59 protein-coding genes (1 of these 59 only partly in view) are annotated in these 55830 nt (G+C 64.5%); 36 read left to right on the top strand and 23 right to left on the bottom strand.

The features are described 5' to 3' along the window. The 7 genes from FJ414_RS12030 to FJ414_RS12000 all read left to right on the top strand — a co-directional run. Positions 1–80, top strand: partial view of a sugar ABC transporter permease gene (locus FJ414_RS12030; protein ID WP_140644603.1) — the end only. The gene continues 814 nt to the left of window position 1, outside the view; only the last 80 of its 894 coding nucleotides appear in the window; its start codon lies off the left edge, out of view; its stop codon occupies positions 78–80. Next, on the top strand, positions 73–1005 hold the full coding sequence (locus FJ414_RS12025) for a carbohydrate ABC transporter permease (RefSeq protein ID WP_140644602.1): 933 nt from the start codon (positions 73–75) through the stop codon (positions 1003–1005). Before FJ414_RS12030 ends, FJ414_RS12025 begins: the two co-directional genes overlap by 8 nt. Positions 1006–1007: 2 nt before the next feature. Then, positions 1008–2108: a sn-glycerol-3-phosphate ABC transporter ATP-binding protein UgpC gene (gene ugpC, locus FJ414_RS12020; protein WP_140644695.1), complete on the top strand. Its 1101-nt coding sequence runs from the start codon at positions 1008–1010 to the stop codon at positions 2106–2108. 31 nt (positions 2109–2139) lie between these two features. Next, positions 2140–2892 carry a sugar phosphate isomerase/epimerase gene (locus FJ414_RS12015; RefSeq protein ID WP_140644601.1) on the top strand — a complete coding sequence of 251 codons (753 nt, stop codon included), beginning with the start codon at positions 2140–2142 and terminating at the stop codon, positions 2890–2892. 5 nt (positions 2893–2897) lie between these two features. Further along, on the top strand, positions 2898–4040 hold the full coding sequence (locus FJ414_RS12010; RefSeq protein WP_140644600.1) for a Gfo/Idh/MocA family oxidoreductase: 1143 nt from the start codon (positions 2898–2900) through the stop codon (positions 4038–4040). A 111-nt stretch (positions 4041–4151) separates the two neighbouring features. Next, positions 4152–5198: an L-glyceraldehyde 3-phosphate reductase gene (gene mgrA / locus FJ414_RS12005; RefSeq protein WP_140644599.1), complete on the top strand. Its 1047-nt coding sequence runs from the start codon at positions 4152–4154 to the stop codon at positions 5196–5198. A gap of 149 nt (positions 5199–5347) precedes the next feature. Further along, positions 5348–5752 carry a Fur family transcriptional regulator gene (locus FJ414_RS12000; protein WP_041003614.1) on the top strand — a complete coding sequence of 135 codons (405 nt, stop codon included), beginning with the start codon at positions 5348–5350 and terminating at the stop codon, positions 5750–5752. 157 nt (positions 5753–5909) lie between these two features. Here FJ414_RS12000 and polA read toward each other — a convergent pair whose 3' ends face one another. Continuing rightward, on the bottom strand, positions 5910–8864 hold the full coding sequence (gene polA / locus FJ414_RS11995) for a DNA polymerase I (protein ID WP_181181597.1): 2955 nt from the start codon (positions 8862–8864) through the stop codon (positions 5910–5912). A gap of 426 nt (positions 8865–9290) precedes the next feature. On the opposite strand from polA, the gene FJ414_RS11990 reads away from it, so the two are divergent. The 7 genes from FJ414_RS11990 (at position 9291) to FJ414_RS11960 (ending at position 17184) form a co-directional block, all read left to right on the top strand. Then, the gene (locus FJ414_RS11990) at positions 9291–10676 is read left to right on the top strand and encodes a M20/M25/M40 family metallo-hydrolase (protein WP_140644597.1); all 1386 of its coding nucleotides are present in this window, start codon (positions 9291–9293) and stop codon (positions 10674–10676) included. A 121-nt stretch (positions 10677–10797) separates the two neighbouring features. Then, positions 10798–11418, top strand: coding sequence for a ribonuclease D (locus tag FJ414_RS11985; RefSeq protein WP_140644596.1), 621 nt, complete (start codon positions 10798–10800; stop codon positions 11416–11418). An 82-nt stretch (positions 11419–11500) separates the two neighbouring features. Beyond that, entirely contained in the window at positions 11501–11701 is a 201-nt protein-coding gene (locus FJ414_RS11980; protein ID WP_140644595.1) for a hypothetical protein, read from the top strand. A gap of 54 nt (positions 11702–11755) precedes the next feature. Continuing rightward, complete coding sequence (locus FJ414_RS11975; RefSeq protein WP_140644594.1) at positions 11756–11902, top strand: hypothetical protein; 147 nt, start codon at positions 11756–11758, stop codon at positions 11900–11902. 50 nt (positions 11903–11952) lie between these two features. Further along, positions 11953–13920 carry an acyltransferase family protein gene (locus FJ414_RS11970; RefSeq protein WP_181181596.1) on the top strand — a complete coding sequence of 656 codons (1968 nt, stop codon included), beginning with the start codon at positions 11953–11955 and terminating at the stop codon, positions 13918–13920. 193 nt (positions 13921–14113) lie between these two features. After that, positions 14114–16369: a transglycosylase domain-containing protein gene (locus FJ414_RS11965; RefSeq protein WP_140644592.1), complete on the top strand. Its 2256-nt coding sequence runs from the start codon at positions 14114–14116 to the stop codon at positions 16367–16369. 65 nt (positions 16370–16434) lie between these two features. Then, entirely contained in the window at positions 16435–17184 is a 750-nt protein-coding gene (locus FJ414_RS11960) for an SDR family oxidoreductase (RefSeq protein ID WP_140644591.1), read from the top strand. Between the two features lie 10 nt (positions 17185–17194). Here FJ414_RS11960 and FJ414_RS11955 read toward each other — a convergent pair whose 3' ends face one another. Further along, positions 17195–18112, bottom strand: coding sequence for a zinc-binding dehydrogenase (locus tag FJ414_RS11955; protein ID WP_140644590.1), 918 nt, complete (start codon positions 18110–18112; stop codon positions 17195–17197). A 125-nt stretch (positions 18113–18237) separates the two neighbouring features. On the opposite strand from FJ414_RS11955, the gene FJ414_RS11950 reads away from it, so the two are divergent. Beyond that, positions 18238–19044, top strand: coding sequence for a helix-turn-helix transcriptional regulator (locus FJ414_RS11950; protein WP_140644589.1), 807 nt, complete (start codon positions 18238–18240; stop codon positions 19042–19044). A 6-nt stretch (positions 19045–19050) separates the two neighbouring features. Here FJ414_RS11950 and ybaL read toward each other — a convergent pair whose 3' ends face one another. Further along, positions 19051–20850 (bottom strand): YbaL family putative K(+) efflux transporter, encoded by a 1800-nt coding sequence (gene ybaL, locus FJ414_RS11945; protein WP_181181595.1) that lies wholly within the window; start codon positions 20848–20850, stop codon positions 19051–19053. A gap of 37 nt (positions 20851–20887) precedes the next feature. Between ybaL and FJ414_RS11940 the strand changes: the two genes are divergently transcribed. Continuing rightward, on the top strand, positions 20888–21073 hold the full coding sequence (locus FJ414_RS11940; protein WP_140644588.1) for a hypothetical protein: 186 nt from the start codon (positions 20888–20890) through the stop codon (positions 21071–21073). On the opposite strand, the gene FJ414_RS11935 is transcribed toward FJ414_RS11940, so the two are convergent. Further along, complete coding sequence (locus FJ414_RS11935) at positions 21061–21501, bottom strand: host attachment family protein (RefSeq protein WP_140644587.1); 441 nt, start codon at positions 21499–21501, stop codon at positions 21061–21063. The two genes, FJ414_RS11940 and FJ414_RS11935, sit on opposite strands and share 13 nt — an antisense overlap. Before the next feature lie 418 nt (positions 21502–21919). On the opposite strand from FJ414_RS11935, the gene cysG reads away from it, so the two are divergent. From cysG to FJ414_RS11905, 6 genes are all read left to right on the top strand, one after another. Next, complete coding sequence (gene cysG, locus FJ414_RS11930; protein ID WP_140644586.1) at positions 21920–23368, top strand: siroheme synthase CysG; 1449 nt, start codon at positions 21920–21922, stop codon at positions 23366–23368. After that, entirely contained in the window at positions 23365–23658 is a 294-nt protein-coding gene (locus FJ414_RS11925) for a DUF2849 domain-containing protein (protein ID WP_140644585.1), read from the top strand. The genes cysG and FJ414_RS11925 overlap by 4 nt, the downstream gene beginning before the upstream one ends. A gap of 43 nt (positions 23659–23701) precedes the next feature. After that, a complete protein-coding gene (locus FJ414_RS11920; RefSeq protein ID WP_140644584.1) occupies positions 23702–25372 on the top strand; it encodes a nitrite/sulfite reductase in 1671 nt (556 codons plus the stop codon). Then, the gene (locus FJ414_RS11915; protein WP_140644583.1) at positions 25347–26111 is read left to right on the top strand and encodes a phosphoadenylyl-sulfate reductase; all 765 of its coding nucleotides are present in this window, start codon (positions 25347–25349) and stop codon (positions 26109–26111) included. The genes FJ414_RS11920 and FJ414_RS11915 overlap by 26 nt, the downstream gene beginning before the upstream one ends. Before the next feature lie 166 nt (positions 26112–26277). Further along, the gene (locus tag FJ414_RS11910) at positions 26278–26811 is read left to right on the top strand and encodes a DUF934 domain-containing protein (protein ID WP_140644582.1); all 534 of its coding nucleotides are present in this window, start codon (positions 26278–26280) and stop codon (positions 26809–26811) included. Between the two features lie 214 nt (positions 26812–27025). Continuing rightward, positions 27026–27646 (top strand): DJ-1/PfpI family protein, encoded by a 621-nt coding sequence (locus tag FJ414_RS11905; protein WP_140644581.1) that lies wholly within the window; start codon positions 27026–27028, stop codon positions 27644–27646. A 21-nt stretch (positions 27647–27667) separates the two neighbouring features. Here the strand turns inward: FJ414_RS11905 and FJ414_RS11900 are convergent, their stop codons facing one another. Beyond that, positions 27668–27835 carry a hypothetical protein gene (locus FJ414_RS11900; protein WP_319023000.1) on the bottom strand — a complete coding sequence of 56 codons (168 nt, stop codon included), beginning with the start codon at positions 27833–27835 and terminating at the stop codon, positions 27668–27670. A 249-nt stretch (positions 27836–28084) separates the two neighbouring features. Here FJ414_RS11900 and grpE point away from each other — a divergent pair, with 249 nt between their 5' ends. Together grpE and FJ414_RS11890 are read left to right on the top strand one after the other, a co-directional pair. Continuing rightward, on the top strand, positions 28085–28717 hold the full coding sequence (gene grpE, locus FJ414_RS11895; protein ID WP_140644579.1) for a nucleotide exchange factor GrpE: 633 nt from the start codon (positions 28085–28087) through the stop codon (positions 28715–28717). Between the two features lie 101 nt (positions 28718–28818). Continuing rightward, positions 28819–29451 (top strand): trimeric intracellular cation channel family protein, encoded by a 633-nt coding sequence (locus FJ414_RS11890; RefSeq protein ID WP_140644578.1) that lies wholly within the window; start codon positions 28819–28821, stop codon positions 29449–29451. Positions 29452–29592: 141 nt separating this feature from the next. Here FJ414_RS11890 and FJ414_RS11885 read toward each other — a convergent pair whose 3' ends face one another. The 7 genes from FJ414_RS11885 to FJ414_RS11855 all read right to left on the bottom strand — a co-directional run bounded on the left by FJ414_RS11885 (position 29593) and on the right by FJ414_RS11855 (position 37114). Next, positions 29593–30480 (bottom strand): GNAT family N-acetyltransferase, encoded by an 888-nt coding sequence (locus FJ414_RS11885; RefSeq protein ID WP_140644577.1) that lies wholly within the window; start codon positions 30478–30480, stop codon positions 29593–29595. Between the two features lie 183 nt (positions 30481–30663). Further along, on the bottom strand, positions 30664–32943 hold the full coding sequence (locus FJ414_RS11880; protein WP_140644576.1) for a PAS domain-containing hybrid sensor histidine kinase/response regulator: 2280 nt from the start codon (positions 32941–32943) through the stop codon (positions 30664–30666). 110 nt (positions 32944–33053) lie between these two features. Next, on the bottom strand, positions 33054–34043 hold the full coding sequence (locus FJ414_RS11875; protein WP_140644575.1) for an MDR family oxidoreductase: 990 nt from the start codon (positions 34041–34043) through the stop codon (positions 33054–33056). Positions 34044–34097: 54 nt separating this feature from the next. Then, positions 34098–34586, bottom strand: coding sequence for a signal peptidase II (gene lspA / locus FJ414_RS11870; protein WP_140644574.1), 489 nt, complete (start codon positions 34584–34586; stop codon positions 34098–34100). A gap of 10 nt (positions 34587–34596) precedes the next feature. After that, a complete protein-coding gene (locus tag FJ414_RS11865) occupies positions 34597–35457 on the bottom strand; it encodes an RNA methyltransferase (protein WP_140644573.1) in 861 nt (286 codons plus the stop codon). Beyond that, positions 35458–36540, bottom strand: coding sequence for a class I SAM-dependent rRNA methyltransferase (locus tag FJ414_RS11860; RefSeq protein ID WP_140644572.1), 1083 nt, complete (start codon positions 36538–36540; stop codon positions 35458–35460). 88 nt (positions 36541–36628) lie between these two features. Continuing rightward, a complete protein-coding gene (locus tag FJ414_RS11855) occupies positions 36629–37114 on the bottom strand; it encodes a DUF1772 domain-containing protein (protein ID WP_140644571.1) in 486 nt (161 codons plus the stop codon). Between the two features lie 101 nt (positions 37115–37215). Between FJ414_RS11855 and FJ414_RS11850 the strand changes: the two genes are divergently transcribed. The 3 genes from FJ414_RS11850 (at position 37216) to FJ414_RS11840 (ending at position 38799) form a co-directional block, all read left to right on the top strand. Then, positions 37216–37926 (top strand): YafY family protein, encoded by a 711-nt coding sequence (locus FJ414_RS11850; protein WP_140644570.1) that lies wholly within the window; start codon positions 37216–37218, stop codon positions 37924–37926. 70 nt (positions 37927–37996) lie between these two features. Beyond that, complete coding sequence (locus FJ414_RS11845) at positions 37997–38377, top strand: VOC family protein (protein ID WP_140644569.1); 381 nt, start codon at positions 37997–37999, stop codon at positions 38375–38377. After that, positions 38374–38799 (top strand): EVE domain-containing protein, encoded by a 426-nt coding sequence (locus FJ414_RS11840; protein WP_140644568.1) that lies wholly within the window; start codon positions 38374–38376, stop codon positions 38797–38799. Before FJ414_RS11845 ends, FJ414_RS11840 begins: the two co-directional genes overlap by 4 nt. A 105-nt stretch (positions 38800–38904) precedes the next feature. Here FJ414_RS11840 and FJ414_RS11835 read toward each other — a convergent pair whose 3' ends face one another. The 4 genes from FJ414_RS11835 to sppA form a co-directional block, all read right to left on the bottom strand. Beyond that, positions 38905–39867 (bottom strand): ornithine cyclodeaminase family protein, encoded by a 963-nt coding sequence (locus tag FJ414_RS11835; protein ID WP_140644567.1) that lies wholly within the window; start codon positions 39865–39867, stop codon positions 38905–38907. A gap of 22 nt (positions 39868–39889) precedes the next feature. Next, positions 39890–40219, bottom strand: a complete 330-nt coding sequence (locus tag FJ414_RS11830; RefSeq protein ID WP_140644566.1) for a lipopolysaccharide assembly protein LapA domain-containing protein — start codon at positions 40217–40219, stop codon at positions 39890–39892. Between the two features lie 61 nt (positions 40220–40280). After that, a complete protein-coding gene (locus tag FJ414_RS11825; protein ID WP_027165368.1) occupies positions 40281–40565 on the bottom strand; it encodes an integration host factor subunit beta in 285 nt (94 codons plus the stop codon). 76 nt (positions 40566–40641) lie between these two features. Beyond that, on the bottom strand, positions 40642–41598 hold the full coding sequence (sppA, locus tag FJ414_RS11820) for a signal peptide peptidase SppA (RefSeq protein WP_140644565.1): 957 nt from the start codon (positions 41596–41598) through the stop codon (positions 40642–40644). A 390-nt stretch (positions 41599–41988) separates the two neighbouring features. Here sppA and lptC point away from each other — a divergent pair, with 390 nt between their 5' ends. The 6 genes from lptC to ptsN all read left to right on the top strand — a co-directional run bounded on the left by lptC (position 41989) and on the right by ptsN (position 47214). Continuing rightward, on the top strand, positions 41989–42702 hold the full coding sequence (lptC, locus tag FJ414_RS11815; protein WP_140644564.1) for an LPS export ABC transporter periplasmic protein LptC: 714 nt from the start codon (positions 41989–41991) through the stop codon (positions 42700–42702). Next, positions 42689–43282 carry an LptA/OstA family protein gene (locus FJ414_RS11810; RefSeq protein ID WP_140644563.1) on the top strand — a complete coding sequence of 198 codons (594 nt, stop codon included), beginning with the start codon at positions 42689–42691 and terminating at the stop codon, positions 43280–43282. The genes lptC and FJ414_RS11810 overlap by 14 nt, the downstream gene beginning before the upstream one ends. Beyond that, positions 43282–44100, top strand: coding sequence for an LPS export ABC transporter ATP-binding protein (gene lptB / locus FJ414_RS11805; RefSeq protein ID WP_140644562.1), 819 nt, complete (start codon positions 43282–43284; stop codon positions 44098–44100). Before FJ414_RS11810 ends, lptB begins: the two co-directional genes overlap by 1 nt. 191 nt (positions 44101–44291) lie before the next feature. Beyond that, a complete protein-coding gene (rpoN, locus tag FJ414_RS11800) occupies positions 44292–45821 on the top strand; it encodes an RNA polymerase factor sigma-54 (protein ID WP_140644561.1) in 1530 nt (509 codons plus the stop codon). 279 nt (positions 45822–46100) lie between these two features. Continuing rightward, positions 46101–46688 carry a ribosome-associated translation inhibitor RaiA gene (raiA, locus tag FJ414_RS11795; protein ID WP_140644560.1) on the top strand — a complete coding sequence of 196 codons (588 nt, stop codon included), beginning with the start codon at positions 46101–46103 and terminating at the stop codon, positions 46686–46688. A 61-nt stretch (positions 46689–46749) separates the two neighbouring features. After that, positions 46750–47214 (top strand): PTS IIA-like nitrogen regulatory protein PtsN, encoded by a 465-nt coding sequence (gene ptsN, locus FJ414_RS11790; RefSeq protein WP_140644559.1) that lies wholly within the window; start codon positions 46750–46752, stop codon positions 47212–47214. Between the two features lie 86 nt (positions 47215–47300). Here ptsN and FJ414_RS11785 read toward each other — a convergent pair whose 3' ends face one another. Both FJ414_RS11785 and FJ414_RS11780 read right to left on the bottom strand, forming a co-directional pair. Further along, the gene (locus tag FJ414_RS11785) at positions 47301–47558 is read right to left on the bottom strand and encodes a DUF1150 family protein (RefSeq protein WP_140644558.1); all 258 of its coding nucleotides are present in this window, start codon (positions 47556–47558) and stop codon (positions 47301–47303) included. A gap of 63 nt (positions 47559–47621) precedes the next feature. Beyond that, a complete protein-coding gene (locus FJ414_RS11780) occupies positions 47622–48047 on the bottom strand; it encodes an Hsp20 family protein (RefSeq protein ID WP_140644557.1) in 426 nt (141 codons plus the stop codon). Between the two features lie 241 nt (positions 48048–48288). On the opposite strand from FJ414_RS11780, the gene FJ414_RS11775 reads away from it, so the two are divergent. Then, positions 48289–49230 carry a nucleoside hydrolase gene (locus FJ414_RS11775; RefSeq protein ID WP_140644556.1) on the top strand — a complete coding sequence of 314 codons (942 nt, stop codon included), beginning with the start codon at positions 48289–48291 and terminating at the stop codon, positions 49228–49230. 73 nt (positions 49231–49303) lie between these two features. On the opposite strand, the gene FJ414_RS11770 is transcribed toward FJ414_RS11775, so the two are convergent. The 4 genes from FJ414_RS11770 to FJ414_RS11755 form a co-directional block, all read right to left on the bottom strand. Next, positions 49304–49918, bottom strand: coding sequence for a LysE family translocator (locus FJ414_RS11770; RefSeq protein WP_140644555.1), 615 nt, complete (start codon positions 49916–49918; stop codon positions 49304–49306). A gap of 105 nt (positions 49919–50023) precedes the next feature. Further along, positions 50024–51481 (bottom strand): amidase, encoded by a 1458-nt coding sequence (locus FJ414_RS11765; RefSeq protein WP_210239665.1) that lies wholly within the window; start codon positions 51479–51481, stop codon positions 50024–50026. Then, positions 51481–52386: a ribokinase gene (locus FJ414_RS11760; RefSeq protein ID WP_140644554.1), complete on the bottom strand. Its 906-nt coding sequence runs from the start codon at positions 52384–52386 to the stop codon at positions 51481–51483. Before FJ414_RS11760 ends, FJ414_RS11765 begins: the two co-directional genes overlap by 1 nt. A 127-nt stretch (positions 52387–52513) precedes the next feature. Further along, complete coding sequence (locus FJ414_RS11755) at positions 52514–53419, bottom strand: methylated-DNA--[protein]-cysteine S-methyltransferase (protein WP_181181594.1); 906 nt, start codon at positions 53417–53419, stop codon at positions 52514–52516. Between the two features lie 135 nt (positions 53420–53554). Between FJ414_RS11755 and FJ414_RS11750 the strand changes: the two genes are divergently transcribed. After that, the gene (locus FJ414_RS11750; protein WP_246672373.1) at positions 53555–54349 is read left to right on the top strand and encodes a class I SAM-dependent methyltransferase; all 795 of its coding nucleotides are present in this window, start codon (positions 53555–53557) and stop codon (positions 54347–54349) included. Between the two features lie 84 nt (positions 54350–54433). Here FJ414_RS11750 and FJ414_RS11745 read toward each other — a convergent pair whose 3' ends face one another. Further along, positions 54434–54928, bottom strand: coding sequence for a DUF2244 domain-containing protein (locus FJ414_RS11745; RefSeq protein WP_140644552.1), 495 nt, complete (start codon positions 54926–54928; stop codon positions 54434–54436). 22 nt (positions 54929–54950) lie between these two features. Here FJ414_RS11745 and nth point away from each other — a divergent pair, with 22 nt between their 5' ends. Further along, positions 54951–55757: an endonuclease III gene (gene nth / locus FJ414_RS11740; RefSeq protein ID WP_140644551.1), complete on the top strand. Its 807-nt coding sequence runs from the start codon at positions 54951–54953 to the stop codon at positions 55755–55757. Positions 55758–55830: the final 73 nt, after the last annotated feature.

Here is a 55830-nt window from a genome sequence, read left to right as displayed (position 1 = left end):
CGACCATGATGCTGTTGTCGGTGGTGATCGTCATCGTGCCATGGGCCTATCTCGAATTCGGAGGCAAGAAGCGTGGCTGACGTCGCCTCCCTGTCCACCGGTGCCGAAGCGCTCAGGCGCGATGCCACCGGCCCGAGCGGGCCCAAGCCGCGGCACGTGCTGTCGCGCCGCAATATCTTCCTCTACGGCACGCTGATCGTCGTGGCGCTCTATTACCTTTTGCCGCTCTACGTGATGATCGTCACGTCACTGAAGGGCATGCCGGAAATCCGCCTCGGCAACATCTTCTCGCCGCCGGTGGAGATCACCTTCGAACCCTGGGTGAAAGCCTGGGCGACAGCGTGCACCGGGCTCAACTGCGACGGGCTTTCGCGCGGTTTCTGGAATTCGGTGCGCATCACCGTGCCGTCGGTGATCCTGTCGATCGCGATTGCCTCGGTGAACGGCTATGCCTTGGCCAACTGGCGCTTCAAGGGCGCCGACACCTTCTTCATCATCCTGATCGTCGGCGCCTTCATCCCCTACCAGGTGATGATCTATCCGATCGTCATCATCCTGCGCGAGATCGGCATCTACGGCACGCTGACCGGCCTGGTGATCGTGCATTCGATCTTCGGCATGCCGATCCTGACGCTGCTTTTCCGCAACTATTTCACTTCGATGCCGGAGGAGCTGTTCCGCGCCGCGCGCGTCGACGGCGCCGGTTTCTGGGGTATCTATCTGCGCATCATGCTGCCGATGTCGCTGCCGATCTTCGTGGTCGCCATCATCCTGCAGGTGACCGGCATCTGGAACGACTTCCTGTTCGGCGTCGTCTACACGCGCCCCGACACCTATCCGATGACGGTGCAGCTCAACAACATCGTCAACTCGGTGCAGGGCGTGAAAGAATACAACGTCAACATGGCCGCGACCATCCTGACCGGCCTCGTTCCGCTCGTCGTCTACTTCATTTCCGGCAAGCTCTTCGTGCGCGGCATCGCCGCCGGCGCGGTGAAAGGATGATGATGGCCGCTGAAATCGCCAATCCCAGCGTTTCGATCCAGGACCTTTCGCTCAATTTCGGTGCCGTCTCGGTGCTGCAGACGCTCAACCTGGATGTCGCCGACGGCGAATTCATCGTGCTGCTCGGGCCGTCCGGCTGCGGCAAGTCGACCTTGCTCAACTGCATCGCCGGGCTGCTCGACATTTCCGACGGGCGCATCTTCATCAAGGGCAAGAACGTCACCTGGGAGGAGCCGAAGGACCGCGGCATCGGCATGGTGTTCCAGTCCTATGCGCTCTACCCGCAGATGACGGTGGAGAGGAACCTTTCCTTCGGCCTGCGCGTCGCCGGCGTGGCGAAGGACGAGATCGCCAAGCGCATCGCGCGCGCCGCCGAGATCCTGCAGATCGAGCCGCTGCTGCAGCGCAAGCCTTCGGCACTGTCCGGCGGCCAGCGCCAGCGCGTGGCGATAGGGCGCGCGCTGGTGCGCGACGTCGACGTCTTTCTGTTCGACGAGCCGCTCTCCAATCTCGATGCCAAGCTGCGTTCGGAGTTGCGCGTCGAGATCAAGCTTTTGCACCGCCGCTTGCAGAACACGATGATCTACGTCACCCACGACCAGATCGAGGCGATGACGCTGGCCGACCGGATCGCGGTGATGAAGGGCGGCGTGATCCAGCAGCTCGACGCGCCGCAGACGATCTACAACCGCCCCGTCAACCGCTTCGTTGCCGGCTTCCTCGGCTCGCCGGCGATGAATTTCATCGACGGCCGGCTGGAGAAGGACGGCGGCGACTGGCACTTTGCCGTCGAGGATGTTCGCATCCCGCTTGCGACCTATTCCTTCGAAAAGGAGCCGGCGCCCGGCCCTGCTGTGTTCGGCATCCGGCCAGAGCATGTCGCCTTCAACAGCGGCACGGGGTGGCCCTTCACCGCGACAGCCAATGTCGAAGTCGTCGAGCCGATGGGCTCCGACACACTGGTGTGGCTGAAGCTCGGCCGGCAGAACTTCACCGTGCGCGTCACCTCCGAACGCACGCCGAAGAACGGGGATGCGGTCGGCATCGGCTTCGATCCGCTGCGCGCCTCGCTCTTCGACGCTCAAACCGGCAACCGAATTTAACTCCCCAGGACCAACAGAACGGACAGGACAGATGAACTGGTCATTCCAACTCTACAGCGCCCGTAATTTCCAGCCATGGAACGGCGTGGTGAAAATGCTCGGCGAGCTCGGCTACAGCCAAGTCGAGGGCTTCGGCGGCGTCTATGACGACCCGAAAGCGTTCCGCGCCGAGCTCGACAGGAACGGGCTTGCGATGCCGACCGGGCATTTCTCGATCGACGCGCTGGAGAATGATTTCGACGGCGTGCGCAAAACCGCCGACGCGCTCGGCATCACGCTCCTGATCTGCCCCTATCTGATGCCCGATCAGCGCCCGTCCGATGCCGCCGGCTGGCGCGGCTTCGGCGAGCGTCTCGCCAAGGTCGGCGAGGTGGCAAAGAAGGCCGGCTACGGCTTTGCCTGGCACAACCATGATTTCGAGTTCAAGCCGCTTGCCGACGGCTCGCTGCCGCAGGACCATATCCTGTCCGCCGCGCCCGACATCGGCTGGGAGATGGACGTCGCCTGGGTGATCCGCGGCGGCGCCGATCCGCTGCCCTGGATCGAAAAGCACGGCAAGCGCATTGTCGCCGTCCACGTCAAGGACATGGCGAAGCCGGGCGAGGGGCTGGACGAGGACGGCTGGTCCGACGTCGGCCACGGCACAATCGACTGGGCGGGCCTGTTCAAGACATTGCGCGCCAAGAGCGCGGCGCAGTATTTCATCATGGAGCAGGACAACCCCAACGACATCGAGCGCTATGCCCGCCGCTCCATCGCGGCAGCCAAGAGCTGGCAGGAGTGATCGAAATGGCAGAGAAACTTGGCGTCGGCGTCATCGGCTGCGGCAACATCTCGAAGGCGTATTTCTCGCTGTCGCCGCTGTTTCGCGGCATCAAGATGCGCGCCTGCGCGGATATCAACATGGATGCGGCGAAAGCGCGGGCAAAGGAGTTCAAGCTGCGTGCCGAGACGGTCAACGACCTGCTCAAGGACGACGAGATCGACATCATCGTCAACCTCACGGTTCCGGCGGTACACTACGAAGTCTCCAAAGCGGTGCTCGACGCCGGCAAGCATGTCTATTCGGAAAAGCCGTTCGTGCTGTCGATCGGGGAAGGGCTCGATCTCAAGAAACGGGCCGAGAAGAGGGGCCTGCGCATCGGTTCGGCGCCAGACACGTTCCTCGGCGGCGCGCACCAACTGGTCCGCGATCTGATCGACAGCGGCAAGCTCGGCGCAATCACCAGCGGCACCTGCCATGTGATGGGCCACGGCATGGAGCACTGGCACCCCAACCCGGATTTCTTCTTCCAGCCGGGCGCCGGTCCGGTGCTGGATATCGGGCCGTATTATGTCACCAACCTGGTCCAGCTGATCGGGCCGGTGAAACAGGTGGCGGCCTTCGCGACGACGCCGGCCAAGGAGCGTACGATTTCGTCGAAGCCGCGTGCGGGCGAAAAGATCCCGGTGAACACGCCGACCACCATCCATGCGCTGCTTGAATTCGCCAATGGCGCGGTGATCACGCTCAACACCAGCTGGGACGTCTGGAGCCATGGCCACGCGCCGATGGAGCTCTACGGTGAATTGGGCACCGTTTTCGTGCCGGACCCGAATTTCTTCGGCGGCGAGGTGCGCTTCACCGACTCGGCCAAGCCGGTGAAGAAACTGCCGAAATGGAACCATCCGTTCGGCGTGCCGAACGAGATGCATGGCCATGGCATGATGGCGAACTACCGCACCGCCGGCCTGGCCGACATGGCGGTCGCGATTGCCGAGGGACGGCCGCATCGCTGCTCGATGGAGCTGGCGCTGCACGCGGTCGATGTCATGACCGGCATCCTGCGTTCCGGCGAAAGCGGCAAGTACGTCGCCATGCAGACGACCTGCGAGCGGCCCGCCGCGCTCGGCGTCAAGAACGCCAAGGCGCTGCTGGCGAAGAAAAAGTAGGTGGCGACCCTCTCCCCGTCCCGGCGGGGAGAGGGTAATGGTGGGGGACAAGCATCGATTCAATCCGCCATGACGGCGCCCGCGGCGCCGCTTCGACCCCGAGGATTTCCCATGCCCTATGTCGCCGCCGAGAACCGCTACGAGAAGATGATCTATAACCGCTGCGGGCGGTCCGGCCTGAAGCTGCCGGCGATCTCGCTCGGGCTGTGGCACAATTTCGGCAACGACACGCCGCACAAGACCAAGCAGGCGCTCGTGCGCAAGGCCTTCGACCTCGGTATCACGCATTTCGACCTCGCGAACAATTACGGTCCGCCTCCCGGCTCGGCGGAAACCGCGTTCGGCGAGATCCTGCGCACCGATTTCGCCGCCTATCGCGACGAGATCATCATCTCGACCAAAGCCGGCTACGAGATGTGGGCCGGTCCCTACGGCGAATGGGGCAGCCGCAAATATGTACTGGCCAGCCTCGACCAGAGCCTCAAGCGCATGGGGCTCGACTATGTCGACATCTTCTATTCGCACCGTTTCGATCCCGAGACGCCGCTCGAGGAAACGATGGGCGCGCTCGACCACGCGGTGCGCTCGGGCAAGGCGCTCTATGCCGGCATCTCTTCCTACAATTCGCAGCGCACGCGCGAGGCGGCCGACATATTGCGGCGGCTCGGCACGCCGTGCCTGATCCACCAGCCGAGCTATTCGATGCTCAACCGCTGGGTCGAGGAGGACGGGCTGCTCGACACGCTGGAGGGGCTCGGCATCGGCTCGATCGTCTTCTCGCCGCTGGCGCAGGGCATGCTGACCGACAAATATCTCGGCGGCATTCCCGACGGCAGCCGCGCATCCCAAGGCAAATCGCTCAAGCCCGCCTTCATCAACGACCAGTCGATCGCCAACATCCAGGCGCTCAACGCCATTGCCGGCCGCCGCGGCCAGACGCTGGCGCAGATGGCGCTGGCCTGGGTGCTGCGCAAAGGCCGCGTGACCACGGCGCTGATCGGCGCCAGCCGGCCGGAACAGGTCGAGGATTGCGTCGGCGCGCTCAAGGCGCTCGAGTTCTCCGATGCCGAGTTGGCCGAGATCGACACTTACGCGCGCGAGTCCGACATCAACCTTTGGGCGGCTTCCGCCGAACGCAAGGGACCGCCGCGCAAGTAGCGGTTAGCCGGCGAACCATCGCCATCGCGTCGTGTCGGAGGGGGCGCGCTTCGGAAACAGTGGCAAAATCACTCGTTCGTCGCTATCTCAGAGGAAATTGAAGTCGTTCGCATGCGAGATCTGCTGCGAGCGTCGATTGGGCGAACAAGATGACGGCAAGAGATGCGCTAACCAAGAACCAGCTCTGCGTGCTCGAGAAGCTCGAGGCGTCCAGCGGGCCGCTCAGCGCCTATACGCTGCTCGACCAGCTGCGCGAGCGCGGTTTCCGGGCGCCGCTGCAGGTCTATCGGGCGCTCGACACGCTGGTGAAGTCCGGCTTCGTGCATCGGCTCGAAAGCCTCAACTCCTTCGTCGCCTGCGCCGAGCCGCACGACCACAGCCATTCGATGACGGCCTTCGCCATTTGCGACAATTGCGGCCAGGTGACCGAAATGTCCGACCACGATGTCGATCACCGGCTTGACGAATGGGTGCGCTCGACCGGATTTGCGGCGAAAAAAGCAGTGATCGAGTTTCGCGGGGTGTGTGCCAAATGCAGGGCTGAAGCGGCGTAAGAACGCCGATATTCAGGTGAGGTCGGCCTGCAAATGGCGGCTCCCTGCGCTTCCGGTGCTCACGTACTTTAAGTACGCTCCGTTCCGGTTCTCGGGACCCACCATTTTCGACTCGACCTGACCTGAATCTCGACGCTCTTACAGCGTGGGGTAGCGCCTAATGCGCCTCGTCCCAGTTGTTCGCCGCTCGTGCGTCGACGTGCAGCGGCACCGACATCGAGACCGCCGGCATCGGCGCGTTCTCCATCACGCGGCGCACCACGGGGATGGTCGCCTCGACCTCCGAGTCCACCGTTTCGAAGATCAGTTCGTCATGCACCTGCAACAGCATGCGGGCGGAGAGTTTCGCCTTGTCCAGCGCCTCTTCCATATGCACCATGGCACGGCGGATGATGTCGGCGGCGGTGCCCTGGAGCCTGGCGTTGATCGAGGCGCGCTCGTTGAAGGCGCGCACCGACGGGTTGGACGACCTTATCTCCGGATAGTGGATGCGGCGGCCGAAGATGGTCTCGACGAAACCGTTCTCCCGCGCATAGGCCTTGGTTTCCTCGATATAGTCGCGGATGCCTGGGAAACGCTCGAAATAGCGCTTGATATAGGCGCTCGCCTCGTCGCGCGGGATCGAGAGCTGGTTGGCGAGGCCGAAGGCCGAGATGCCGTAGATGATGCCGAAATTGATCGCCTTGGCGCGCCGACGTACCTCCGAAGGCATGCCTTCGACCGGCACGTTGAACATTTCCGATGCGGTGATGGCATGGATGTCGGCGCCGTCGGCAAAGGCCTGCTTGAGCTGCGGGATCTCCGCGACATGGGCAAGCACGCGCAGCTCGATCTGGCTGTAGTCGGCCGAGACCAGCTTGTGGCCTTTCTCCGCAATGAAGGCGGTCCTGATCTTGCGGCCCTCGGCGGTGCGCACCGGGATGTTCTGCAGATTGGGATCGGAGGACGACAGACGCCCCGTCGTCGTCGCGGCGAGCGCATAGGAGGTATGGACGCGGTTGGTGCCGGGGTTGATGAAGCCCGGCAGCGCGTCGGTATAGGTCGATTTCAGCTTCGTGAGCTGGCGCCAGTCGACGATCTTGCGCGGCAGCTCGTGGCCTTCGGTGGCAAGATCTTCCAGAAGCTGCGCCGAGGTCGACCATTGGCCGGTCTTGGTCTTGGAACCGCCCGGCAGGCCCATCTTGCCGAACAGGATATCGCCGAGCTGCTTGGGCGAGCCGATGTTGATGCGTTCGCCGACGATTCCGTAGATTTCCTCCTCGACGCGGGCGGCGCCCTGCGCCAATTCGCCCGACAGTCGCGACAGGATTTGGCGGTCGACCGAGATGCCGCGCTGTTCCATCCGGGCAAGCACCGGCACCAGCGGCCGCTCCAGTCGCTCGTAGACGGAAACGAGGCCCTTGGCGGCCAACCTTGGCTTCAGCACCAGCCAGAGCTGCAACGCAATGTCGGCCTGCTCGGCGGCGTATCTCGTCGCGCGCTCGATATCGACCTGGTCGAAGCCGATGGCGCTCTTGCCCGAGCCGGCGAGTTCCTTCTTCGAGGCCGGCGCGTGACCGAGCCACTTCTCCGACAGCGAGACGAGGTCGTGGCCGCCGGAGGTGCCTGCGTCAAGCACGTAGGAGATCAACATCGTGTCGTCGAACGGCCCGACCTCGATGCCGTGCCGGCCCATCACGACGATGTCGTATTTCGTGTCCTGGACGATCTTGAGAACCGACCGGTCCTCGAGCAACGGCTTGAGCAGCGCCAGCGCCTCGCGGACCGGAATCTGGTTCTCCAGCATGCCGCCGCCGAGCAGGTCGCCATTGCCGCTCTTGTGGGCGAGCGGCACATAGACAGCCCGGCCCGGCGCGATCGCCATGGAAATGCCGATAAGGTCGGCCTGCATCGGATCGGACGAGTTGGTCTCGGCGTCGAGCGCAAGGACGCCGGCGTCGCGGGCTTCGGCTATCCAGGCCTTGAGCGCCGCCGCATCGCGGATGGCGGTATAGGCCGAGGGGTCGATCTTGCGGGCCGCCGCCTGTTCGAGCCGCAGCGCCGAGAGCAGCGAAGGGGTGTCGCCCTGCGGCGGCGCGTCCTCGCCCCTTGTGGCAGGTTTCGCGGTACCCTTCGATTCAGGTGCCGGCTGTCTCGATGGCGCGCCGGCGCCGACATCGGGGCCATGCGCGGTATCGGCGCGCTCGACGGTGACGGCGGAAGCCTGGACATCGCCGATCTCGGTGGCGGTCGCCTCGGCGACGCGCCGCGTCAGCGTGGTGAATTCCATCGTCTTCAGGAAGCCGATCAGCTTCGGCCCGTCCGGCTCATGCAGGACCAAATCGTCCAGTCCCTCCTTCAGGGGCACGTCGTTCCTCAGTGTCACCAGCTCGCGCGAGATGCGCGCCTTGTCGGTATTGGCGATGATGGTTTCGCGGCGCTTGTCCTGCTTGATCTCGGAAGCGCGCGCCAGCAGCCCGTCGAGGTCGCCGAACTGTTCCAGCAGCTGCGCCGCGGTCTTCGGGCCGATGCCGGGCACGCCCGGCACGTTGTCGACCGAATCGCCGGTCAGCGCCTGCAGGTCGATCATCTTCTCCGGCGGCACGCCCCATTTCTCGATCACCTCGGGAATGCCGATCTGGCGGTCTTTCATCGGGTCGTACATGCCGACCGTCGGACCGACCAGTTGCATCAGGTCCTTGTCGGAGGAGATGATGGTGGTGTCGGCGCCGACCTCGCAGGCCAACCGGCAATAGGTCGCGATGATGTCGTCGGCCTCGAACCCCTCCATCTCGATGCAGGGCAGGTTGAAGGCCACGGTCGCCTGGCGGATCAGCCCGAATTGTGGGATCAGGTCCTCCGGCGGCGCCGAGCGGTTCGCCTTGTATTCGGGATAGAGATCGCTGCGGAAGGTTTTCGAGGAATAGTCGAAGATGACGGCGAAATGCGTCGGCACGATGCCTACACTGGTATTGCGGGCGTCCTGCATCAGCTTCCACACCATGTTGCAGAAGCCGAGCACGGCGCTGGTCGGCAGGCCGTCGGATTTGCGGTTCAGCGGCGGCAGCGCGTGATAGGCGCGGAAAATGTAGCCGGAGCCGTCGACGAGGAAGAGGTGATCGCCTTTTTTCATGCCGGCAGGGATAGCGCGGCCAGCCTTCGCGGTCCATGCCAAAGGCTGTGCAACCTGCCAGTTCGGGCAACACCCCTGACAGATACTGTCCTGGCGGGAATCCACTGCTCACGGGCATGTTACAAAAGTGTAATTTTCGTGCCCTTGAATCGCCACGTTCACAGACCCAAATACATCTCATCGGCAGTTTTCGCCGAAGTCCGGAGTAAGGCCCGTCCCCCGCCTATCCCGGGCAACTTGCGGCAGCCTATCCCCCCTCTCCGGGCTGCCGCATCGTTTCGAGTAAAGACCGCCGTGGTTCCCCCTCCACCACGGCGGTTCTTTTTTGCCTCCAGGCAAGCCTTTCCCGCTTGGTCCAACGATCGCGGCTTTTCGTTTTCCGCATCGCCCTTTAGGGTCTGCCGCAAAAATCGAAAGGCCCCCAAAATGTCCAAACTCTCCCCCGTCCTCGACCGTCTCGACCAGAACCTCGACCAGAGCCTGGAGCGGCTGTTCGGCCTGCTCGGCATCAAGTCGATCTCCACCGATCCCGCCTTTGCCGCCGACTGCCGCAAGGGGGCCGAATGGCTGGTGGCCGAACTCAAGCTGATCGGCTTCGACGCAAGCGTGCGCGACACGCCCGGACATCCGATGGTGGTGGCGCATCACGAGGGGCCGGCAGGCGCGCCGCATGTGCTGTTCTACGGCCACTACGACGTCCAGCCGGTCGATCCGATCGAATTGTGGGAAACCGATCCGTTCGCGCCGTCGATCAAGGAGATCGAGCCTGGACGCAAAGTTATCACCGGACGCGGCTCGGCCGACGACAAGGGGCAACTGATGACCTTCGTCGAGGCCTGCCGCGCCTGGAAGCAGGTGCACGGCAATCTGCCTTGCCGCGTTACCATCCTGTTCGAGGGCGAGGAAGAATCCGGCTCGCCGTCGCTGAAGCCGTTCCTGGAAGCCAACGCCGCCGAGCTGAAGGCGGATTTCGCGCTGGTCTGCGACACCAGCATGTGGAATCGCGAGACGCCGTCGATCTGCGTGTCACTGCGCGGCATGGTCGGCGAGGAGATCACCGTCAAGGCGGCCAACCGCGACCTGCATTCAGGCCTCTATGGCGGGCCGGCCGCCAATCCGATCCGCATCCTGGCCAAGGTGCTGGCCGACGTCCACGACAAGGACGGCCATGTCACCATTCCGGGCTTCTATGACGGCGTCGAGGAGACGCCCTCGCAGGTGCTGAAATCCTGGGAAGGGCTCGGCGAAACGGCCGAGACCTTCCTTGGACCGGTCGGACTTTCCATTCCGGCCGGCGAAAAAGGGCGCTCGGTGCTCGAGCTCACCTGGGCGCGGCCGACCGCGGAATTCAACGGCATCATCGGCGGCTATACCGGCAGGGGCTTCAAGACGGTGATCGCGGCGGAAGCGTCGGCGAAAGTGTCGTTCCGGCTCGTTCACAGGCAGGATCCGAAGAAGATCCGCGCCGCCTTCCAGGCCTTTGTGCGCGAGCGCATCCCCGGCGACTGCTCGGTAGAATTCCACCCGCATGGCGGCTCGCCGGCGATCCAGCTTTCCTATGACTCGCCGTTCCTGACCAAAGCCAAGGACGCGCTGTCGGACGAGTGGGAGAGGCAGGCCGTGACCACCGGCGGCGGCGGCTCGATCCCGGTGGTGGGCGATTTCCAGACCTATCTCGGCATGGAATCGCTGCTGGTCGGCTTCGGCCTCGACGACGACCGCATCCACTCGCCGAACGAGAAATACGAGCTGACCTCCTTCCACAAGGGGCAGCGGTCCTGGGCGCGAATCCTTGATGCGCTGACGCGTTGAAATTCAACTTTCTGTTGATTTTTCTCCGGATCGCGGCGAGGACGAATGACCAGCGCAACGCGCCGCCTGCTGGCGCATCCCAGGCGATGCGCGGTATTGCGGCCGCGATCCGGAGAAGAGAATGACTGATATCCGTTTCCACAAAAACGATCTGCCTGACCTGTCGCGCTACAATGTCGGGGCGGTGGCCATCGACACGGAAACGCTGGGGCTCAACCCGCATCGCGACCGGCTCTGCGTGGTGCAGATTTCGCCCGGCGACGGCAGCGCTGACGTCATCCAGATCGCTCCGGGCCAGAAAGAGGCGCCAAACCTCGCCAGCCTGTTGAGAAACAACACAATCACCAAGCTGTTTCACTACGGCCGGTTCGACATCGCCGTGCTCTACCACACCTTCGGTGTGATGGCCGAGCCGGTGTTCTGCACCAAGATCGCCTCGCGGCTCACCCGCACCTATACCGATCGTCACGGGCTGAAGGATCTCTGCAACGAACTGCTCGGCATCGGCCTTTCCAAGGCGCAGCAATCCTCCGACTGGGCGGCCGAAACGCTCTCGCCCGAACAGCTCGAGTATGCCGCCTCGGACGTGCTCTACCTGCACAGGCTGCATGAGGTGCTGGGCGCGCGCCTGGCACGCGAAAACCGCACCAAGGAGGCGGACGCCTGCTTCCGTTTCCTGCCGACCCGCGCCAAGCTCGACCTTATGGGCTGGGCCGAGGAAGACATCTTCGCGCACAGCTGACGGAACCCGGCGCGTCCAGGGACGTTCATGCCGGTCTATGCAGGGCCGGTTCGCGGCGGGGCCGGTTCATGGAGGGAGTGACATGGCAGAGCGCAAATCGATAGAAAGCGCGCCGAAGGACGGGTCGAAAGTCACCATCCTGTGGAAGGACGGCGACGGCGTCGTCAATGAATCCATCGGCCAGTATCGCGACGGCGGCTGGTGGGTCTACACCGACAGCGACACGCAAAAGAAGGTCGATCCGACGAGCTGGCGTCCGGCATCCGAGGACGACGACCAGTAGGCGACCGCCGCCTGCGAGCTTCAAGGCGGGTCTCGACCGAAACAAGGGGGCGCAATGAGGCAGAACACGCTCTATCTCATCATCGGGGCGCTGGTCGCGGTGGTCATCGCGCTCGGCATCTATGTCTATCGCGAGCAGACCAGGCCGAAAGGCGTCGAGCTCAAGATCGACGACAAGGGCATTTCGATCCAGCAGAATTGACCACGGTGGCCAGCCGGAAATGGCTGGCGCCGTGAGGGGCTAGACTGGCTTTGCGAGACGACATTGCGCCGGGGGGATTTCGGCCGGAGATACAGGGGCTGCGCGGGCTTGCCGTAGCCTTTGTGGTGATTTTCCACATCTGGCCGGCAGCGCTTCCCGGCGGCTATGTCGGGGTCGACATCTTCTTCGTCATCTCCGGCTTCCTGATCACCGGCCTGCTTACGCGCATGGCTCTGAGCGATAGCGGCATCTCGCTTGTCGGCTTCTACACGCGCCGGGTCAGGCGATTGCTGCCGGCGGCGATCGTCGCGCTCTTCGTCACGCTCGCGGGAACGCTGCTGTTCGTGTCGGACGCCTGGTGGGAAGAAACCGCCAGGCAGGTTATTGCAAGCGCGCTCTACGTGCAGAACTGGCGGCTTGCCGAGCAGGCCGTGGACTATCTCGGCGCCGAGGACGCCCCGAGCCCGGTGCAGCATTTCTGGTCGCTGTCGATCGAGGAGCAGTTCTACATCGTCTGGCCTGTGCTGATGATCGCTGCGCTGTGGTGGGCCAGGCGTCGCGGGCACTCGCCCGTGCAAACACTTACGTTCGTGCTCGGCGTGGTCCTGGCGGGGTCGCTCGCGGCTTCCGTCGCTCTCACCCGATCCGATCCGGCATGGGCCTATTTCGTTACCCATACCCGGGTCTGGGAACTGGCGCTTGGCGGGCTGCTGGCGCTGACCCTGGACCGGTTCCAGCCGAAAGCGCGTGCCCGGGCGGGGATGGCTGTCGCCGGCATGCTGGCGATGCTTGCGTCGGCGATGCTGTTTACAAGGGCGACCGATTTTCCGGGCTTCAAGGCGCTGCTGCCGACGCTCGGCGCGGCTCTGATCGTCGCGGCCGGCAGCGTACGCATGGGCCGCTTCCGCGGCCTGGACATCGCGGCGCTGCGCTATATCGGCGATCGCTCCTATTCGATCTATCTGTGGCATTGGCCGCTGATCATTTTCTATACGGAGCAGTGCGGCGCGATCGACCTTCTCGATGGCGTTGGGCTGATCATCGCCACCTTGGTCGTTTCCGGTCTCTCCTACCGCTTCATCGAACAGCCCTATCGCCATTCGCGCTCGTCCCTGGCATGGCGGCCGCTGATCGACGGCACGGTGGCGGTGGGGTTGTGCGTGGCGGTGGCCGGCGGACTCGTCCATGCGATCGACCGGCAGCCCATCGATACCAGCCTGATCGGAACGCCGAATTATCCGGGACCTGCGGCCTTGCTGGCGAACGCTGTCGTTCCCGAGGGCATCAAGCCGCTGCCACCCTTGAGCAAGATCGGCAGCGATGTGCCCGTCATCTACGGGATGAAATGTCATCAGGAGCAGAAGGGGACCGATGCGACCGGTTGCCCGCTCGGCGACCCGGCTGGGACGAGGAACATTGTCGTGATGGGCGATTCCCACGCGGCGCAATGGGTGCCGGCAATCGACAAAATCGCCAAAGACAGAAAATGGAAGCTCGTCAGCTTCACCAAGGCGGCCTGCCCGGTAACCCGGGTCACCATCCTTGACGACGGCAAGCCGTATGAGCAATGCGCGCTGTGGCGGGAGAAAGTTCTCGCCGAAATCGCGAAGCTGAAGCCCGATCTCGTGATCACCAGCCAGAGCAACTACACCGGCGTCGCGCGGGACGCGATGATCGAGGGATTGCGCAGCGTCTGGAGCGAGCTCAAAAGTGAGGGCGTGCGCGTCGTCGCGATCCGCAACACACCTTTCAGCCTGTTCGATCCGCGCAATTGCCTGGGGACCGATCCCGGCAAATGCGTCAATCCGCGCAGCGAGGTCGAACGGGAAGACATCTACGCGCTCGCCGCCCGGTCCGTGGCGGGGGTGAGCGTGGTCGACATGAACGATGCACTATGCGGCAAGGAGAGCTGCCCGGCGGTGGTCGGCAACATTGTCGTGCTGCGCGACAACCATCATCTGACGGCAACCTACGCGTTGGCGCTGGCGCCCTATCTGGCCAAGGCAGCGGGACTTTGAGCAACCATCCACTCGTAATCATGCGGCGCCCCGCAATGGACCCGACTGCAAAAGATAGCGCGAGACAGCCGGATTCAGAAAATCGCAAGGGTTTTCAAAAGGCTGCATAAACCCTGCTTTAACCCGCCTTTAAACCGCCGCATCTAGTCTTCAACCCGAACGCCATCGGCACCGGGGCAGCAAGCAAGAGCGCATGGCGAACCGCAGAGACAGTCGCATCGAACCGAGCTTCGAGGGATCGCCGCGCGCGAAATCCTCCGAGGGCTTTTCGGTCAGCGAGGAGGATCGTGTCGTGCCGGGCAGTCGTAAATCCGCTTCGAAGGGCAGGTCCGCCAAGGCGAAATCGCGCGGCCGTGGCCGCGACCGCAATCGGCGCGGGCTGCTCGGCATCGCCACGCGGCTTGTCTACTGGTGCTTCGTGCTCTGCATATGGGGCGGTATCGCGACGGCCGGCATCGTCGTCTATTACGGCGCCAAGATGCCGGCGGCGACGACGTGGTCGGTCCCGGACCGTGCGCCGAACATCAAGATCGTCTCGGTCGATGGCGCGCTGATTGCCAATCGCGGTGCGTCGGGCGGCGAGGCCGTCGGCCTGCACGAAATGTCGCCCTATATCCCAGAGGCCGTGGTCGCCATCGAGGACCGGCGCTTCTATTCGCATTTCGGCATCGACCCGATCGGCCTGTCGCGCGCCATGGTCGCCAATCTCATCGGCGGCCATTTCTCGCAGGGCGGCTCGACGCTGACGCAGCAGCTGGCCAAGAACCTGTTCCTGACACCCGACCGCACGCTGGAGCGCAAGGTCCAGGAAGTGCTGCTCGCGCTGTGGCTCGAGCACAAGCACAGCAAGGATCAGATCCTCGAAATGTACCTCAACCGGGTCTATTTCGGCTCGGGCGCCTATGGCGTCGAGGCGGCCTCGCGGCGCTATTTCGGCAAGAGCGCGCGCGACGTGACGCTTTCGGAAGCCGCGCTGCTGGCGGGCCTGCTGAAGGCGCCGTCCAAGCTGTCGCCGGCGCGCGATCCGAAGGCGGCCGAGGAGCGGGCGCAGCTCGTGCTCGCGGCCATGCGCGAGACCGGCAAGATCAGCGACAAGGAATACAAGACGGCGCTGAGCGCGCCGGCGACGCGTGCGCCGTCCTACTGGACCGGCTCGGAAAACTATGTCGCCGATACGGTGATGGACGAACTCCCGGACCTCATCGGCGACGTGCGCGGCGACATCGTCATCAACACCACGGTCGACCTCAACCTGCAGAAGCTTGCCGAACAGTCGATCCGCCGGCTGATCGATGAGAGCGGCAAGAAGCTCAACGTCACGCAAGGCGCGCTGGTGTCGATCGACGATTCCGGCGCGGTGCGCGCGATGGTCGGCGGCTATGATTATTCGACCAGCCAGTTCGACCGCGCCTCGGAAGCGCGCCGGCAGCCGGGCTCGGCCTTCAAGCCCTTCGTCTATATGGCGGCGCTGGAAGCCGGCCGCACGCCTGACAGCATCCGCAACGACGCGCCGATCAAGATCGGCAAATGGACGCCGGACAATTACGGCGGCAAATATTACGGCAAGGTGACGCTGGCGACAGCTTTGGCCAAGTCGCTCAACTCGGTGGCGGCCCAGCTCACCATGGAAGTCGGCCCCGACGCCGTGGTGGAAGCCGCGCATCGCATGGGCATCCAATCGGACCTGCAGGCCAACACCTCGATCGCGCTCGGTACCTCGGAGGTGACGCCGCTGGAACTGACCTCGGCCTATGTGCCTTTCGCCAACGGCGGCTACAAGCCGGACATCCACTTCATCCAACGCATCACCACCGCCAACGGCAAGGTGCTCTACGAGAACAGCGGCGGCAGCGCGCCGCGCGTCATCAAGGCCGATATCGTCGGCATGATGAACTCGATGATGACGGGCACCGTCGAGGTCGGCACCGCCAAGAAGGCGGCGTTCAACTGGCCTTCGGCCGGCAAAACCGGCACCAGCCAGAATTCGCGCGATGCCTGGTTCGTCGGCTACACCGCCAATCTCACCACGGGCGTGTGGTTCGGCAATGACGACGGCAGCCCGATGAAGAAGGTCACCGGCGGCGCCCTGCCGGCGCAGGCCTGGCACGAATTCATGGTGGCCGCGCATGAAGGCGTGCCGGTCAGGCCGCTGCCCGGCACCTGGAAGTCAACGCCGTCCGATACGATCGTGCCGGACGAGATCCCGTCGGCTGACGCCTCGCAGCCGCGAGCGCCGCCCGCGGCCGTCGGCCAGTCACAGCCGGTCGCTCCGGCGCCAACGCCGGTGCGTCAGGCGCGCCCGGCCCAGACCGTCGATGCGGACGGCTTCGACATGCCAAGCGACAGCGGATCGACCGCCTCGATCAAGCATCCGGTGCCGCCCGGCAATGTCGGCGGACCGACCAAGAAGCGGCAGACTTCGATCCTCGATATCCTGGGCGGCGGCTGAAGCGGCAACTCGCCCTCTCGTAATGGCAAGCGCCTTCGGCTACATGTCCGGCCGGAGATCAAGCCATGGCCGAGACCGACAGCAGAAAAACCATCGTGCTCACCGGCGCCAGCCGGGGCATCGGCCATGCGACCGTGAAGCGCTTTTCGCGCGAGGGCTGGCGCGTCATCACCTGTTCGCGCCAGGCTTTCGCCGAGGATTGCCCGTGGCCGGCCGGCCCCGAGGACCACATCAAGGTCGACCTCGCCGACCAGGAGGATGTCGGCATCGCCGTCTCGGAAATCCGCCACCGGCTGGAGGCGCATGGCGGACAGTTGCACGCGCTGGTCAACAATGCCGGCATCTCGCCGAAGCTGAAAGACGGCAGGCGCATGGATTCGATCGAGACGCCGATGCATGTCTGGCGCGACGTGTTCCAGGTCAATTTCTTTGCGCCGATCATGCTGGCCAGAGGCCTGTTCAAGGAGCTCGCCGCCGCCAAGGGCTCGATCGTCAACGTCACCTCGATCGCAGGCACCCGCGTGCATCCTTTCGCCGGCACGGCCTATGCCACATCGAAAGCGGCGCTCGGCTCGCTGACGCGCGAGATGGCGCATGATTTCGGTCCGCACGGCATCCGCGTCAACGCGATCGCGCCGGGCGAGATCGACACCGCGATCCTTTCGCCCGGCACCGACAAGATCGTCGAAACGATCCCGCTGAGACGGCTTGGCGCCACCTCGGAAGTCGCCGACATCATCTTCTTCCTGTGCTCCGGCCAGGCGTCCTACGTCACCGGCTCGGAAATCCACATCAATGGCGGCCAGCACGTGTGATTGGCTGACTTCAGGCCATGGTGAGGACAGCCTTGCCGCTGATGCCGCGCTGCCGCAGCGCGTCCAGGGCCTGGCCGATGTCCGTCCATGGCACGGTCATCGCCACGCGGGTCTCCAGCCGACCGGTCGCGACCAGATCGAGCAGCGTGGCGATGTCGGCGCCGATGGCCGAGCCGGACGTATAGTAGGCGAAAGTCTGGAGCCTTGCGCCCTCGTGGCCCGGAACGAACTGCCGGAATCCGATCGGCGTGAGCTCGCCACTGCTCGAGCCGAACATGACGACAGTCCCGCCGGGCGCGACACGTTCGATCGCGTCGGCGAGGCTTTTGCCGCCGACCGACTCGGTGATCAATGAAAATAGTCCCCCGGCCAGTTCGATCGACTCGACGACCTGCCCGGCGCCCAGATCGCGAAGATCATCGTGGTGCCGGGCCGAAGCGACCGCCGTCACCGAAGCGCCTTGCTCGCGGGCGATCTGGATCTGGAAGCGGCCGACCGCGCCGCTCGCGCCGGTGATCAGGACCCCCTGGCCGGCGAGGTCGCCGCCATGGCGCAAGGTCCGCAGCGCCGTCGTGCCCGCCACCGGGAGCGTGGCCGCGGACGCGAAGCTGACCGCGTCCGGCAGGACGGCAAGGCGGTCGGTCGGGACGGCGACGCGCTCAGCCCAGCCGGCCTGGTCGACCAAGGCGGCAACGCGCGTGCCTGCGGCCAAGCCTGAACCATCGGCCGCCGCGCGCTCAACGATGCCGACGATGTCCTGGCCAGGTATCCAGCCGTCGGGACGTATGCCGAGCAGGCGCAGCTCACCACGATTCAATGATGTTGCATGAACAGCCACCAATGCTTCATTCGTATTGCAGCTTGGCTCATCAACTTCGACGAGCTTCAGCCTGTTCGGACTGTCTGAAGAGATAGCGAGAGCAAGCATGGGGCCACCTTCAATGACGCTCGAACGCCGCGATCGATTGCGACGGAAACGGCTCGAAAACCTATCGACTTTCGCAGCTGTTGAATTTAGAGATAAAGCCAAATAATCGCTAAAAGACGTCAGATATGAGACAGATCCTCCGCTGGCCCTGGCTGGATTTCGACGTCGACGACGTGGCCGCGCCGGCGATCGCCATTGGCGTCGATGTCACCGGGACCAAGGCCGAGGTGCCGGCGCATTGGCATCGCAAAGGGCAGCTCGTCTTCGCGCTCGGCGGCGGCGTCACCTGCCGCGTTCCGAGCGGGCTTTGGATGGTGCCGCCGCATTGCGGGGTGTGGGTGCCGAGCCGCATGGAACACAGCAACATCGCGACGGCGAATGCGCGGATTTTCTTCGTCTATATTGAGCCGGGCGCCGCCGAGTTGCCGGACCGGTGCTGCACGCTATCGATCTCGCCGCTGCTGCGCGAATTGATCATCGAGCTATCGGAGTGCGCGCCGGACGAGCCGAGATGTGATTTCCTGGGAAAGGTCTTGCTTGCCGAGCTGCCGCTTATGCCGGTTCAGCAGTTGCACCTGCCGATCTCGGCCGAGCCCCGGTTGCGACGGATCGCCGAAGCGTTGGCCGACGACCCCGCCGATCGCAGCACCTTGGCCGATTGGGCAGACCGCGTTGCGGTCAGCGAAAGCAGCCTGGCGCGTCTCGTGGTGAAGGAGACCGGCTTAAGTTTCGGACGCTGGCGCCAGCAGCTGCACCTGATCGTGGCGCTCAGGGAACTGTCCGCCGGCGCCAGCGTGCAGCAGGTGTCGGGCGATCTCGGCTACGAATCCGTCACCGCCTTCATCACCATGTTCAAGAAGGCGCTGGGCAAGCCGCCGGCCAAATATCTCAGCGATATCGCGCAAAACGGCGGCTCCGCGTTCGTGGCGTGATGCCAATCAAGCGGGCTGCGGGTTGATCTCCATGGCAGGCCCGGCCCGATCGACGGTCTTGCCGGTCACCACCTCGACGATGCCGCGGGCGATCTCGCGTTCGCCCATGATGACGGTGTCGGCGCCGAGGCCTTTCAGATGCTCGACCTCGGCGTCGGAATGCGCGCGGGCAATGACGTTGATCGCCGGATTGGCCGCGCGGGCCCTGAGCACAACCTGCCCCGCCTCGAAGGCGTTGGGGATGGCGAGGATAAGCCGCCTGGCGCCTTCCGGGTTGGCGGCCGAGAAGACGTCCGCATTGGCGGCGTTGCCGGCAACGGTTTCGACGCCATCGTCCCGCAGCTTCGCCAGCGTCTTGTCGGCATCCTCGATGACCAGGAAGGGCAGGGCGGCTTCCTTCAGAGCCGCGCCCACCAGGCTGCCGACGCGGCCATAGCCAATCAGGATGGAATGGCCGGCAAGCGCCGTTTTCGGTGGCGGGCCGTCTTCCTTACCCGGGGCCGACACCGAAGCGACCTGGCCGGGCTCGGTCGCCGGGCCGATTGGTCGCTGCTCCACTGTCGGCACAGCATCCTTGCCGGCACGCTTTTCCAGCCAGGGTTTCATCCAGTCCACGATCAGGAACATCAGCGGATTGAGCAGGATCGACAAGATGGCGCCGGCCAGGATCAGGTCGCGGCCCTGCTCTGGCAACAGTTTCAGGCCGACGCCAAGCTCGGCCAGGATGAAGGAAAATTCGCCGATCTGGGCAAGGCTCGCCGAAATCATCAGCGCGGTGGCGATCGGGTAGCGGAAGACAATGACGATGACGAAAGCAGCGATCGACTTGCCGATGACGATGATGGCCAAAGTGGCGAGGATGGGCAGGCCGTTGCTGATCAGGCTGAACGGGTCGAACAGCATGCCGACCGAGACGAAGAACAGCACCGAGAAGGCATCGCGCAGCGGCAGCGATTCTTCCGCCGCGCGGTGGCTGAGCTCGGATTCGCTCATGATCATGCCGGCGAAGAAGGCGCCGAGCGCCAGCGAGACGCCGAACAGCTTCGCCGCGCCGAAGGCGACGCCGAGCGCGATGGCCAGCACCGCGAGCCGGAACAATTCCCGGGAGCCGGTATGGGCGACGTAATGCAGGATCCATGGAATGACCCTGCGGCCGACCACCAGCATGACGACGACGAAGGCGGCGACCTTGGCGAGCGTGATGCCGACCACGCCCCATATGCCGTAGCTGGCGGGCAGCGAGAGCAGGCTCGCATGGTCATCGACCTGGGGCTGGCCGCCAAGCACGCCGGCGAGCGCCGGCAAAAGCACCAGCGCCAGCACCATGGCGAGATCCTCGACGATCAGCCAGCCGACGGCGATGCGGCCGCGCTCGGTCTCGATCAGCCGCCGCTCCTGAAGTGCGCGCAAAAGCACCACGGTCGAGGCGACCGAAAGCGCGAGGCCGAAGACCAGGCCGGCCCCCAGCGACCAGCCGAGCAGCCAGGCAAGCCCAACGCCAAGCAGCGTCGCAAAGCCGATCTGCACGATGGCGCCCGGCACGGCGATGGCGCGGACGGACAGAAGGTCCTTCAGCGAAAAATGCAGGCCGACGCCGAACATCAAAAGAATGACGCCGATTTCCGCGAGCTCATTTGCAAGGCTGGCGTCGGCGACGAAGCCGGGCGTGTTCGGGCCGACAAGGACGCCGGCGACAAGATAGCCGACAAGCGGCGGGATGCGGAACCGGTTGGCTAAAGCCCCGAAGACAAAAGCAAGCCCCAGACCGGCGACGATGGTGGCGATAAGGGGTGTGTCATGCGGCATTGTCTATGGAGCGCCTTTCAAAAACTGACGATGTCGGATGAGCGCCGTCCAAAGGGTCGACGCCTCCTGGCAATATGGTGGGGAGAGCGGCGATGATGCAACCATCGCCGCGCAGAATTGCAACGGCGCGCGCCGGAAAATCGGCGCCGCGCCGCCAAAGAGACGGCTCTTAGATCAATCAGGCTTCGAAGCTGCGTTCGTTCCGCTGCATCATGCCGCCTGAAGCAGGTTCTCGATGTCGGAAATGGTGTGGTTGGTGAGCGTCTTCGGGATTTCCGCCTGTACCTTCTCACCGACCTCCTTGTGCAGTTTCTGGCGCATCTCGCCAAGCACCTGCGGCGGTGCGATCAGCACGACCGCGTCGAACTCGCCACGATGCGCGAGCTTGTAGAGCCGGTCGGCAATCTCGACGGCGAAGCGCTCCTTGCCGAGACGGTGCCAGTCGGTTTCCTCGACGGCGCTGCGGGGACCCTCGTTGCTCTGGCGGCCTGGCTTGTCGCTGCCTTGCTCGCGCGTGGCGGGGTTCTCCTGCTCCATCTCCTGCACCACTTCCAAATTCGGGAACTTGCTGTCGCCCTGGTTGCGCAGGAAGAGCGCCTTCTCGCCATCGGCCACGACGACCCATAATCCGTGCTTCAGCTTGATGCTCATCGCGTTCCTCCTTGCTTGCATGATTGCCGATCGATGGAGCTTCGGATCGACAAATGGATTGCTAAGCAAACGAGCCGCGAAGCATGATTGTTCCGATCTGGCGGCGGCGCTTCGATCACTCTCAGCCGACGAGGCTGGCGCCGAAACAGCTAAAGGCAGGCTTTAATCTACTAACTTAGTAGAATTTAGAAAAAACTGTTTTGCAGCTTTCCCCGTCCGGCGCTAAAAATTACGACGGATCAAGGTAGTTTTTTATGCCGCTCGGGCGGCTTCACTCTCAAAGTAGAATTTTTTTCTCTTGCCTTTCGCGGTTGCGAAAAAGCGATTGCCTGCCGTTCGGCGGCGCGCGAGTGCTTGCCTTCTGATTTTTGGCGTGGCCGCGTAAAACTGCCAAACTGTTCCACTATTGCTCATCGCCATGTCGCCAGCCAACGCCAAGCTCAATGCCTTTCCCGTCTTCATGCGGGTCGACGGCGAAGCCGTAGCCATTGTCGGCAATGGCGAGGAGGCGCTTGCCAAGGCGCGGCTACTTTCGCAATCGAGCGCGGTGCTGCGCGTCGTTGCCGACAATGCCAGCGACGGCCTGCTGGATTTCATCGCGTCGGCCGGCGCCGTCCACATCAACGCTGCCTATGAGTCCGTGCATCTCCAAGGTGCCGTCCTGGTGTTCGCGGCCAGCGGCGATGAAGCGGTCGACCGCCGCATAGCCGAGGACGCACGCCGGCTGGGCATCCCGGTCAACGCCGTGGACCGTCCCGATCTCTGCGATTTCTTCACCCCGGCCTTAGTCAACCGGGCGCCGGTGGCGATTGCCATCGGCACCGAAGGCGCCGGACCGGTCCTGGCGCAGATGCTGCGCGGGCGCATCGACCGCATGCTGTCGCCGTCGCTCGGCCGGCTGGCGGCGCTTGCCGCTTCTTTCCGCACTGCCGCTGAGACGCTGCCGAAGGGCCATCGCCGCCGCCGCTTCTGGAGCGATTTCTTCGCCGGCGCGCCGGCCAAGGCCATCGAAGCCGGCGAATTCGCTCAGGCGCATGGCGCGGCGCTCGAGCTTTTGGCCCAGGATGCTCCGGTTGAAGGACATATCGCGCTGGTCGGCGCCGGTCCGGGCGCGGAGGACCTTTTGACTTTGCGCGCGCATCGCCTGCTGATGGAAGCCGATGCCATCGTCTACGATGCGCTGGTGCCGGAGGCGATCGTGGCCATGGGCCGCCGCGACGCCGAGCGCCTGCCGGTCGGCAAGCGCAAGGGCTGCCATTCCAAGAGCCAGGCTGAAATCAATGCGCTGCTCATCGAACTCGGCCGTGCCGGCAAGCGCGTGGTGCGGCTGAAGTCCGGCGATCCGCTGGTGTTCGGACGCGCCGGCGAGGAAATGGCAGCACTTCGCGATGCCGGGATCGCCTATGAGGTGGTTCCGGGCGTCACCGCCGCTTTTGCCGCCGCCGCCGATTTCGAGCTGCCGCTGACGCTGCGCGGTGTTTCGTCGTCGATGGTCTTCACCACCGGGCACGATCTCAAGGGCAACTCGCTGCCCGACTGGGCCAAGCTCGCCATCTCGGGTGCGACCGTCGCCGTCTATATGGGCCGTTCGGTCGCGGCCGAGGTCGCCGGCCGGCTGATCGAAGCGGGGCTGTCGCCGGACACGGCGGTTGCTGTCGTCGAAAACGCCAGCCTCGGCGAGCGCCGCCGTTTCCACGGCACCCTTGCCGACCTGCCGTCGCTGGAGGAGCGCGCCGATCTCACCGGACCGGTGATGACGATCATCGGCGATGCGGTTGCCGGGGCCAATTTTGAACAATCCGAGCCGCTCGCGGCACACAAGCATGAGGGCGCGGCTTCAGCCGTCGCCCAAGGAGTTGAGCAATGAAGGTACTGACCGCGAACAGGCTCTCCGACGGCATCGCCGTCTGGTACGCCGATGGCGGCTGGGCGGAGACCGTCGGTCACGCCGATATCGCGCATGACAAGACGGCGGAGGATCGGCTCGAAGCGATCGGCGCCGCTGCCGCCGCCAACAACGAAGTCCTGGACGTCAACGTGATCGACGTCACGGTTGTCGATGGCTTGGTGGAGCCGGTGCGGTTGCGCGAGAAGATCCGCGCCGCCGGCCCGACCATCCATCCCGATCTCGGCAAGCAAGCGGCGCGGGCGGCTTAAATCCAAGGTAGGCAGCGGGCGGACGCGCCCTGAAAGACGAAGCATGTACCGTTACGACGAGTTCGACCACGATTTCGTTCAGGCCCGTGTCGCCGAGTTCAGCGACCAGGTGAAGCGCCGGCTTGCCGGCGAAATCAGCGAGGACCAGTTCCGGCCGCTCCGGCTGATGAACGGCGTCTATTTGCAGTTGCATGCCTATATGCTGCGCATTGCGGTGCCCTACGGCACGCTCAACAGCCGGCAATTGCGCATGCTCGGCCATATCGCGCGCAAGTACGACAAGGGCTACGGCCATTTCACCACGCGCCAGAACCTGCAGTTCCACTGGCCGGCGCTCGCCGACGTTCCGGCGATCCTGGCCGATCTCGCCAGCGTCGAGATGCATTGCATCCAGACCAGCGGCAATTGCATCCGCAACGTCACCGCCGACCATTTCGCGGGGGCGGCCGCGGACGAGGTCGCCGATCCGCGTCCCTACGCGGAAATCCTGCGGCAATGGTCCTCGGTCCATCCGGAATTTTCGTACCTGCCGCGCAAGTTCAAGATCGCGGTGACGGGCGCCGAGCGCGACCGGGCTGCCATCCAGGCGCATGACATCGGCCTGCACCTGAAGAAGAACGCGGCCGGCGAACTGGGTTTTGCCGTTTATGTCGGCGGCGGCCTGGGCCGCACGCCGATGGTCGCCAAGAAGATCCGAGACTTCCTGCCGGAGGCCGAGTTGCTGTCCTACTGCACGGCGATCCTGCGCGTGTACAACCTCTACGGCCGCCGCGACAACAAGTACAAGGCGCGCATCAAGATCCTGGTGCACGAGACCGGCGTCGAGGAGATCATGCGGCAGATCGAGGCCGAATGGCAGGAGCTCAAGGACACCGATTTGAAGTTGCCGGAGGCCGACATCCAGGCGATCAACGCCTATTTCGCGCCGCCGGCGCTGTTGGCCCGGCCGGAAGGCGATGCCCTCGTCAAGCAAGCGCGGCTCGATTCCAAGAGCTTTTCGGAATGGCTCGACCAGAATGTCGTGACGCATCGCCATCCCGACTACGCGGCGGTGACGATTTCGCTCAAGGGCATCGGCGAGGTGCCCGGCGATGTCACCGACAGTCAGATGGAGGCAGTCGCCGACATCGCAGAGAAGCATGCGTTCGACGAATTGCGCGTCAGCCACGAGCAGAACCTGATCCTGCCGCATGTGGCGCGCGCCGATCTGAAGGCGGTCTATGACGCGCTGGTCGCGATCGGCCTGGCGACCGCCAATTCGAACCTGATCAGCGACATCATCTCCTGCCCGGGCCTCGACTATTGCGCGCTGGCCACGGCGCGTTCCATTCCCGTGGCGCAGGAAATCTCGCGCCGCTTCGCCTCGCTCGAGCGGCAGCGCGAGATCGGCGAATTGAAGCTGAAGATCTCCGGTTGCATCAACGCCTGCGGTCACCACCATGTCGGCCATATCGGTATCCTCGGCGTCGAGAAGAAAGGCTCCGAGCTCTACCAGGTGACGCTCGGCGGCTCGGCCGACGAGAACACCTCGGTCGGCGAGATCATCGGCCGCGGCTTCTCCTCGGAAGAGATCACCGATGCCATCGAGCAGATCGTCGATACCTATCTTGGCCTTCGGCTCAATCCCGAAGAACGTTTTATCGACGCCTACCGCCGTGTCGGTCCCGCGCCGTTCAAGGAGGCGCTCTATGCTGGCGAAACCAAGGCCGCTTGACAGGGTAGTCGGCGTCGAGGCCGGCGTTGCCGCGGAAGCGGCGGGGCTGGACGCGCTGCTCGGCCATCTGAAGCCGATCGAGATCATTGAGCGCTCGGCGCGCGAAGCCTTCCGCGGCGAGGTCGCCGCGGTGTCGTCCTTCGGCGCGGACTCCGCCGTGCTTCTGCACATGATCTCGGAGATCGACCGAACCTTGCCGGTGATCTTTCTCGATACCGGCAAGCATTTCGAGGAGACGCTCGGCTATCGCGACGCGCTGGTCGCCGATTTCGGCCTGACCGATATCAGGGTGATCAAGCCGGAGCAGGCCGCGCTCGAACAGGTCGATCCGACCGGCAGGCTGCATGAGACCAACACCGACGCCTGCTGCAATGTGCGCAAGGTCGAGCCGCTGGCGCGCGGCGTCGAGCCGTTCCGCGCCTGGTTCACCGGGCGCAAGCGCTTCCAGGCTTCGACGCGCGCGGCACTGCCCGTCTTCGAGGCGGTCGGCTCGCGCATCCGCATCAACCCGCTGGCGCATTGGACGACGTCGGACCAGGCCGACTACATGCGCGCGCATGCGCTGCGCGAAAATCCGCTGGTCGCCTATGGCTATCTTTCGATCGGCTGCTTTCCCTGCACGCAGCCGGTGCAGCCGGGCGAGGATGCGCGCAGCGGCCGCTGGGCTGGTCACGCCAAGACCGAGTGCGGCATTCACCTCTCTGGTTTGGAGAAGTCGCTGACCGACGCCTCACTTTAGGCTATGCCGATAGTCAGGTGAGGCCGGCCTGCGAACGGCGGCTTCCTGCGCTTCCGGTGCTCACGTACTTGAAGTACGCTCCGCTCCGGGTCTCGGAAGCCACCATTCTCGGCTCGGCCTGACCTGACTCTCGACATACCTTGGATTTCTGAACTTAGGAATTTTGATGACTGGATCGACGACAGGGGGGACCCGCCTCTGGACCCCGGAAGGCTTTCGCGAGGATGAGTGGACGCATGCCGAAAGCGCCGAGGCGCTGGCCGGCAATGGCCGCTTCATCCTGCCGCTGCAGGTCTTCCTGGGGCTGGACGAAGAGATCCGCAAGTCGGCGCGCGAACGCCTTGGCGTGCTGCTGCAGCCTGGCGACGAGCTCGACAAGATAACCGGCCTGCTGGACCAGCTGTCGCTGGTGGCGCTCGCCTTCCCCGCCTTCAATGACGGCCGCTCCTTTTCCAAGGGCGAATTGCTGCGCGCCCGGCATGACTTCAAGGGCGCGGTGCGCGCTACTGGGCAAGTTCTGGTCGACCAGTTGCCGCATATGCTGCGGCTCGGCTTCGACGAGTTCGAGGTCTCCAATCCGGTGCTCTTGAAGCGCCTGGAGGAAGGCCGCACCGGCGGCTTGCCGGTCTATTACCAGCCGGCCGTGGAAGTGGAGCCCAGGGGTCCGAAATATTCGTGGCGGCGCAAGCGTCCCAGCTGACGCGGCATTTCACGCAGCAAGCGGTATCGCCCTGGTCCGACCAGCGTTGCGCATTTTTGGCCAAATCGACTCAAAATGGGCCTGGAACGTCCGCCGCACTGTTCTGGTCAGACCACATTGGCGATTCAGGCTTCCCCTTCTGCTGACCTGCCCCTAGGATAGGGCTATTATTTCGTGCTACGAAATAAATAACCAGCTAAAGGGAGGAAACGGCATGGCAGGCAAGAAGATATTGATGCTCGTTGGCGAGTTCAGCGAGGAATACGAGATTTTCGTCTTCGAACAGGCCATGCACGCGGTCGGCCACACCGTCCATGTCGTGTGCCCGGACAAGAAGGCCGGCGACGTGCTCAAGACCTCATTGCACGACTTCGAGGGCCACCAGACCTATACCGAAAAACTCGGCCACGACTACATCCTCAACAAGACCTTCGCCGAGGTGAACCCGGCCGACTACGACGCGGTCTACGCGGCGGGCGGGCGCGGGCCGGAATATATCCGCATCGACAAGCGCGTGCAGGCGCTGGTCAGGCATTTCCATGAGACCGGCAAGCCGATCTTCACCATCTGCCATGGCGCGCAGATCCTGATCGCGGTCGACGGCGTGGTGCGCGGCAAGGAAGTGGCGGCGCTGCATTATTGCGAGCCGGAAGTGACGCTTGCCGGCGGCATCTATATCGATGTCGCGCCGACCGGCGCGCATGTCGACGGCAATCTGGTCTCAGCCAAGGGCTGGCCGGGCCTTGCCGCCTTCATGCGGGAATGCCTGAAAGTGCTCGGCACCGAGATCCGCCATGGCGAAGCGCTGATGCGTGACGACCGGAAGGCGGCCTGAATCGTCAGTCGCGGCGCGCGGCTACCGCCGCCGCCCGCCGCCTGCATTCTCAGCCTCTGCGCCGCTGAGGCGGTCAAGCAGGTCGCTCAGTTGCCGGGGCACTTCCTTTTCCAGGCGAAATGCGGGCAAGGTGCGCAGAAAGCGCTTGGTCGCTTCGCTGCCCGCCTGCCGCCTGATATCGTTGGCCAATTCGGCGCGCCTGTTGCCTTTGTTGCCGTTCATAGCCCCAAAATCCTGTGTTGGCTTCGAAACTCCTCCAGCCCGCTTATGGTTCCCGCAACGGCATTTGAGGGCAAGCAAAGCCGCGTGGTACGGTAAAATTTGAATTAATTTGGAATGACACCCGACATCGGATGCCAGCGCTTACCCCTTGATTTTTCGCTTCCAAACCTCGATATCGGGCGCAAATCCAGACCAATCCGAATGACGGGAAACGCGATGAGCGACCAGGCAAAAGACGAACGCACGCCCGAAGATATGGAAGCCACCCAGGCTTCCGGCGAGCGTGCGGAAGGTGGCGTCGACGGCGACTACGAAGCGCTGGTGCGGCTGCTGAAGGAAAACGAGGAACTGAAGGACCGCGCGCTGCGCACGGCGGCCGAAATGGAGAATTTGCGGCGGCGCACCGCGCGCGACGTGCAGGACGCGCGCGCCTACGCCGTCGCCAATTTCGCGCGCGACATGCTGTCGGTGTCCGACAATCTGCGCCGCGCGCTGGATGCGATCCCCGCCGAGGCGAAAGCTGGCGGCGACGCCGGTTTCAAGGCGCTGATCGAGGGCGTCGACCTCACCGAGCGCGCCATGCTTTCGGCGCTGGAACGCCATGGCGTGAAGAAACTCGCGCCCGAAGGCGAGAAGTTCGATCCGAACTTCCACCAGGCGATATTCGAGGTGCCCAATCCGGAGGTTCCGGCCGGCACCGTCGTCCAGGTGGTGCAGCCGGGCTATTCGATCGGCGAGCGCGTGCTGCGGCCGGCGATGGTCGGTGTCGCGAAGGGCGGCCCGAAGACGGCCGCCGAGGCCAAGGTCGAGCCGGGCCCGGTGAACGAGCAGGCCGAGAAGGATGCTTGATAGTGAGTAGCGAATAGGGAGTAGTGAGCAGGGGCTGATATTTATTCGCGGCTTCGTGCTATTTCGCTACTCACTATTCGCTACTCACTACTCGCTCAGCCATGAACCCCATCGCGTTGCTCGACTATGCCGGCGTCGCCGTCTTCGCGGCGACGGGCGCGCTTGCCGCATCGCGCAAAGAGCTCGACATCATCGGCTTCCTGTTCCTGGCCAGCGTCACCGGCATCGGCGGCGGGACGCTGCGCGACGTCATCCTCAACCTGCCGGTGTTCTGGGTCGCCAACAGCGGCTATGTGCTGATCTGCGCCGTGGTCGCGGTGCTGGTCTTCTTCAGCGCCCACCGGTTCGAATCCCGCTACAAATTGCTGCTGTGGCTCGATGCCATCGGACTTGCCGCTTTTTCGGTGATGGGCGCGGCCAAGGGGCTGGCGATTACCGGCTCGCCCGTCGTGTCGGTCATCACGGGCGTGCTGACGGCGACCTTCGGCGGCATTTTGCGCGACCTGCTAGCCGGCGAGCCCTCGGTTCTGCTCAGGCCCGAGATCTATGTCACAGCCGCCCTTGCCGGCGCCACCATCTTCACCCTTGGCGATCTTGCCGGCCTGCCTGCGCTGGTGTCCAGCGTGCTCGGCTTCGCAGGCGCATTCATGGTGCGCGGCGGCGCGCTTAAATTCGGCTGGTCGTTTCCGGCCTATAAGAGCCGGCCGGGGCGAAGGCCGGAGGATATTCCCTGAGGGAGCAGGGGTTAGTGAGTAGGGGTTAGTGAGTAGTCAGTAGTCAGTAGTCAGTAGTCAGTAGTGACAAAGCTCGAGTGATGGTGTCCACCACTACTCACTACTCACTACTCACTACTCCCTACTCACTACTCACTAGAATCACGCCGCGAAGCGCTGGCCTTCGCCGCCATAGTAGTTGACGTAGCGGGCGCCGATCTCCTTGACCGGCATGACGACGAAGACGTCGACAGTCGAGAATTCGTGATCGATGACGCAGCCGTCGCCGATGCGGGCGCCGACGCGCAGATAGCCCTTGACCAGCGGCGGCATGGCGGCGATCGCCGCCTTGGTGTTCACCGCCTCGATCGGCATCAGATCCATGGAGCAGTAGCGTCCCGGAACCGCGCGGACATCCCAGGCGGAATCGGTGCGGCAATGATGGGCGAGATAGGTCAGCGCCTCGGCATGCGCCGCCGGCACGATGCCATGGAAGGAGGCGCAGCCGGTCATCACGCCGATGCCGTAATGGTTGATATAGGCCCAGATGCCTTGCCAGAGCGCCTCGATGGTGCGCTTTGAGCGGTATTCCGGCAGAACGCAGGAACGGCCGAGCTCGAGGAAGCGCTGGCCGGGATGCCGCGCGATCAGCTTGGTGAGCTCAAACTCGCCCTCGGAATAGAAGCCGCCGGCGGCCGTGGCGATCTCCTGCCGCAGCAAGCGGTAGGTGCCGACGATGCGGCGATGCTCAGGACCGGGAAGGGAGGTATCGGACACAAGAAGGTGATCGCAGAGCGGGTCGAAACGGTCGGCGTCGCGCCGGTCCTGCGCCTGGAACAGGTCTTTCCTGGCGCCAAGCTCGTCGTAGAATACCCGATAGCGCACTTCCTGGGCGGCGGCGATTTCGGCCTCGTTGCGGGCGAGCCGCACTTCGAGATTGCCAATGCGGCCCAGCGGAGCACCGCTTGCGACGGCGTCGGCGGTACGGGCGGCGAGCAGGGCGCCGCCGGCATTCGGCCGAGTGTCACATTCAGGCACGACTGTATGCACGAGTGATTCTCCTTCGAGCCATCCCTCTTGGCACGGGGATACGGTGTAGGTGCAACAGGATTGTGACAGTACCGTGATACGACGTGGCGGGCAATACTTTGTCGGCTGGGCAATACCCTCACCCGGCTATCTTGTGATCGCGAAAGCCAGGCAAGCCAAGGCGTTCAAGGGTTAAAAATTTCCTCAGGCTGCAACCTGGCCCTCGACTGCCTGGACAAGCGCGTCCGGGTCGAGCGGCTTGGTCACGAAACCGCTGGCGCCATGGGCGAGCACGGCATGCCGGGTCTTTTCCTGGCTGTCGGCCGAAAGCACCATGATCGGGATCGGCGGCATTGCCAGCGACTCTTCATGACGGCGGATGGCGGCGATCGCGTCCAGCCCGTCCATGACAGGCATATGCAGGTCCATCAGCACCACATCGAAGCGGAACTTGAGGCCGGCATCGGTAATGGCATCGACCGCGGCCTTGCCGTTGCCGACGATCTTGACGCGATGCCCGGCCTTCAACAGCGTGGCACGCGCGAGCATGGCGTTGATGTCATTGTCTTCCGCGATCAGCACCGACAGGCCCTGGTCGCGCTTGCGCACCGAGGGCGCCCCGCGCGGCTCCGGCCGCGGCTGGGCGAGCGTGGAGCCATGGCTGGTCAACAGCACCCGCAGCAGGGTCTCGCCGCGCACCGGCCTGGCGAGGAAGGTGGCGTAGCCGCTGGCGCGGAATTCGCCGAGCATGCCGCGATCCGTCGGCGCGATCAGGGTGACGGCCTCGCAGTCGGCGAAGCCCGAGTCGCGCAACCGCTTGAGCAGCTTGCCGTCGCTGTTTTCGAGCGCGGCGTCGATCAGGAGCACGTTGCAGCCGGCGGCGAAGGGGGCGGCCTGGCTTGGTGTCGCCGCGATCTCGACGATGCCGCCATGGGCCCTGATCGTGCGGGCGATGGCATCGGCCTCGATGGCGTTTTTCGACACGATCACCGCCCGCCGGTCGGCAAGGATGTTGTGGCGATGCGGCGGCGGCTCGGTCGCGGCGACTGCCGGAAGCTCGAGGACGAATTCGGACCCTTCGCCGAGCCGGCTCGAAACCGAGATCGCGCCGCCCATCGCCGTCGCCAGCCGCTTCGAGATGGCAAGACCGAGACCCGCGCCGCCATGCACCCTGGTCGAGGTGCCGTCGGACTGCTCGAATTCCTCGAAGATGCGCTCCATGTCCTCTTCGCGCAGGCCCGGGCCGCTGTCGGCGACGGTGAAGCAGATGCGGTCCGTGGTTTCGGTGCGAGCGCGCGCCACGGTGAGCAGCACGCCGCCCGCGTCGGTGAACTTCACCGCATTGCCGATGAGGTTGAGCAGCACCTGGCGCACGCGGCCGGGATCGGCGGTGATCATCTGCGGCACGTCGGGCTCGACGTGGCAGCCGAGGCCGATGTTCTTGGCGAAGGCCTTCGCGGCCAGAAGCTCGATGATGTTGTCGGCGATCTCGCGCAGGGAGGTCGGCTGCGGCTCGGGCTCGAAGCGGCCCGCCTCGATCTTGGAATAGTCGAGCAGGTCCTCGATGAGCGCGAGCAGCGCGCTGGCCGAAGTGGAAACGGCGCCGACATAGGTGCGCTGCTCGGGCGAGAGGTCGGTGTCGGCAAGCAGCTTCGCCATGCCCATGATGCCGTTCATCGGTGTGCGAATCTCATGGCTAACGGTGGCCAGGAAGCGCGATTTGGCCAGGCTGGCATATTCGGCCCGTTCGCGCGCGGTGATCAGTGAGGATTCGGCGCGCTTGCGGGCTGTGATGTCGCGGGCGATCGCGCGGTGCGAGACCGCGCCCGTGTCCTTGTCGCGCACCGACAATTCGATCCAGGAGAACCAGCGCGGCCCGTTCGGGGTGCGGATCGCGACATCGGTGGAACTCAGGCATTCATGATCGGAGAAGGCGGCGTCGGGAACGATGCCGACATCGATGCCAAGCTCGGACAAGGTCTTGCCCGCAAGATCGCGCGCGTCGACCTCGACAAGCGAGGCGAAGACGCTGTTGGCGTAAACGATATGGCCGTCGCGATCACGGTGGACGACGAGGTCGCCAAGCGCGTCGATCAGGCCGCGGAAGCGTTCCTCGCTCTCCTGCATCTCCCACATGCGATCGGCGAGAGTCTCGATCTCGGCGCGGCTACGGGCGGCGGTCTCGTCGAGAAGCGCTGCGGTGCGCCGCTCGTCGCGACGGCTGCGGAGATGCATGGCAAGGCTGGCAAGCGCGGCGGCGGCAAGGCCGATTGTGATGATGAGCGGCGCGCCGGTAAGATGCGCCAGCCCCGCCATGACGGCGATGGCGACGATCGTCAGGAACGGCAAGCCTTCGTGGCTCGCCGCAGGCAATTCAGGAGCCAGCGGCGGCGCGACGAGCACCCGCCGCTTCGGCGCATTGGGTATGAGCCTGTCAGCGCCCGCGGCTTTGCTGTCCTGTCTGATGTCGGAGTCCGCGACCATGCGCAGACCATGCCAGACAGAAATTATGGAAGACTGGGACGGATCGTTCGAATTTTAGCGATTGCGCGGATTCTAACCACCGCATGCGCGGGCGAAACCGCCATTTCCAGCTACATATCGACGACGACGCGGCCCCTGATCTTGCCTTCGACGATGTCGCGCGCGGCGGCGACAATGCCGTCGAAACCGATCGTGCGCGACAATGTCGACAGCTTCTTCAAGTCGAGATCGGTGCCGATGCGGCGCCATGCCTCCAGGCGGACCGCTTTCGGCGCCATCACCGAATCGATGCCCAGCAGCGAGACGCCACGCAGGATGAAGGGCGCGACGCTTCCCGGCAGGTCCATGCCGCCGGCCAGACCGCAAGCGGCGATCGCGCCGCCATAGGAGGTCATCGACAGCGCATTGGCCAAGGTATGGCTGCCGACCGAGTCGACGCCGCCCGCCCAGCGCTCCTTGGCAAGCGGCTTCGCCGGCTGGCTGAGCTCCTCGCGCGAGATCACCTCGGCTGCGCCGAGGTCGATCAGATAGGGGCTCTCGGCGTTGCGGCCGGTCGAGGCGATGACATGGTAGCCGAGGCTCGACAGGATCGAGATGGCGACCGAGCCGACGCCGCCGGCGGCGCCCGTCACCACCACCGGGCCGCGGTCCGGCACGATGCCGTGCCGTTCCAGCGCCATGACGGAGAGCATTGCCGTGTAGCCCGCCGTGCCGACGGCCATCGCATCATGCGCGCTCATGCCCTCGGGCAGCGGCACCAGCCAGTCCCCCTTGACGCGCGCGCGTCCGGCATAGGCGCCGTAATGCGTCTCGCCGACGCCCCAGCCGTTGAGGATCACCTTGTCACCCTTGCGCCAGTCGGCATGCGAGGAGGAGATCACGGTGCCGGCGAAATCGATGCCTGGAACCAGCGGCCAGCGGCGCACGACCGGCGCCTTGCCGGTGATGGCGAGCCCGTCCTTGTAGTTCACCGTCGTCGCCTCGACGGCGACGGTGACATCGCCTTCCATCAGGTCGGCCTCGGTGAGGTCGACGACATCGACGGACTGCTTCTTCTCCGCATCGCGCGAAACGAGGATGGCTTTGAAGGTATCCGACATTTTTTTCTCCTCGGTTCTGGCTGTTGAGAAGTCTGCGGTTTCAACCGCGTGAGGTCAATTGCCCGGATCCTGCGGCTTGGCCTCGCGGCCCCAGCCGATCAGCTCGTCGAAGACGACAAGCGCGGCGCCGACCGAGATGAAGGCATCGGCGAGATTGAACACCGCGAAGGACCAGACGGGCGTATGGAACAGGATGTAGTCGATGACGTGGCCGTAGACGGCGCGGTCGATGAGATTGCCGAGCGCGCCGCCGATGATGAGCGCAAAGCCGATGCGGGCGACGACATGACCGGCAGGCGTGCGCGCGGCGAGGTAGAGCACGAAGGCGACGACCAGCACGGCGATGACCACCAGGCCGGTATCGCCGAAGGACTGGAACATCGAGAAGGCAATGCCGGTGTTGTAGGTGCGGAACAGCGCCAGGAACGGCAGGAGATCGACCTTCTCCTGAAAGGCGAGACCGTTCTCGACCAGTTGCTTGATCCACTGGTCGAGCGCAATGGCGATGACGACCAGCACGACGTAAGGGGACCAGGATTTCACTTAGCAGTCCTCATCGGCTGTCGTTGGCAGGCTCGAGCTTCAACGCGCCGCGCCGGATCTCGAACAACATCACGCCGGTGGCGACGGCCAGATTGAGCGAATCGGCCCGGCCTGCCTGGGGGATTCTGAGCAACCGGTCGCAGCTTTCGGCGAGGCTGTCCGGCAGGCCCTGCTGCTCGTTGCCCATCAGCAGCAAGACCGGCCCCCTGGAGAAATCGACGGAGCGATAGTCGACCACGCCCTTGAGGTGCGTTCCGGCGACCAGGCCGGAAAAATCGCGCCGCCAGGCAAGGAAGGCCTGCTCGGTCGCCCTGGCGACCGGCACGGCGAAGATCGAGCCCATGGTGGCGCGCACCGTCTCCAGCGAGAACGGGTCGGTGGTGTCGCCGACCAGGATGACGCCCTTGGCGCCGACGGCGTCGACGGTGCGGATCACGGTGCCGAGATTGCCGGGGTCGCGCACCCGGTCTAGTGCCACCCAGACATCGCCGTCCCTGGCGCGGACGTCCTTCAGCGGCACGGTCTGCTGCGCAAAGACACCGACAACCATTTGCGGGTTTTCACGGCGGGTGATGGCCGCGAGCACCTTTTCCGATACTTCGAGCACCGTGCCGCCGGCGGCAACGGTCCGCGCAGCGGTCTTTTCGATGGCCGCGTTGCCGCGTCCGGCCTTGGCGAAGACCAAGGTCCTGATGGACCAGCCGAGGTCTAGCGCGTCGATGACCAGCTTCAGGCCCTCGGCCATGAAGGCGCTCTGCTGGTCGCGAAATTTCCTGAGCGCGAGCGCCTTGATGTCCTTGACCAGGGGATTGGCAAGGCTGGTGACTTCCTTGACCTGCCCGACAGGGCGCGCGCCGTCATGTGCCGTCATTCAAGCCACCCAGCGCGAGAACAGCGAGGTCGACAGCGCGCGGCCGGCCGATTTCTCGCGAATGATCAGTTCGCCGGATTCGATCGCGCCGCCCATGCCGGCGAAGGTATCGCGCATCAGCGCATGGATGGCGAAGAAGGAGGCGCGGATCGAATAGGCGGTGAGAACGACGGCGAGCGGCTTCGGCGTCAGGATCGAGCGGCAGAGGTCGGTGAGGCCCGGCAGGTCCTCGAACAATTGCCAGACCTCGCCCTTGGGACCGCGGCCGTAGGCCGGCGGGTCGAACAGCACGATGTCGTAGCGGCTGCCGCGGCGCTCCTCGCGCTCCGCGAACTTCACCGCGTCCTCGACGATCCAACGGATCGGCTTATCGGCAAGGCCGGCCATTTCCTGGTTCTCGCGCGCCCAGCCGATCGCCTTCTTCGAGGCATCGACATGGGTGACCTCGGCGCCGGCGCGGGCCGCCACCAGCGAGGCGAGACCGGTATAGCCGAACAGGTTCAGCACCTTGACCGGTCGCTTCGCCGCCGCGATCAGCCCCGCCATATGGTCCCAATGCGAAGCCTGTTCCGGAAAGACGCCGACGTGACGAAACGAGGTGAAACGGCCGAGATAGTCGATGCCGTCATGCTTCATCGGCCAGGTTTCGCCAAGCGGCGCCTTCGGAAAGCGCCAGCGGCCGATGCCTTCCTCGTCGGTGTCGCCGGTGAAGACGGCGTCGGCGCGCTGCCATTCCTTCGCCGGAAGGGCCCGCTGCCAGATCGCCTGGCCTTCGGGACGCACGATGCGGTAGGGGCCGTATTGCTCGAGCTTCTCGCCGGCGCCGCTGTCCAGCAGCGCGTAATCGGCGTTGGGCGCGACTTCGAGGATCAATGGCAGGCGCTCGGCGGGCAGCACGCCCTCGCGGCGCGCGAGCACGCGCGACGCCGGTTTGGCGTCCTGCCGGTCCGCCGGTCTCGTTTCACGTCGCTCGGCGGGTGCGGCCTGCTGCCGTCCGGCCGGGGACGCATCACGCGGGCGGGGCTGTTCCGCCCTTGCGGTGTGCGGGCGGCCATCGCGGCGTTTGTCGCGAAAAGATTTCAAGAAAGATCATCTCCGGCGGTTCGGCCCGCTTCTGCCACAGCTCAGCCTACCGGTGCAACAAAGCGCGGCTCATTCAATGGTGGGGTCATCAGCCTTGCCGGAGACCGAGCAGGCCGAAACAAAGCGAAATGAAGCCAAGCGCCTTCGCCACGGTCACCGCCATGTGGCCGGTCTCCCAACGGAGCCGGGCGGCCTCGAAGTCGTCCGGGATCGGTCCGGGCGTCCAGGTCGCAAGACTGTCGTTGGCGGGTTTGACGAGGCCGAACCAGAGCGCCAGCGAGACCGCATAAATCAATGCGGCGGCGAGCACGAATCGGAAGGCAAGCGGGTCTCGACGCAGCATCCAGGCAAGCAGCGCCGGACAGAGGATCGCCACGACGTCCAACGGCGCTCCGATCACGGCAAAGAGCTGGAACTGCGCGTTGAAGACCATCGCCTCACGCCAGAGCGCCGGCGACCATCTGGTCAACCTTGGCAGCGATTCCAGCACATGGGCAAAGGAGGGCCCAAGGCTGAGCGCCGCGACGAAAGCGGTCAGCACCGACCAGAACAGCAGGAATCCGCGCATCTCCATTGCGGACACAACGGGAACAGGACGCAGGCGTTCCGTGGCATCGGTCTGCTTGCCGTGATGTGCGGGCCAGCCCTATTGTCCAGCACACCGGTTAGGCAATCATGTCCCGTTCAGCCCGCCTGCTCGACCTTGTCCAGATCCTGCGCCGCCACCGCCGGCCGGTGAGTGGCCGCATGCTTGCGGACGAGATGGGCGTCTCGATCCGCACGCTTTATCGCGATATCGCGACGCTGCAGGGGCAGGGCGCGCCGATCGAAGGCGAGGCCGGGCTTGGCTATGTGCTGAAGCCCGGCTTCATGCTGCCGCCTTTGATGTTCAGCGACGAGGAGATCGAGGCGATCGTGCTCGGGTCGCGCTGGGTGGCGAAGCAGCCGGATAGGAGGTTGGCCGCCGCCGCGGCCGATGCGCTGGCAAAGATCGCGGCGGTGCTGCCGGATGATTTGCGCGAGGACCTCGACGCAACAACGCTGCTTGTCGGACCGCGATCGGAAAGCGTCGAAACGATCGACCTCGGTGTCGTGCGGCAGGCGATCCGCGAGGAGCGCAAGCTCGGTTTCCTTTATCGCGATGCCGGCGGTTCGACGTCGAAGCGCGTGGTCTGGCCATTCGCGCTCGCCTTCTTCGACAAGGTGCGGGTGATGGCGGCGTGGTGCGAGACGCGCCAGGATTTCCGGCATTTCCGCGCCGACCGGATATCCGACCTGACAGCGACCGACATCCGCTATCCGCGCCGCCGCCAGGCGATGCTGAAAGAATGGCGGGCGGCGCTCGATGCGCCGGGCCAGAATGGAGCGAAAGACGCTTCCGGCTGATCGCTGCTGCCAGAATCTGACAGCAGGCCCACGTATGGTTCCCAAGGTTCAGACCCTTTGGAGATCAGACATGACCACGCCGAATTTCGTCATCCTCTATGTCGACAGCCCGGAAAGGAGCGGTGCGTTCTACGCCTCGTTGCTTGGACGCGAGCCGGTCGAATCCTCGCCGACCTTCGCGATGTTCGTGCTCGACAAGGGTTTCAAGCTCGGCCTCTGGTCACGCCACACGGTGGAGCCGGCTGCGGCAGCCACAGGCGGTGGTGGCGAGCTTGTGCTTGCCGTCGAGAACGCGGCGGCGGTCGATGCCACTTACGCGGATTGGACTGGCAGAGGCGTCAACGTGCTGCAGGCCCCAACCGATCTCGATTTCGGCCGTACCTTCATCGCGCTCGATCCGGACAATCATCGTCTGCGCGTCTACTGGCCGTTCGAGGGAGCGCAAGGATGAGCGCCTTCTGGGTTGCCGTCGCATCGGCCGAGCACGTGCGGATCGGCCGCAAAGATGGCTTCATGCAGGTCAATCACGGCAAGGCGGCCCCGTTGCGCCGCATCAAGCCGGGAGACGGCATCGTTTACTACTCGCCGAGCACCGTGCTCGGCGAGAAAGACCGGCTGCAATCCTTCACGGCGATAGGCACGGTGCGGCAAGGGGAAGTCTATGAGGGCGTCATGGGCGGCGGGTTCACGCCTGCGCGGCGCGACGTTGACTGGCGCGAGGCCAAGGAAGCGCCGATCAAGCCGCTGCCCGACAGGCTGGATTTTACCGCCGGCAAGCCGAACTGGGGCTACCAGTTGCGCTTCGGCCTGTTCGAGATCAGCGAGCGCGATTTCCGGCTGATCGGCGAAGCGATGGGGGCCAACCTGACCTAAAGCGCGTCGCGTCGAAACGGATTCACGCGACGCGCTTTAGGTCGTTGCTTGATGCATGTCGTTGTTGCAAAACCGAGGTCACTTTTGCGCGACATGCATCAGCGGCTACTTGAGCGCCTTGTAGACGGCGATGCCGGCAGCGAGATCCTCAAGCGCCGCGCCAACCGACTTGAACAGCGTGATCTCGCTGTCGTCTTGCCGGCCCTGTTTCTCGCCGCGCGCGAGTTCGTGCAGATCGGCGACGATCGCTTCCGGCTTCAGCACGCCCGAGGCCAGCGGCTGGACGATGTCGCCCGCCTCCTTGGTGGCGCCGGCGCGGGTGTCGACATAGACGCGGGCGCGGGAAATGGCGTCGTCATCGGCCTCGCGCATATCGGGCGTGAAGCCGCCGACGAGATCGACATGGGCGCCCGGTTTCAGCAGCGCGCCCTTGACCAGCGGCGTGTTCGAGATCGTCGCCGAGGCGACGATGTCGGCCTCGGCAAGCTCGGCGTCGAGATCGCCGGCGGCACTCGCCGGAAGGCCTTCGGCGCGCAAGGCGGCCGCCACCTTTTCGGCGTTGGCCGGCGTGCGGTTCCAGATGCGGATGGATGTGATCGGCCGGACCGCCGAATGCGCCTTGGCAAGGAAGGGCGACAGCGCGCCGGCGCCGATCACCAGAAGCCGCGAGGCGTCCTTGCGGGCGAGATAGGAGGCGGCGAGCGCCGAGGCGCAGGTCGTGCGCCACTGGGTCAGCCGCTGGCCGTCGATCAACGCCTGCGGCTCGCCGGTGACGCCGTCCAGCAAAAGGTAGAGGCCCATCACCGCCGGCTTGCCTTTTGTGTTGTTGTCCGGCGACACGGTGACGATCTTGACACCGATATGGCCTCCCGCAGAGGTGCCGGCGGCGTTGAAGTCGGTCCAGGCCGGCATCAAAAGCAGGGTCGAGGCGGCGCCATCCGGGCGCGCCACGCCATGATGATGGCGAACCGGCTGCACGGCGCCTTCGCGGAAGGCGGTGCGCAATGTCTCGACAAGGCCCGGAAAGGTCAGCGCGCGGTCGACCTCGGCGGCCGAAATGGTCAGCATCGGAGGCTCCGTGAGACGTTAGTTAGTTCGCTTTGGGCAGCGCCGGTCCATTGGGCGCCACGGGCGGGCGGCTCACCGCCTGGCGCAGGTTCTCGGCTTCCAGGCCGCGCTGGCGCGCGAGCTTGCGGTAGCGCCCCTGCTTCACCCAGGTGGCCAGGCTGCCGACGACCATGCCGATGGCCAAAGCCAGGAACAGGAGGATGAAAAGCGGCAGGCTCAGCGTCAGCGCCGGGTTGCCGGGATGGAATGGGTCGACCGTGAAGGCGACGGGTCCGCGGTTGGCGACGGCGAGCGCGATCAGGATGATTGCCAGCGGCACGAAGACCACGACGAGGATGAAGCGATTGAACATCAGATCTCCATGGTGAAGCGGCTTTGCGCCAAGATCCCGTTTCAACCCGCCGGCGCGGCGCCTATTTGCCGCCGTTCAGCCTTTCGCGCAACTCCTTGCCGGTCTTGAAGAACGGCACCCACTTTTCCTCGACTTCGACGGATTCGCCGGTGCGCGGGTTGCGGCCGGTGCGGGCGGGACGGTTTTTCACCGAAAAGGCGCCGAAACCGCGCAATTCGACCCGGTTGCCCTCGGCAAGCGCATCGGTGATCTCGTCAAAGATCGCGCCGACGATGTTTTCGACATCGCGCAGAAAAAGGTGCGGGTTGCGTGCAGCAATGATCTGCACAAGCTCGGATTTGATCATACAACGTTCCCCGTAAAACCACAGCGATCGATTATCAGGATGATTTTATTGCTTTTTTGGCTGGTACCAACGGCCCTCAAGGGTGCCAGACCGAAACGAGACCGTCAAGAAACAAGCGGTCGGCACCGAGCTCGTGAATGACATCGCCGCCGGCATCGGGCAGGCCGAGCGCCTTGGCCGCCATTTTTGCCATCGACTGGGAAAACAGGAAACCGCCCCGCCTGTCCTTGTCCTTCCACTCGACGACCTTGAGCTTGCCGTCCACGCCCTTCGTCGCCAGCCAATCGATCGCCTCCTGCTCGCCGCCGACGGCGTCGACAAGATGGTTGGCCAAAGCCTGGCGGCCGGTGAAGATCGAACCGTCGGCTAGCGCCAGCGCCTGATCATGCGTCATCTTGCGGCGGTCGGCTACGATGCCGACGAACCAGTCGTAACTGTCGAGGATCAGCTTGCGCACCATGGCGCGCTCGTCGTCATTGGTCGGCTTGAAGGGCGAGGGCGAAGCCTTGAGCGGCGACGATTTCACTTCCTCAAGCTTGATGCCGAGCTTATCCATGAGGCCGCTGACGTCCGGATACTGGATCAGCACCCCGATAGAGCCGACGATGGAGGTCTTGCGGGCGACGATGTGGTCGGCAGCGCTGGCGATCATATAGCCGGCGGATGCCGCCAGCGTGCCGACTTCGGCCACCACCGGCTTATCGCCGGCAAGCTTGCGCACCTGATCGAAGATCGACTCTCCGCCGACCGTGGTGCCTCCGGGCGAATCGATCGAGAGGATGACGCCCTTCACCTCCGGCGACGTGCGGATAGCTTCCAGCCTCTTGAGCAGTTCCTCGTCTTCGGTGATGGTGCCTTCAATCTTGACCTTGGCGATATGAGGCACTGCCTGGCCGGTAAAATTGTCGTCATAGACCCAGGCCGAGAAGGCGATAATTGCTGCCGCCAGAACCAGAAACGCGGCGACCCGCCAGAACGTCAGCTTGCGGCGCAAGCGGCGGCGGTCGATCAGGTCGTCGGCTCTCATTGCCATCGTCAGCCTCATGGATGGGTGGAAGCACGCTTTTAAAGCAAGCCTCGGCGCACGGCTACCGTTTCCTGGAGCGGTCACCGCTTCACGGAATGGTGATACGCACTATTCCTTGTCCTGATGCAATTCCCGTCGGAAAACCGCTCGCACTTGTCCTGGAATTGCCTCGAAAGACCTGGTTTCGGGCTTCGGCGTTGACGCCGGCCTCACGAAAAATTAACGCAAGCAGTCCGTATCTGCTATGAAGTACAAGCCGTCTCGCCGGATTCCTCTCGATTTTGCGGGCGGCAGTTGTCACATTTTTGCAGTTTTCCTCCGCTTGTGCTTGCTTGTAGGTGCCGGCATACCACCTATAGGCGGTGTTTGGGCGGGCAAAGGTCCATTAGAAAAGTCATGTTGGCGCGATCTGACGAAACGAGCGATGCCGGTGAGGCATCGGCTCCCGCGAGCCAAGACGGCACGCGTGGCGATGCCTTCAACCGCGCGCAGCGGCACTCGCGCCGCGTCCGCGTGCTGAAATTCGCCGTGCCGCTGCTCGCTGTCGCGATCGCCGTCGCCTTTCCGGTCTACTCCTACCTCAAGGCGCCCCTGTCCGTCTCGGTGCAGGCCGATGGCACGGCGTTCTCCGATGGCAAACTGGTGATGGCCAATCCGAAGCTCAACGGCTTCACCAAGCAGAAGCTGCCCTATTCGCTGACGGCGACCAGGGCGACGCAGGATGTCGGGCAGCAAGCCGTCATCGACCTCGACGGCATCAATGCCAAACTGCCCGTCGCCACCGACAACATTGTGTCAGTCGACGCCGCGCACGGTATCTACAATCGCGACGCCAATACGATGGACCTGACCAGCGAGGTCAGCGTGACGACGACGGACGGCCTGGTGGCGAAGTTCAAATCGATCTTCCTAGACATGGGCAAAGGCTCTATGAAGACGAGCAATCCGGTCGACGTCAGCCGTGGCGGGTCGCGCATCACCGCGGACTCGATGTCGGTCGAGGACAATGGCAGGCTCGTGGTCTTCGAGAACCGGGTTCGCGTCAACATAGATCCAACTGCGCTGAAGGCAGCGGGGGTAAACGGTGGAGAACAGAATGCGTCGCAGTAAATCCGCATGGCTTCCGGGCGCTGCTTCCGCATTGCTGCTTTTGGCAACCGCGCATTCGTTCGCGCAATCGAGCGCGACCAGCCAGATCCCGGGGTTGAAACTGTCAGGCGACCAGCCGATCCAGATCGAAAGCGATAAGCTTGAGGTCCGCCAGGCCGACAGCATGGCCATATTCAGCGGCAACGTCACCGTCAATCAGGGGCCGACCCTGCTCAAGGCCGGCAAGATGACGGTCTACTACGTCAAGGACCCAAAAGCTGACAAAAGCGCGGCGGCCGGCGCATCGGCGATGACGGGCGCGGCCAATATCGACCACCTCGAGGTCGAGAACAAAGTCTACATCAAGTCGAACGACCAGATCGCCACCGGCGACACCGGCAAATTCGACATGAAGACGCAGGTGCTGGTGCTTTCGGGCAAGGAAGTGGTGCTGTCGCAGGGCGACAATGTGCTCAAGGGCTGCAAGCTCACCGTGCAGATGAAGAGCGGCCTCGGCAACGTCGAGGGCTGTCCGCGCGTCATCATGATGTTCAAGCCGCAGAAACAGGACGCGCAGCAGCAGGGAGCGTCGAGCAACTAATGGCCGGCGTGACTTCGCTGCTGGCCCGTCTTCCGGGACGGGCGGCCGCACAACCCGCTGCGCCGGCGACGGTCGGCACCGACAAAGCGAAGTTCAAGGGCACCCTGATCGCCAAGGGCCTGACCAAGAGCTACAAGGGCCGCAAGGTGGTGAGCGGGGTGACGCTCGGCGTGCGCGCCGGCGAGGCGGTCGGCCTGCTCGGCCCCAACGGCGCAGGCAAGACGACCTGTTTCTACATGGTCACCGGCCTTGTTCCCGTCGACGAAGGTTCGATCGAGATCGACGGCTTCGATGTCACCTCGATGCCGATGTACCGGCGTGCCCGCCTCGGCATCGGCTACCTGCCGCAGGAAGCGTCGATCTTTCGCGGCCTGAATGTCGAGCAGAACATTCGCGCCGTGCTGGAGGTGGTGGAAAAGAGCCGCAAGGAACGCGAGCGCACGCTCGACGAACTGCTCGAGGAGTTTCACATCAGCCATCTGCGCAAGGCGCCGTCCATGTCGCTGTCGGGTGGCGAACGGCGTCGCCTTGAAATCGCGCGGGCGCTGGCGACGCGGCCGGCCTATATGCTGCTCGACGAGCCCTTCGCCGGCATCGATCCGATCGCCGTCGCCGACATCCAGCAGCTCGTTCGCCATCTCACGGCGCGCGGCATCGGCGTCTTGATCACCGACCACAATGTGCGCGAGACGCTTGGCCTGATCGACCGCGCCTACATCATCCATGCCGGCCAGGTGCTGACGCATGGCCGCGCCGACGAGATCGTCGCCAACGCCGATGTGCGGCGTCTCTATCTCGGCGAGGGCTTCACGCTCTGACCCGCGGGTTCCGACGCGGTTTCGATGGCCGCGTCACGGCTTTCGGTCATTTTAGCGCTCGATAACGCTCCGGTAAGCCGCAACTGCTAGCGTTTTCCTTGACAAGCAAAAGCCGGGCCAGTTTCTATGCCTGGCCGGGAAAATCTGCTTCGGCACAGTCCGATGCGTAGACGAGGCGTTTGAATCACACCATGGCGCTGGCAGCCAAACTGCAGCTCAGACAGTCCCAGTCGCTGGTGATGACGCCGCAGCTGATGCAGTCGATCCGGCTGCTGCAGCTCACCCATGTCGAGCTCGAGCGCTTCATCGACGAGGAGATCGAGCGCAACCCGCTGCTGGAACGGGCCGAACCGCAGGACGATGCCACCGGCGATCTATCCCAGAAAAGCGAGGCGTCGCCGGAAAAGGATACCGAAGGCGATTGGTTCGAGGGCGAGACGGAGTGGAGCGCGGAAGCGATCTCGCAAAAGCTCGATTCTTCCCTGGAGAACCTGTTTCCCGACGATCCAGGCACCAGCGAGAGGCTGGGGCCGGATCTCACGGCGCAATGGAAGTCGGCCGCTGGGGGCGGCGCGGGCGCAGCATCGTCCGAGGGGTTCGACGTCGGCGACATGGCCGCGGCGGCCATTACGCTGCGCGAGCACGTCGGCGAGCAGATCGCGCTTGCTTCGCTCAGCCCCGGCGAGCGGCTGATCGCGGGTGAGCTGGCCGACGGGCTCGACGAAGCCGGTTATTTGCGCACCGAACTCGATGAGATCGCGGTCCGGCTCGGCGCGGATGAGGCGGCGATGGCGCGTGTGCTTGGCGTCTGCCAGACCTTCGAGCCGGTGGGACTTTTCGCGCGCGACCTTGCCGAGTGCCTGTCGCTGCAGCTTGCTGCGCGCGACCGGCTCGATCCGGCGATGAAGGCGCTGGTCGCCAACCTCGAGCTTCTGGCGCGGCGGGATTTCCAGGCGCTGAAACGCATCTGCGGCGTCGACGAGGAGGATCTGCTCGACATGCTGGCCGAGATCCGCGCGCTCGATCCGCGCCCCGGCCTGGCGTTTTCGGGCGGCGCGAGCGATGCGATCGTCGCCGATGTCGAGGTCCGCGCCGCCAATGACGGCAGTTGGGCGGTGGAGCTCAACGCCGACACGCTGCCGCGCGTGCTGGTGGACAATGTCTACTTCGCCCGCATTTCGAGCCACGCCAAGGACCAGGCGGAAAAGGACTTTCTCACCGAATGCCTGCAGAATGCCAACTGGCTGACGCGCAGTCTCGACCAACGGGCCAAGACCATCCTCAAGGTGGCGTCCGAGATCGTGCGGCAGCAGGATGCCTTCCTCGTCCACGGCGTGCGCCACCTCAAGCCGCTCAACCTGCGCACGGTGGCCGACGCCATCGGCATGCATGAATCGACCGTCAGCCGCGTCACCGCCAACAAATACATGCTGACGCCGCGCGGCGTTTTCGAGCTGCGCTATTTCTTCACCGCGTCGATCGCCTCGGCCGAAGGCGGCGAAGCGCATTCGTCCGAGGCCGTGCGCGACCGCATCAAGCAGATGATCGACGAGGAAAAGCCCGCCGACGTGCTTTCCGACGACGCCATCGTCGACATGCTCAAGGAAAGCGGCGTCGATATCGCGCGCCGTACCGTCGCGAAATACCGCGAAGGCATGAACATCCCATCGTCGGTGCAGCGGCGGCGGGAGAAGCGAGCGCTGGCGAACGCCGGCCGCTAGGCCGCCCCCGGAATCTCGACAGTTCTCCACAATTCCCAAGCTTGATTGACAAGCCGCAATGAAGTGGCTAGAAGCCCGCCCGCATGAGCAGGGCGGTAATGCCAGCTTGCGAATGGGTCCGTCAGACAAGGCCGCGGACGGCCAAGAAGGCGACTTGTGATCAACCGGAAAGTTCGGGTCTAAAATCGGCGCGCATGCCGCTGCAAAGCTTGTGCGCGCGCACCACGGGTATAAACTCGGGAACAGTTTGAAGCCTGAGCAAGGAAGGTCAGTTTTCAGATGAATCTACGCATTTCGGGAAAACACATGGACATCGGCGATGCGTTCCGTACGCGCATCAACGACCGGGTCGGCGAGGCGATCGAGAAATATTTCGATCGGGGTTTTTCAGGACATGTCACGGTCATCAAATCGGGGTCGCGTTTCTCCGCCGACTGCATGGTCCGGCTCGATTCCGGCGCTTCGCTGCAGGCGACCGGCGACGCCCAGGATCCGACGCTGGCCTTCGAGGCGGCCGCCGACCGCCTGGAAACACGGCTGCGGCGCTACAAGCGCCGGCTGAAGTCGCGCAATACGGGCAACGGCAATGGCGAAGAGCCGACCGACATCGCCTACACCGTGATGGCTCCTCTCACCGACGATGAGGAAGATATTCCGGAGGACTTCGCTCCGGTCATCGTCGCCGAATCAAGCATGACGCTGCGGACCATGTCGGTGGCTTCGGCGGTCATCGAACTCGACAACAGCGACAGCCCGGTCTTCTTGTTCCGCAACGCCGGAACCGACCATCTCAACATCGTCTACCGCCGGCCGGACGGCAATATCGGCTGGATCGATCCGTCGACGACCAAAGTCGCGCAGGGATAAAAAGCCAGCCGCGCGAGGGGGCGACGACTGGCGCGGCAGGCGAGCAAGGGATTTTTCAAGCATGGATCTCAGTGATCTCATCAGCGTCCCGGCGATCATGCCGGCGTTGAAAGCGAATTCCAAAAAGCAGCTTCTGCAATTGCTGTCGGAGAGAGCCTCGGCGATTTCGGGGATTCCGGAACGGGAGGTGTTCGACACCATCCTGCAGCGCGAACGGCTGGGCTCGACCGGCGTCGGCAACGGCATCGCCATTCCGCACGGCAAGCTCGCCGGCGTGAAGCGGATCGCCGGCGTCTTCGCCCGACTGGAAACGCCGGTCGATTTCGAGGCGCTCGACGACCAGCCGGTCGACCTGGTGTTCCTGCTGCTTGCGCCGGAAGGCGCCGGCGCCGACCATCTCAAGGCGCTGTCGCGCATCGCGCGCGTGCTGCGCGACGCCGACACGGTGGCCAAGATCAGGGGGACGCGCGACGCGGTGGCGATCCACGCCTTGCTGTCGGACACACAGGCCTCGCACGCGGCCTGAAATCTTAGGATTGAAACCTTCGGAGGGTCGCCGTGGGCGGCCCTTTTCATTTCGAAGGCCAGGAGTCTCGAAGGCCAGGAGTCGCGTTAGTGGATCGCGACTGTGGTCAGGTCGTTCTCCCGCGCACCCGCCAGCGCCCGGTCACGGGCATCGGAAAGCAGGATCGGCTGGCCGTTGGCGGCAAACAGCGCCCACAGCTCCATACCGGGCGCGATTTCGTCGAGGCCGGGGAAGCGGCCGCGCAGGTCGTCGCTCGACACTTTCCTGAGATAGGCGACCGAACCTTCGCCGAGATGGGCGAGTTCGCCGCTGGTCATGGTGGTCGTTTCGTCAGTTCTGGTCATTTCAAGCCTCCTTGGCGCGAGGACGCCAGGATTGGCCGCCTCGCATAGAGCCATCGGCAAAGATCAGTCTTTCACCGATATGTTTATTTTCCGTACCAGCCGCTCGGCCTCCGGCCGGTCGAGATCGACCGACAACAGGCCGTTCTTCAGCTCCGCCGCGATCACCCGCATGCCGTCGGCCAGCACGAAACAGCGCTGGAACTGGCGCGCGGCGATGCCGCGGTGGAGAAATTCGCGCTCGGTGTCGTCAGTCTGACGTCCGCGCACGATTAGCTGGTTTTCCTCCGTGGTGACATCGAGGTCGTTCTCGGCGAAGCCGGCAACGGCCAATGTGATGCGCAGCCTTTCGGCCTTGCCGTCGGCGGCGTTGAGGCGCTCGATATTGTACGGGGGATAGCTGTCGCCGGACTTCGCCAGACGCTCAAGCGTCTTTTCCATGGCATCGAAGCCCAGAAGAAGCGGGCTGGAGAAGGGCGTCATTCGACTCATTGTTACACTGTCCTCTGAAGAGCGACACAAACTGGAAAAACCCGGATGGCATTTTTCCCGATGGTCTTGATATGGTCCGCCGCGCGATCAAGTTCAAGCCACTGAAATCAGGATGACGTTTCGTTGAACCGCCATCCTGGTTCAGCACTTCGTTGGAACATGATCTTGTCCGAAAACCGGTCCCCACTTTTCGGGATCACGCTCTAAATCCCGCCCAAAAAGACTCCCCAAAGGAATTGAAATGCCCCAGTCCAGAAAGATCATCATCGACACCGATCCCGGCCAGGACGATGCCGTCGCCATATTGCTGGCGCTCGGCAGTTCAGAGCTGGAGATCGTCGGTATCACCACGGTTGCCGGCAACGTGCCGCTGAAGTTGACCCAAAACAACGCCCGCAAGATCTGCGAGCTGGCCGGCAGGCCGGACGTCAAGGTCTATGCCGGCGCCATCCGGCCGCTGGCGCGCGAACTCGTCACCGCCGAGGAAGTGCACGGCAAGACCGGCCTGAACGGCCCGCAACTGCCAGAGCCGACCATGCCGTTGCAGGAACAATACGCCGTCGATTTCATCGTCGAGACGCTGATGCGCGAGGAAAGCGGCACGATCACGCTCTGCCCGCTCGGACCGCTCACCAACATCGCGCTGGCGCTGATCCGCGAGCCGAGAATCGCGCCCCGCATCAAGGAAATCGTCTTGATGGGCGGCGGCTTCTCCGAGGGCGGCAATGTCACGCCGGCCGCCGAATTCAACATCTATGTCGACCCGCAGGCCGCCGATCTAGTGTTCAAGTCGGGCATTCCGATCGTGATGATGCCGCTCGACGTCACCCACAAGGCGCTGACCACGTCCAAGCGCACGCAGGCTTTCCGCCAGCTCGGCACCAAGGTCGGCACCGCGACCGCCGAGATGCTGGAGTTTTTCGAGCGCTACGACGAGGAAAAATACGGCACCGATGGCGGGCCGCTGCACGATCCGTGCGTGATCGCCTATCTGATCAAGCCGGAGCTGTTCAAGGGCCGCCATTGCAATGTCAGCGTCGAGACCGCGTCGGAGCTCACCATGGGCATGACGGTGATCGACTGGTGGGGTGTCACCAAGCGGAAAGAGAACGCCATGGTGATGCGTGACATCGACCATGACGGCTTCTTCGCGCTGCTGGTCGAGAGGCTGGGGCGGCTGTAAGGGCCGCTTCTTCCTTCCCCCTGGGGCCCGTAAGCTTCCCCCTGTGGGCCCGCAAGGAGAGAAGGTGAGGCGCTCACTTCGCCTTCGAGAACGCCAGCCATAGCCCGCCGCCGACCAGGAAGCTGCCGCTGATCCTGGACATCAGCCTGACGCGGCTGGCCGACAGCAGCCGGCCGGCGCGCCCGGCGGCAAGCGCGTAGGTCGAATCCGACATGGCGGCGAAGATCATCGCGGTCAGGCCCATCACGACGATCTGTAGCGTGTAATTGCCCTGCGGCGCGATGAACTGCGGGAAGAACGCGCCGAAGAAGACCAAGGTCTTCGGATTGCTGATCGCCACCAGAAAACCCTGCAGGAAGAAGCCGCCGCGCGGTTTTCTCGCCGTTCCGTCGGGATTGAGCGTGCCCTTGGAGCGGAACATCTGCACGCCCATCCAGATCAGATAGGCGGCGCCGATCAGCCGCACCCACTCGAACCAGTGGCCCATGCCGGCGATCAGCGTGTTGAGGCCGATGCCGACGATGGCGATCATGATGGCAAGCCCGGCCTGGGTGCCGGCGACGTTGGCCAGGCCCGCGCGCGAGCCGTGGCGGATGCTGTTGGCGATGATCAGCGTCACCGTCGGACCGGGCACCAGGATGATGACGATGCAGGCAACGACATAGGTTGCGTAAAGTTCCAGCGACATGGTCTTTCCTCGGACCGACAGAGGGGATGCGGCGGTGGCTGCCGGATCAATGCACGGCGTCACTGTTGGCGCAAGCGGTGCCGACTTGCCCGATTCAGAGGCTGCTCAGCAGGCGCCCGCCGTCCACGGCAATATCGCCTCATAGGCGGCGCCGGCCTTGAGCACAGCGAGGTCGCCGCGTGGGCGGCCGATCAACTGCATGCCCATGGGTCGGCCCTTTTCGTCGAACCCCGCCGGGACGCTAAGCGCCGGGCAGCCGCCCAGGGTGGCGAAGGCGGAGACCTGCATCCAGCGGTGATAGCTGTCCATGGGTCGTCCCGCGACCTCGCGCGGCCAGTGGGTCGTGACGTCGAATGGGAAGACCTGCGCGGTCGGCAACGCGATCAGGTCGAAACGCTCGAACAGCGAAAGCAGCGTTCGGTGCCACGAGGTGCGCCGGACGCTGGCGGCATGGACCTGCGGCGCGGTCAGGCCCATCGCCTGCTCCACTTCCCAGACAGCCTCGGGCTTCAGAAGTTTGCGTTTTGCCGGGTCGTCGTAGTGCGCCTTCAGCCCGCAGCCACTGCTCGCCTGGCGCAAGGTGACAAAGGCCTGCCAGAGCGCCTCGAAATCGACATCCGGAACCAGGGCCTCGCTGCGGAAGGATGCAGCGGCGAAGCGGGCAAGCGCGGCCTCGCAAAGGTCGAGCACGCCCGGTTCCGTCGGCAGGTGGCCGCCGAGATCGCCCAGCCAGGCGATGCGGCCGCCGGACGCTTTCGCGCCCAAGCCGTCGAGGAACGAACCCTCCTTGGCATATGACAGCGGCGCGTGCGGGTGATAGCCGGCCTGTTCGTCGAGCAAAAGCGCGATGTCGCGAATGTTGCGGCCCATCGGGCCTTCGACGCCCATCTGCGAATGGAAGACATCGAAGTCCGGGCCTGCAGGCACAAGGCCCTGCGAGGGCCGGAAGCCGTAGACATTGTTGTAGGCTGCTGGATTGCGCAGCGAGCCGCCGAAGTCGCTGCCATCGGCGACCGGCACCATGTCGAGCGCCAGCGCCACGGCCGCGCCGCCGCTCGAGCCGCCGGCGGTCAGCGCCGGGTCGAAGGCGTTGAGCGTCGGCCCGAAGACCGGATTGTAGGTGTTGGAGCCCAGCCCGAATTCCGGGACATTGGTCTTGCCGATGATGATGGCGCCGGCCTTGCGGACGCGCTCGACGAAGAAATCGTCCACGTCGGGGATGAAATCGGCGAAGATCGGCGAGCCGAAGGTGGTTCTGAGCTCCTTGGTCAGGGCGAGATCCTTGATCGCGATCGGCAGGCCGAAGAGCGCTCCTGCCTCGCCGCCAAGGGCCAGATGAGCATCGGCCCTGTCGGCCTCGGCCAGGATATCGGCGCGCTCGCGCAGCGAAACGACGGCGTTGACCAGCGGGTTCACCGCCTCGATGCGGTCGAGGAAAGCGCCGGCCACCTCGCGCGCCGACAAATGGCGCTGCCTGATCTTCCCTGCAAGCTCGACGGCGGAGAGGCGGCAGATATCGCCGGCCGGCGGCACTGCGTGCTTGGTGACGGGACGCATGGCCATTACCGCGCCGCCGCCAAGGCGGCGTCGACATCCTTTGCCGGTGGAATTGCCGGCTGCGCGCCGGGTTTCAGGCAGGCGAGCGAGCCGGCCGCGGCGGCGCGGGTGAGCGCCTCCTGAAGCGGCAGGCCGGATGACAGGCCGGCGCCGAAATAACCGCAGAAGGTGTCGCCCGCGCCGACCGTGTCGACCGGCGTGATCTTCAGCGCCGGAACGGTGAGGAAATCGTCCGGCGTGGCGGCCAGCACGCCGTCGCCACCGAGCGTGACGACGATGGCGCGGCCTGTCTTCTTGGCATAGTCGCGCATGCGGGCAGGGCGATCGCGCCCCGAAAGCGCCAGCGCCTCGCCATAGAGATCGAACTCGGTTTCGTTGGCGACGGCATAATCGGCCTTGCCGACGAAGCCGGCGGCCTCGGCACGGAAAGGGGCGGTGTTGAGCACGCTGACAGCGCCCGCCGCGCGCGCCGCGTCGAGTGTGGCCTCGACCGCCTGCAGCGGGATCTCATGCTGCAAGAGCACGACGTCGCCCTTTTTGAGGAAGGCCTTGGCGATATCGCCCGGCACCACCGAATCATTGGCGCCCGGCACGACGGCGATGACGTTCTCTCCGTCGGCGCCGACCAGGATCAACGCCGTGCCGGTGGAGGCGAAGCTCTGGCCGACACCGGACAGATCGACATTGCCCGCCTTGAGAAGAGCGAGCGCTTCGGCGGCAAAGCTATCCTTGCCGACCGCGCCTACCATGCGCACTTGCGCGCCGGCGCGCGCCGCGGCCAGGGCCTGGTTGGCGCCCTTGCCGCCGGGCGCGGTGGCGAAGCCGGAACCGCGCACCGTCTCGCCGGGCTCCGGCAAGCGGTCGACATTGGCGATGAGGTCGAGGTTGATAGAGCCGACAACGATAATCAAGAAAGTGCCTCCCGCTGGTTGCGCGGGAGGCTAACGCATGCCCCTGAAAATCGGAACCGATTTTAGAAAGGATCATGCGCAAAATCAAAGTGCTAGGAAGATCTCCACAGGGCCTTGGCCGTCGATTTCACGACGCTACTTGCCCCGCTTCCCAGCCGAGGATGGCGCGTTTGCGCGTCAGGCCCCAGTGATAGCCGGTGAGCGCGCCGGACTTGCCCAACGCCCGGTGGCAGGGCACCACGAAGGACATCGGGTTGGCGCCCACGGCCGCGCCCACGGCCCGGCTGGCGCTGGGTGCGCCGATGCTTGCCGCGATCGAGGAATAGGTGCAGGCCCTGCCCATCGGGATGCGCAGCAAGGCTTCCCAGACGCGAAGCTGGAAATCGGTGCCGATCATCACCACGCGCAGCGGCTGGTCGGCGCGCCATTGCGTCGGGTCGAAGACCCGCGCGGCGCAAGCCTGGGTGGCCGACATGTCCTCGACGTAAGTCGCGTTCGGCCAGCGGCCGGACATGTCGGCGAAGGCCGTCCGCTCGCCGCCGGCGTCACAGAAGGCGAGGCCGGCGAGACCCCGGTCGGTGACCATGATCAGCGCGATGCCGAAAGGCGAGATGTGGTAGCCGTAGCGGATGGTGAGACCCGCGCCCCGGGTCTTGTAGTCGCCGGGCGACATCGCCTCATGGGTGACGAAGAGGTCGTGCAGCCGGCCGGGACCGGACATGCCGAGCTCGAACGAGGTCTCCAGCAGCGGCATGCCGGAATCGAGCAGCCTGCGCGCATGGTCGAGCGTCACCGCCTGCAGGAAGGCCTTGGGCGACAGGCCGGCCCAGCGGGTGAAGAGTTTCTGCAGGCCGGTGGGCGTCTCGCCGACCTCTTCGGCCAGGACCTCGAGCGAGGGCTGGTCGCGATAGTCGAGGCTGATCTTCTCGATGGCGCGGCGCACGACCTCGTAGTCGCTGCCTTCCGGCGTGATGTCGTCCTGGAGGATCGCGGTCGGTTTCATGCGGGTATTCATGGTCATCTGAGCGTTCATGGCAATATCTCCTTGTCCCGAATATCGGCCTTCCAGAACTTTGCCTCCACCCGAAACTTGCCTTCCCGCCATCCACACCCAGATAGAGTGAGCTTCGGGCCGAAAAGGACGATCATGGCCGGCGAAAAGGTTGATATGACCGGGGCAAGGGAAACCTTGCTGATGACGCTCTACGGCAAGGCGCTGGAGAGCCGGCTGCCCAATTCGTTGCTTCAGGATCGCTTCGCCGACGAGGCGGTGCGCAAGATCGACTATGATTTCGCAAGGCTCAAGGTCGACGGCAATCTCGGGCTGGGATTTGCAATCAGGGCGAAGACACTGGACGTCTGCGTCGCGGATTTCCTCGCAAGATATCCGGACGCGATCGTGCTGCATCTGGGATGCGGGCTCGATACGCGGATATTTCGCGTCGACCCGCCGCAAGGCGTCGACTGGTTCGACGTCGACTATCCGGACGTCGTCGAGCTCAGGCGCAGGCTCTATCCGTCCAGGAACCGTTACCATCTGATCGCTTCCTCGGTGACCGAACCGGGCTGGCTGGCCGCGGTGCCCCGCAATCGCCTGGCGATCGTGGCGGCCGAGGGGCTGACACCCTATCTTCCAGCCGAGGAGGGACCGCGGCTGCTTGCGCGGCTTGTCTCGCATCTTGCCGGCGGCGAGTTGATGTTCGACGCCTATAGCCGGTTCGGCCTGAAGCTGATGCGCCTCAATCCGGCCATCAAGGCGACCGGCGCCGAAGTTCATTGGGCCATAGAGGATCCGCGCGAATTGGAGCGGGCGGTGCCCAAACTTCGCTTCATCGGCGAGATCCCATCCTACAAGCCGGAGCAAGGGGCGCGCCTGGGCTGGTCGGCGCGTCTGTTCGTCGGTCTCTGGAAGCTCATCCCAGCGATGCGCAAGGTCGGCAGGCTGTTGCGCTACCGGTTCTGAAAGGCTTGTTTGCTCCGAGCATGATCTTGTCCGAAAACCGGCTTCCGCTTTTCGCTGACGCGGACCTTCGGTTCGGGATCATGCTCAGCGTGTCTTGGCGGTCGCCAGCGCGCGCGAGAAGGCGGTGGCAAAACTCTCGCGATCGTCGGGATTGAGGAAGCCGCCGATCGCCACGCTCTTGCCCTGCGCTTCGACGGCCATCTTGGTGATGCCGATCTCGCTGTGGCGGGCGATCGAAAACCGCGTCCAGAACGGATTGAAATGATGCGCTTCCGAACGACCGGACGGCGCTGTCTTGCGAATGTCGAGACTGGTGCGCGAGACCGAGATTTCCTCGCGGGCGCGCGCGGCCCGGTAATTGGCGCGGAAGGCGATGTAGACGGCGATCACGTCGAGGCCGAAGAAGCCGAACACCGGCCAGGCGCCGTGCGCCAGGAAGAAGGCGCCGGTGACCGCCCAGCCGAACAGAAGCGCTCCCATCAGGATCAGGAAGCCGGTGCGGCCGAGCGAGCGGTGCGGCGTCAGCAAGGCCTGGAAAAATGGCTCGTCGGCCTGGAACGAGGCGTTTGTGTCGCTCATGAGGGAATATTATAGGAAGGAAATGGCGCCTCCCAAGTCGAAAAAATCCGTAGCTGTCAAAAAGTCTCAACCCTCCACTGCCGGTGGCAGCCGGGCGCCTGGTCGGCGGCCGCGAAAGGCCGCCTCGCGGTCGCTCTATAGCCCCGCCGAGGTGCATGAGATCTTCCGGCGCTTTTGCGTGCAGCGGCCTGAGCCGAAAGGCGAGCTCGACTATGTCAATGCCTTCACCCTGCTGGTCGCGGTGGTGCTGTCCGCGCAAGCGACGGACGCCGGCGTCAACAGGGCGACGAAGGCGCTGTTCGCGGCGGCCGATACGCCGGCCAAGATGCTGGCGCTGGGCGAGGCCAAGGTCGGCGATTACATCCGCACCATCGGTCTGTGGCGCAACAAGGCGAAGAACGTGATCGCGCTGTCGAAGGCGCTGATCGACGATTATTCGGGCCAGGTGCCGCAGGATCGCGACGAGCTGGTGAAGCTGCCGGGCGCCGGGCGCAAGACCGCCAATGTCGTGCTCAACGTCGCCTTCGGCGAGCACACCATGGCGGTCGACACGCATATCTTCCGCATCGGCAACCGGATCGGGCTGGCGCCGGGCAAGACGCCGGAACAAGTCGAAGAAGGGCTGCTCAAGGTCATACCGGCTGAATTCATGCGCCATGCGCATCACTGGTTGATCCTGCACGGCCGCTATGTCTGCAAGGCGCGCAAGCCCGACTGCCCGGCCTGCGTCATCGCCGATATCTGCAAGTCTAAGGAAAAGACCACCGACGTGCCGGCCCCGCTGGTGCCGATCGCGCCGCTGGACGAGACGTTTCCGGCCGAGGCCTAGGCGGTGGTGACGATTTAACTATTTGAGCCAGATGGCGATAGCGGCGAGTTTGACGAAGCCCATGAAGTTGGCG

Source organism: Mesorhizobium sp. B3-1-6 (assembly GCF_006439555.1).
Classification (GTDB): Bacteria; Pseudomonadota; Alphaproteobacteria; order Rhizobiales; family Rhizobiaceae; genus Mesorhizobium.
This window is presented reverse-complemented; position numbering and strand designations above follow the sequence as displayed.

Coding starts and splice junctions, on each gene's coding strand:
- ugpC (WP_140644695.1), top strand. CDS start 1,008: ATGGCCGCTGAAATCGCCAATCCCAGCGTTTCGATCCAGGACCTTTCG.
- FJ414_RS12015 (WP_140644601.1), top strand. CDS start 2,140: ATGAACTGGTCATTCCAACTCTACAGCGCCCGTAATTTCCAGCCATGG.
- FJ414_RS12010 (WP_140644600.1), top strand. CDS start 2,898: ATGGCAGAGAAACTTGGCGTCGGCGTCATCGGCTGCGGCAACATCTCG.
- mgrA (WP_140644599.1), top strand. CDS start 4,152: ATGCCCTATGTCGCCGCCGAGAACCGCTACGAGAAGATGATCTATAAC.
- FJ414_RS12000 (WP_041003614.1), top strand. CDS start 5,348: ATGACGGCAAGAGATGCGCTAACCAAGAACCAGCTCTGCGTGCTCGAG.
- polA (WP_181181597.1), bottom strand. CDS start 8,864: ATGAAAAAAGGCGATCACCTCTTCCTCGTCGACGGCTCCGGCTACATT.
- FJ414_RS11990 (WP_140644597.1), top strand. CDS start 9,291: ATGTCCAAACTCTCCCCCGTCCTCGACCGTCTCGACCAGAACCTCGAC.
- FJ414_RS11985 (WP_140644596.1), top strand. CDS start 10,798: ATGACTGATATCCGTTTCCACAAAAACGATCTGCCTGACCTGTCGCGC.
- FJ414_RS11980 (WP_140644595.1), top strand. CDS start 11,501: ATGGCAGAGCGCAAATCGATAGAAAGCGCGCCGAAGGACGGGTCGAAA.
- FJ414_RS11975 (WP_140644594.1), top strand. CDS start 11,756: ATGAGGCAGAACACGCTCTATCTCATCATCGGGGCGCTGGTCGCGGTG.
- FJ414_RS11965 (WP_140644592.1), top strand. CDS start 14,114: ATGGCGAACCGCAGAGACAGTCGCATCGAACCGAGCTTCGAGGGATCG.
- FJ414_RS11960 (WP_140644591.1), top strand. CDS start 16,435: ATGGCCGAGACCGACAGCAGAAAAACCATCGTGCTCACCGGCGCCAGC.
- FJ414_RS11955 (WP_140644590.1), bottom strand. CDS start 18,112: ATGCTTGCTCTCGCTATCTCTTCAGACAGTCCGAACAGGCTGAAGCTC.
- FJ414_RS11950 (WP_140644589.1), top strand. CDS start 18,238: ATGAGACAGATCCTCCGCTGGCCCTGGCTGGATTTCGACGTCGACGAC.
- ybaL (WP_181181595.1), bottom strand. CDS start 20,850: ATGCCGCATGACACACCCCTTATCGCCACCATCGTCGCCGGTCTGGGG.
- FJ414_RS11940 (WP_140644588.1), top strand. CDS start 20,888: ATGAGCGCCGTCCAAAGGGTCGACGCCTCCTGGCAATATGGTGGGGAG.
- FJ414_RS11935 (WP_140644587.1), bottom strand. CDS start 21,501: ATGAGCATCAAGCTGAAGCACGGATTATGGGTCGTCGTGGCCGATGGC.
- cysG (WP_140644586.1), top strand. CDS start 21,920: ATGTCGCCAGCCAACGCCAAGCTCAATGCCTTTCCCGTCTTCATGCGG.
- FJ414_RS11925 (WP_140644585.1), top strand. CDS start 23,365: ATGAAGGTACTGACCGCGAACAGGCTCTCCGACGGCATCGCCGTCTGG.
- FJ414_RS11920 (WP_140644584.1), top strand. CDS start 23,702: ATGTACCGTTACGACGAGTTCGACCACGATTTCGTTCAGGCCCGTGTC.
- FJ414_RS11915 (WP_140644583.1), top strand. CDS start 25,347: ATGCTGGCGAAACCAAGGCCGCTTGACAGGGTAGTCGGCGTCGAGGCC.
- FJ414_RS11910 (WP_140644582.1), top strand. CDS start 26,278: ATGACTGGATCGACGACAGGGGGGACCCGCCTCTGGACCCCGGAAGGC.
- FJ414_RS11905 (WP_140644581.1), top strand. CDS start 27,026: ATGGCAGGCAAGAAGATATTGATGCTCGTTGGCGAGTTCAGCGAGGAA.
- grpE (WP_140644579.1), top strand. CDS start 28,085: ATGAGCGACCAGGCAAAAGACGAACGCACGCCCGAAGATATGGAAGCC.
- FJ414_RS11890 (WP_140644578.1), top strand. CDS start 28,819: ATGAACCCCATCGCGTTGCTCGACTATGCCGGCGTCGCCGTCTTCGCG.
- FJ414_RS11880 (WP_140644576.1), bottom strand. CDS start 32,943: ATGGTCGCGGACTCCGACATCAGACAGGACAGCAAAGCCGCGGGCGCT.
- FJ414_RS11875 (WP_140644575.1), bottom strand. CDS start 34,043: ATGTCGGATACCTTCAAAGCCATCCTCGTTTCGCGCGATGCGGAGAAG.
- FJ414_RS11865 (WP_140644573.1), bottom strand. CDS start 35,457: ATGACGGCACATGACGGCGCGCGCCCTGTCGGGCAGGTCAAGGAAGTC.
- FJ414_RS11855 (WP_140644571.1), bottom strand. CDS start 37,114: ATGGAGATGCGCGGATTCCTGCTGTTCTGGTCGGTGCTGACCGCTTTC.
- FJ414_RS11850 (WP_140644570.1), top strand. CDS start 37,216: ATGTCCCGTTCAGCCCGCCTGCTCGACCTTGTCCAGATCCTGCGCCGC.
- FJ414_RS11845 (WP_140644569.1), top strand. CDS start 37,997: ATGACCACGCCGAATTTCGTCATCCTCTATGTCGACAGCCCGGAAAGG.
- FJ414_RS11840 (WP_140644568.1), top strand. CDS start 38,374: ATGAGCGCCTTCTGGGTTGCCGTCGCATCGGCCGAGCACGTGCGGATC.
- FJ414_RS11835 (WP_140644567.1), bottom strand. CDS start 39,867: ATGCTGACCATTTCGGCCGCCGAGGTCGACCGCGCGCTGACCTTTCCG.
- FJ414_RS11830 (WP_140644566.1), bottom strand. CDS start 40,219: ATGTTCAATCGCTTCATCCTCGTCGTGGTCTTCGTGCCGCTGGCAATC.
- FJ414_RS11825 (WP_027165368.1), bottom strand. CDS start 40,565: ATGATCAAATCCGAGCTTGTGCAGATCATTGCTGCACGCAACCCGCAC.
- sppA (WP_140644565.1), bottom strand. CDS start 41,598: ATGGCAATGAGAGCCGACGACCTGATCGACCGCCGCCGCTTGCGCCGC.
- lptC (WP_140644564.1), top strand. CDS start 41,989: ATGTTGGCGCGATCTGACGAAACGAGCGATGCCGGTGAGGCATCGGCT.
- FJ414_RS11810 (WP_140644563.1), top strand. CDS start 42,689: ATGCGTCGCAGTAAATCCGCATGGCTTCCGGGCGCTGCTTCCGCATTG.
- lptB (WP_140644562.1), top strand. CDS start 43,282: ATGGCCGGCGTGACTTCGCTGCTGGCCCGTCTTCCGGGACGGGCGGCC.
- rpoN (WP_140644561.1), top strand. CDS start 44,292: ATGGCGCTGGCAGCCAAACTGCAGCTCAGACAGTCCCAGTCGCTGGTG.
- raiA (WP_140644560.1), top strand. CDS start 46,101: ATGAATCTACGCATTTCGGGAAAACACATGGACATCGGCGATGCGTTC.
- ptsN (WP_140644559.1), top strand. CDS start 46,750: ATGGATCTCAGTGATCTCATCAGCGTCCCGGCGATCATGCCGGCGTTG.
- FJ414_RS11785 (WP_140644558.1), bottom strand. CDS start 47,558: ATGACCAGAACTGACGAAACGACCACCATGACCAGCGGCGAACTCGCC.
- FJ414_RS11780 (WP_140644557.1), bottom strand. CDS start 48,047: ATGAGTCGAATGACGCCCTTCTCCAGCCCGCTTCTTCTGGGCTTCGAT.
- FJ414_RS11775 (WP_140644556.1), top strand. CDS start 48,289: ATGCCCCAGTCCAGAAAGATCATCATCGACACCGATCCCGGCCAGGAC.
- FJ414_RS11770 (WP_140644555.1), bottom strand. CDS start 49,918: ATGTCGCTGGAACTTTACGCAACCTATGTCGTTGCCTGCATCGTCATC.
- FJ414_RS11765 (WP_210239665.1), bottom strand. CDS start 51,481: ATGGCCATGCGTCCCGTCACCAAGCACGCAGTGCCGCCGGCCGGCGAT.
- FJ414_RS11755 (WP_181181594.1), bottom strand. CDS start 53,419: ATGAACGCTCAGATGACCATGAATACCCGCATGAAACCGACCGCGATC.
- FJ414_RS11750 (WP_246672373.1), top strand. CDS start 53,555: ATGACCGGGGCAAGGGAAACCTTGCTGATGACGCTCTACGGCAAGGCG.
- FJ414_RS11745 (WP_140644552.1), bottom strand. CDS start 54,928: ATGAGCGACACAAACGCCTCGTTCCAGGCCGACGAGCCATTTTTCCAG.
- nth (WP_140644551.1), top strand. CDS start 54,951: ATGGCGCCTCCCAAGTCGAAAAAATCCGTAGCTGTCAAAAAGTCTCAA.